The sequence below is a fragment of the Pseudomonas sp. S11P7 genome (genome assembly GCF_023195435.1).
GTDB lineage: Bacteria > Pseudomonadota > Gammaproteobacteria > Pseudomonadales > Pseudomonadaceae > Aquipseudomonas > Aquipseudomonas fluorescens_G.
This window is the reverse complement of the sequence record NZ_JALPKS020000002.1, coordinates 4274616-4330298: the sequence shown is the minus strand read 5'-3', so window position 1 is coordinate 4330298 and position 55683 is coordinate 4274616. Positions and strand designations below refer to the sequence as shown.

At 58.6% G+C, this 55683-nt stretch carries 62 protein-coding genes (2 of these 62 running past the window's edge); 48 read left to right on the top strand and 14 right to left on the bottom strand.

Annotated elements, in window-relative coordinates; translation table 11 throughout:
* Both M0746_RS20085 and map read right to left on the bottom strand, forming a co-directional pair.
* Positions 1-1043, bottom strand: partial view of a [protein-PII] uridylyltransferase gene (locus tag M0746_RS20085; protein ID WP_258450365.1) — the 5' end (the start) only. 1660 nt of this gene lie to the left of the window's left edge; the window shows 1043 of its 2703 coding nt (coding positions 1-1043); it begins with the start codon at positions 1041-1043; the stop codon falls past the left edge of the window.
* Between the two features lie 42 nt (positions 1044-1085).
* The gene (map, locus tag M0746_RS20080; RefSeq protein ID WP_208938542.1) at positions 1086-1868 is read right to left on the bottom strand and encodes a type I methionyl aminopeptidase; all 783 of its coding nucleotides are present in this window, start codon (positions 1866-1868) and stop codon (positions 1086-1088) included.
* Between the two features lie 370 nt (positions 1869-2238).
* Between map and rpsB the strand changes: the two genes are divergently transcribed.
* From rpsB to ispD, 23 genes are all read left to right on the top strand, one after another.
* On the top strand, positions 2239-2976 hold the full coding sequence (gene rpsB, locus M0746_RS20075) for a 30S ribosomal protein S2 (RefSeq protein WP_003222119.1): 738 nt from the start codon (positions 2239-2241) through the stop codon (positions 2974-2976).
* A 190-nt stretch (positions 2977-3166) separates the two neighbouring features.
* Positions 3167-4030 (top strand): translation elongation factor Ts, encoded by an 864-nt coding sequence (gene tsf / locus M0746_RS20070; protein ID WP_016771476.1) that lies wholly within the window; start codon positions 3167-3169, stop codon positions 4028-4030.
* Positions 4031-4238: 208 nt separating this feature from the next.
* The gene (pyrH, locus tag M0746_RS20065; RefSeq protein WP_011332683.1) at positions 4239-4982 is read left to right on the top strand and encodes a UMP kinase; all 744 of its coding nucleotides are present in this window, start codon (positions 4239-4241) and stop codon (positions 4980-4982) included.
* The gene (frr, locus tag M0746_RS20060) at positions 4979-5536 is read left to right on the top strand and encodes a ribosome recycling factor (protein WP_258450364.1); all 558 of its coding nucleotides are present in this window, start codon (positions 4979-4981) and stop codon (positions 5534-5536) included. Before pyrH ends, frr begins: the two co-directional genes overlap by 4 nt.
* A gap of 14 nt (positions 5537-5550) precedes the next feature.
* A complete protein-coding gene (gene uppS / locus M0746_RS20055; RefSeq protein WP_258450363.1) occupies positions 5551-6306 on the top strand; it encodes a polyprenyl diphosphate synthase in 756 nt (251 codons plus the stop codon).
* On the top strand, positions 6306-7112 hold the full coding sequence (locus tag M0746_RS20050) for a phosphatidate cytidylyltransferase (RefSeq protein ID WP_258450362.1): 807 nt from the start codon (positions 6306-6308) through the stop codon (positions 7110-7112). The genes uppS and M0746_RS20050 overlap by 1 nt, the downstream gene beginning before the upstream one ends.
* Complete coding sequence (gene ispC / locus M0746_RS20045) at positions 7109-8299, top strand: 1-deoxy-D-xylulose-5-phosphate reductoisomerase (protein ID WP_258450361.1); 1191 nt, start codon at positions 7109-7111, stop codon at positions 8297-8299. Before M0746_RS20050 ends, ispC begins: the two co-directional genes overlap by 4 nt.
* Before the next feature lie 54 nt (positions 8300-8353).
* Positions 8354-9706: a sigma E protease regulator RseP gene (gene rseP / locus M0746_RS20040; RefSeq protein ID WP_258450360.1), complete on the top strand. Its 1353-nt coding sequence runs from the start codon at positions 8354-8356 to the stop codon at positions 9704-9706.
* 74 nt (positions 9707-9780) lie between these two features.
* On the top strand, positions 9781-12156 hold the full coding sequence (gene bamA / locus M0746_RS20035) for an outer membrane protein assembly factor BamA (protein WP_208938537.1): 2376 nt from the start codon (positions 9781-9783) through the stop codon (positions 12154-12156).
* Between the two features lie 45 nt (positions 12157-12201).
* Positions 12202-12705, top strand: a complete 504-nt coding sequence (locus tag M0746_RS20030) for an OmpH family outer membrane protein (RefSeq protein WP_003222140.1) — start codon at positions 12202-12204, stop codon at positions 12703-12705.
* A gap of 3 nt (positions 12706-12708) precedes the next feature.
* On the top strand, positions 12709-13764 hold the full coding sequence (gene lpxD, locus M0746_RS20025) for a UDP-3-O-(3-hydroxymyristoyl)glucosamine N-acyltransferase (protein ID WP_258450359.1): 1056 nt from the start codon (positions 12709-12711) through the stop codon (positions 13762-13764).
* A 106-nt stretch (positions 13765-13870) separates the two neighbouring features.
* A complete protein-coding gene (gene fabZ, locus M0746_RS20020) occupies positions 13871-14311 on the top strand; it encodes a 3-hydroxyacyl-ACP dehydratase FabZ (protein ID WP_016771469.1) in 441 nt (146 codons plus the stop codon).
* A complete protein-coding gene (gene lpxA / locus M0746_RS20015; protein WP_093104250.1) occupies positions 14308-15084 on the top strand; it encodes an acyl-ACP--UDP-N-acetylglucosamine O-acyltransferase in 777 nt (258 codons plus the stop codon). The genes fabZ and lpxA overlap by 4 nt, the downstream gene beginning before the upstream one ends.
* Before the next feature lie 2 nt (positions 15085-15086).
* Positions 15087-16217 carry a lipid-A-disaccharide synthase gene (gene lpxB, locus M0746_RS20010; RefSeq protein ID WP_274705834.1) on the top strand — a complete coding sequence of 377 codons (1131 nt, stop codon included), beginning with the start codon at positions 15087-15089 and terminating at the stop codon, positions 16215-16217.
* 11 nt (positions 16218-16228) lie between these two features.
* Positions 16229-16855, top strand: a complete 627-nt coding sequence (gene rnhB, locus M0746_RS20005; protein ID WP_258451507.1) for a ribonuclease HII — start codon at positions 16229-16231, stop codon at positions 16853-16855.
* A gap of 76 nt (positions 16856-16931) precedes the next feature.
* Positions 16932-20453: a DNA polymerase III subunit alpha gene (gene dnaE, locus M0746_RS20000; protein ID WP_258450358.1), complete on the top strand. Its 3522-nt coding sequence runs from the start codon at positions 16932-16934 to the stop codon at positions 20451-20453.
* Between the two features lie 139 nt (positions 20454-20592).
* A complete protein-coding gene (locus M0746_RS19995) occupies positions 20593-21540 on the top strand; it encodes an acetyl-CoA carboxylase carboxyltransferase subunit alpha (RefSeq protein WP_038357918.1) in 948 nt (315 codons plus the stop codon).
* A 166-nt stretch (positions 21541-21706) separates the two neighbouring features.
* Positions 21707-22999: a tRNA lysidine(34) synthetase TilS gene (gene tilS, locus M0746_RS19990; protein WP_258450357.1), complete on the top strand. Its 1293-nt coding sequence runs from the start codon at positions 21707-21709 to the stop codon at positions 22997-22999.
* Between the two features lie 274 nt (positions 23000-23273).
* Complete coding sequence (locus M0746_RS19985) at positions 23274-24905, top strand: CTP synthase (protein WP_208938532.1); 1632 nt, start codon at positions 23274-23276, stop codon at positions 24903-24905.
* A gap of 5 nt (positions 24906-24910) precedes the next feature.
* Positions 24911-25756 carry a 3-deoxy-8-phosphooctulonate synthase gene (gene kdsA, locus M0746_RS19980; RefSeq protein ID WP_007954807.1) on the top strand — a complete coding sequence of 282 codons (846 nt, stop codon included), beginning with the start codon at positions 24911-24913 and terminating at the stop codon, positions 25754-25756.
* Positions 25757-25912: 156 nt separating this feature from the next.
* A complete protein-coding gene (gene eno, locus M0746_RS19975) occupies positions 25913-27202 on the top strand; it encodes a phosphopyruvate hydratase (RefSeq protein WP_258450356.1) in 1290 nt (429 codons plus the stop codon).
* 171 nt (positions 27203-27373) lie between these two features.
* Entirely contained in the window at positions 27374-27652 is a 279-nt protein-coding gene (gene ftsB / locus M0746_RS19970) for a cell division protein FtsB (protein ID WP_007964293.1), read from the top strand.
* A complete protein-coding gene (gene ispD, locus M0746_RS19965) occupies positions 27649-28356 on the top strand; it encodes a 2-C-methyl-D-erythritol 4-phosphate cytidylyltransferase (RefSeq protein ID WP_258450355.1) in 708 nt (235 codons plus the stop codon). The genes ftsB and ispD overlap by 4 nt, the downstream gene beginning before the upstream one ends.
* Before the next feature lie 112 nt (positions 28357-28468).
* On the opposite strand, the gene M0746_RS19960 is transcribed toward ispD, so the two are convergent.
* Complete coding sequence (locus tag M0746_RS19960; RefSeq protein WP_258450354.1) at positions 28469-29365, bottom strand: LysR substrate-binding domain-containing protein; 897 nt, start codon at positions 29363-29365, stop codon at positions 28469-28471.
* Positions 29366-29481: 116 nt separating this feature from the next.
* Here M0746_RS19960 and M0746_RS19955 point away from each other — a divergent pair, with 116 nt between their 5' ends.
* The 8 genes from M0746_RS19955 (at position 29482) to rpoS (ending at position 36722) form a co-directional block, all read left to right on the top strand.
* Complete coding sequence (locus tag M0746_RS19955) at positions 29482-30594, top strand: S-(hydroxymethyl)glutathione dehydrogenase/class III alcohol dehydrogenase (RefSeq protein ID WP_203420942.1); 1113 nt, start codon at positions 29482-29484, stop codon at positions 30592-30594.
* An 89-nt stretch (positions 30595-30683) separates the two neighbouring features.
* Positions 30684-31529 (top strand): S-formylglutathione hydrolase, encoded by an 846-nt coding sequence (gene fghA, locus M0746_RS19950; protein WP_274705833.1) that lies wholly within the window; start codon positions 30684-30686, stop codon positions 31527-31529.
* A 54-nt stretch (positions 31530-31583) separates the two neighbouring features.
* Positions 31584-32057: a 2-C-methyl-D-erythritol 2,4-cyclodiphosphate synthase gene (gene ispF / locus M0746_RS19945; RefSeq protein WP_007954821.1), complete on the top strand. Its 474-nt coding sequence runs from the start codon at positions 31584-31586 to the stop codon at positions 32055-32057.
* A complete protein-coding gene (gene truD, locus M0746_RS19940; RefSeq protein ID WP_258450353.1) occupies positions 32054-33112 on the top strand; it encodes a tRNA pseudouridine(13) synthase TruD in 1059 nt (352 codons plus the stop codon). The genes ispF and truD overlap by 4 nt, the downstream gene beginning before the upstream one ends.
* The gene (gene surE / locus M0746_RS19935) at positions 33100-33849 is read left to right on the top strand and encodes a 5'/3'-nucleotidase SurE (RefSeq protein ID WP_090282021.1); all 750 of its coding nucleotides are present in this window, start codon (positions 33100-33102) and stop codon (positions 33847-33849) included. Before truD ends, surE begins: the two co-directional genes overlap by 13 nt.
* 41 nt (positions 33850-33890) lie before the next feature.
* Positions 33891-34526, top strand: a complete 636-nt coding sequence (locus tag M0746_RS19930) for a protein-L-isoaspartate(D-aspartate) O-methyltransferase (protein WP_172828219.1) — start codon at positions 33891-33893, stop codon at positions 34524-34526.
* 212 nt (positions 34527-34738) lie between these two features.
* Positions 34739-35608, top strand: a complete 870-nt coding sequence (locus M0746_RS19925; RefSeq protein WP_208941136.1) for a peptidoglycan DD-metalloendopeptidase family protein — start codon at positions 34739-34741, stop codon at positions 35606-35608.
* 106 nt (positions 35609-35714) lie between these two features.
* Positions 35715-36722, top strand: coding sequence for an RNA polymerase sigma factor RpoS (rpoS, locus tag M0746_RS19920; protein ID WP_090282024.1), 1008 nt, complete (start codon positions 35715-35717; stop codon positions 36720-36722).
* Between the two features lie 495 nt (positions 36723-37217).
* Here rpoS and fdxA read toward each other — a convergent pair whose 3' ends face one another.
* Positions 37218-37541 carry a ferredoxin FdxA gene (gene fdxA / locus M0746_RS19915; RefSeq protein WP_208938525.1) on the bottom strand — a complete coding sequence of 108 codons (324 nt, stop codon included), beginning with the start codon at positions 37539-37541 and terminating at the stop codon, positions 37218-37220.
* A 163-nt stretch (positions 37542-37704) separates the two neighbouring features.
* On the bottom strand, positions 37705-40275 hold the full coding sequence (mutS, locus tag M0746_RS19910; protein WP_258450352.1) for a DNA mismatch repair protein MutS: 2571 nt from the start codon (positions 40273-40275) through the stop codon (positions 37705-37707).
* A gap of 346 nt (positions 40276-40621) precedes the next feature.
* On the opposite strand from mutS, the gene M0746_RS19905 reads away from it, so the two are divergent.
* From M0746_RS19905 to M0746_RS19895, 3 genes are all read left to right on the top strand, one after another.
* Complete coding sequence (locus tag M0746_RS19905; protein WP_258450351.1) at positions 40622-41512, top strand: hypothetical protein; 891 nt, start codon at positions 40622-40624, stop codon at positions 41510-41512.
* Positions 41513-41666: 154 nt separating this feature from the next.
* The gene (locus M0746_RS19900) at positions 41667-41987 is read left to right on the top strand and encodes an STAS-like domain-containing protein (RefSeq protein WP_258450350.1); all 321 of its coding nucleotides are present in this window, start codon (positions 41667-41669) and stop codon (positions 41985-41987) included.
* On the top strand, positions 41984-42676 hold the full coding sequence (locus tag M0746_RS19895) for a hypothetical protein (RefSeq protein ID WP_258450349.1): 693 nt from the start codon (positions 41984-41986) through the stop codon (positions 42674-42676). Before M0746_RS19900 ends, M0746_RS19895 begins: the two co-directional genes overlap by 4 nt.
* Positions 42677-42686: 10 nt before the next feature.
* Here the strand turns inward: M0746_RS19895 and M0746_RS19890 are convergent, their stop codons facing one another.
* From M0746_RS19890 to M0746_RS19850, 9 genes are all read right to left on the bottom strand, one after another.
* Entirely contained in the window at positions 42687-43679 is a 993-nt protein-coding gene (locus M0746_RS19890; protein ID WP_258450348.1) for a tyrosine-type recombinase/integrase, read from the bottom strand.
* Positions 43680-43690: 11 nt separating this feature from the next.
* A complete protein-coding gene (locus M0746_RS19885) occupies positions 43691-43885 on the bottom strand; it encodes a DUF4224 domain-containing protein (protein WP_258450347.1) in 195 nt (64 codons plus the stop codon).
* Positions 43886-43902: 17 nt separating this feature from the next.
* On the bottom strand, positions 43903-44658 hold the full coding sequence (locus M0746_RS19880; RefSeq protein ID WP_258450346.1) for a hypothetical protein: 756 nt from the start codon (positions 44656-44658) through the stop codon (positions 43903-43905).
* Positions 44655-44861: a hypothetical protein gene (locus tag M0746_RS19875; protein ID WP_252885304.1), complete on the bottom strand. Its 207-nt coding sequence runs from the start codon at positions 44859-44861 to the stop codon at positions 44655-44657. The genes M0746_RS19880 and M0746_RS19875 overlap by 4 nt, the downstream gene beginning before the upstream one ends.
* On the bottom strand, positions 44858-45151 hold the full coding sequence (locus M0746_RS19870; protein WP_258450345.1) for a hypothetical protein: 294 nt from the start codon (positions 45149-45151) through the stop codon (positions 44858-44860). Before M0746_RS19870 ends, M0746_RS19875 begins: the two co-directional genes overlap by 4 nt.
* A gap of 81 nt (positions 45152-45232) precedes the next feature.
* Complete coding sequence (locus tag M0746_RS19865) at positions 45233-45676, bottom strand: hypothetical protein (RefSeq protein ID WP_258450344.1); 444 nt, start codon at positions 45674-45676, stop codon at positions 45233-45235.
* Positions 45677-45711: 35 nt separating this feature from the next.
* Complete coding sequence (locus M0746_RS19860; protein ID WP_232392799.1) at positions 45712-46278, bottom strand: hypothetical protein; 567 nt, start codon at positions 46276-46278, stop codon at positions 45712-45714.
* A gap of 481 nt (positions 46279-46759) precedes the next feature.
* On the bottom strand, positions 46760-47140 hold the full coding sequence (locus tag M0746_RS19855) for a LuxR C-terminal-related transcriptional regulator (RefSeq protein WP_258450343.1): 381 nt from the start codon (positions 47138-47140) through the stop codon (positions 46760-46762).
* Between the two features lie 143 nt (positions 47141-47283).
* A complete protein-coding gene (locus M0746_RS19850) occupies positions 47284-48042 on the bottom strand; it encodes a LexA family transcriptional regulator (RefSeq protein ID WP_258450342.1) in 759 nt (252 codons plus the stop codon).
* A gap of 61 nt (positions 48043-48103) precedes the next feature.
* Between M0746_RS19850 and M0746_RS19845 the strand changes: the two genes are divergently transcribed.
* From M0746_RS19845 to M0746_RS19780, 14 genes are all read left to right on the top strand, one after another.
* Positions 48104-48439 (top strand): Cro/CI family transcriptional regulator, encoded by a 336-nt coding sequence (locus M0746_RS19845; protein WP_342454969.1) that lies wholly within the window; start codon positions 48104-48106, stop codon positions 48437-48439.
* A 471-nt stretch (positions 48440-48910) separates the two neighbouring features.
* Entirely contained in the window at positions 48911-49270 is a 360-nt protein-coding gene (locus M0746_RS19840) for a DUF3077 domain-containing protein (RefSeq protein ID WP_258450341.1), read from the top strand.
* Entirely contained in the window at positions 49267-49512 is a 246-nt protein-coding gene (locus tag M0746_RS19835; protein ID WP_258450340.1) for a hypothetical protein, read from the top strand. The genes M0746_RS19840 and M0746_RS19835 overlap by 4 nt, the downstream gene beginning before the upstream one ends.
* Positions 49509-49769 (top strand): hypothetical protein, encoded by a 261-nt coding sequence (locus M0746_RS19830; protein WP_258450339.1) that lies wholly within the window; start codon positions 49509-49511, stop codon positions 49767-49769. Before M0746_RS19835 ends, M0746_RS19830 begins: the two co-directional genes overlap by 4 nt.
* The gene (locus M0746_RS19825) at positions 49766-50530 is read left to right on the top strand and encodes a BRO-N domain-containing protein (RefSeq protein ID WP_258450338.1); all 765 of its coding nucleotides are present in this window, start codon (positions 49766-49768) and stop codon (positions 50528-50530) included. The genes M0746_RS19830 and M0746_RS19825 overlap by 4 nt, the downstream gene beginning before the upstream one ends.
* Entirely contained in the window at positions 50527-50859 is a 333-nt protein-coding gene (locus M0746_RS19820; RefSeq protein ID WP_258450337.1) for a hypothetical protein, read from the top strand. The genes M0746_RS19825 and M0746_RS19820 overlap by 4 nt, the downstream gene beginning before the upstream one ends.
* Positions 50856-51080: a hypothetical protein gene (locus M0746_RS19815; protein ID WP_258450336.1), complete on the top strand. Its 225-nt coding sequence runs from the start codon at positions 50856-50858 to the stop codon at positions 51078-51080. Before M0746_RS19820 ends, M0746_RS19815 begins: the two co-directional genes overlap by 4 nt.
* Positions 51077-51880: a helix-turn-helix domain-containing protein gene (locus tag M0746_RS19810; RefSeq protein WP_258450335.1), complete on the top strand. Its 804-nt coding sequence runs from the start codon at positions 51077-51079 to the stop codon at positions 51878-51880. The genes M0746_RS19815 and M0746_RS19810 overlap by 4 nt, the downstream gene beginning before the upstream one ends.
* The gene (locus tag M0746_RS19805) at positions 51861-52664 is read left to right on the top strand and encodes an ATP-binding protein (protein WP_258450334.1); all 804 of its coding nucleotides are present in this window, start codon (positions 51861-51863) and stop codon (positions 52662-52664) included. Before M0746_RS19810 ends, M0746_RS19805 begins: the two co-directional genes overlap by 20 nt.
* Positions 52661-54073 carry a replicative DNA helicase gene (locus M0746_RS19800; protein ID WP_258450333.1) on the top strand — a complete coding sequence of 471 codons (1413 nt, stop codon included), beginning with the start codon at positions 52661-52663 and terminating at the stop codon, positions 54071-54073. The genes M0746_RS19805 and M0746_RS19800 overlap by 4 nt, the downstream gene beginning before the upstream one ends.
* Positions 54030-54668 (top strand): hypothetical protein, encoded by a 639-nt coding sequence (locus tag M0746_RS19795; RefSeq protein ID WP_258450332.1) that lies wholly within the window; start codon positions 54030-54032, stop codon positions 54666-54668. The genes M0746_RS19800 and M0746_RS19795 overlap by 44 nt, the downstream gene beginning before the upstream one ends.
* Positions 54665-54949, top strand: a complete 285-nt coding sequence (locus M0746_RS19790) for a hypothetical protein (protein WP_258450331.1) — start codon at positions 54665-54667, stop codon at positions 54947-54949. Before M0746_RS19795 ends, M0746_RS19790 begins: the two co-directional genes overlap by 4 nt.
* Positions 54946-55335 carry an antiterminator Q family protein gene (locus M0746_RS19785; RefSeq protein WP_258450330.1) on the top strand — a complete coding sequence of 130 codons (390 nt, stop codon included), beginning with the start codon at positions 54946-54948 and terminating at the stop codon, positions 55333-55335. Before M0746_RS19790 ends, M0746_RS19785 begins: the two co-directional genes overlap by 4 nt.
* A 164-nt stretch (positions 55336-55499) precedes the next feature.
* Positions 55500-55683 carry the 5' portion of a DUF2513 domain-containing protein gene (locus M0746_RS19780; protein ID WP_258450329.1) on the top strand. 80 nt of this gene lie beyond the right edge of the window, so the window shows 184 of its 264 coding nt (coding positions 1-184); the start codon lies at positions 55500-55502; its stop codon lies off the right edge, out of view.

Genomic DNA, 55683 nt, shown 5'->3' with positions numbered 1-55683 from the left:
TGAAAGCGCGAGTTGATCGGCTGCGGCGGCGCTTCGTCTTCCGGGGCGAGGATGACTTCTTCGAAGTGCTGGATGATCAAATCGCTGAGCTGAGCAATGCTCATGACCGTGCGGAAGTACTGCTGCATGAAGTTCTCGACCGCCTGCTTGGCGTCGTCGCCTTCAAATCCGAGCAGGCCGGCGATGGTTCGCTGGTGATCGAACAGCAAGCGGTCCTCGGAACGGCCGGCGAGCATGTGCAGGGCGTAACGCACTTTCCAGAGAAATTCCTGGGAGGAGGCGAGCAGGGCGTTTTCGCTCTCGACCAGGAAACCTTCGCCGGCGAGGGCGCGCAGGTTCAGGGTGCCGTACTGACGCCGGGCCACCCAGAGAATCGTCTGGATGTCGCGCAGACCGCCGGGCGAGCCTTTGACGTTGGGTTCAAGGTTGTATTCGGTGTCGTTGTACTTGTGGTGGCGAGCCTTTTGTTCGGTACGCTTGGCCAGGAAGAACTCCTTGGCCGGCCACATGTGGGCGGTGCTGGTGACGTCGAGCATGCGCTGGCGCAGGCGCTCGGGGCCACAGATCGTGCGGCTCTCCATCAGATTGGTGACCACGGTTAGATCGGCGCGGGCCTCTTCGGCGCATTCGTCAACCGAACGCACGCTCTGCCCGACTTCCAGACCTATGTCCCATAGCAATGTAAGAAAGCGCTCGATGGAGTCGCGGAAAATTTCGTGGTCGGCGCTGTCGAGCAGGATCAGCAAATCGATGTCGGAGTACGGATGCAGTTCGCCACGTCCGTAGCCGCCGACCGCGACGAGCGCGATGTCGGCGTCTTCGCTCCAGTCGAACTGCTCCCAGGCCTTTTGCAGGATGTTATCGACGAACCAGGCACGGTCTTCGATCAGACGGCGAATGTCGCGGCCGTTGCGAAAACGCGTGTCGAGGACCTCGCGGGCCTGGCGGATCGCCTTCTTGAACGCCGCGATAGGACTCGCTTTGAGGGCCAGTTCAGCCTGGAACTGGCCGCGGTCGAAGAGTTCGGGATCCACCTGCGGCATCGATTGGCTTTCCTTTATATGAGGCTGGGCGCGTTTATTTGATCAGGCCGAGACGCGCGGGATGGTGTCATCGCTGCGCAAGGTGAAGATCTCATAGCCGGTGTCGGTCACCAACAGCGTGTGTTCCCACTGCGCCGAAAGCTTGCGGTCTTTGGTGATCGCGGTCCAGCCGTCGCCCAGGACTTTGGTGTCGGCCTTGCCCTGGTTGATCATCGGCTCGATGGTGAAGGTCATCCCGGCCTTCAGTTCCATGCCGGTGCCGGCGCGGCCGTAGTGCAGGATCTGCGGCTCTTCGTGGAACACCTTGCCGATGCCGTGGCCGCAGAATTCGCGGACCACCGAGAAGCCATTCTTCTCGGCATGTTTCTGGATCACTTCGCCAATGTCGCCGAGGCGGCAGCCGGGTTTGACGATCTCGATCGCCTTGTACATGCATTCCTGGGTGATCTGCGACAGGCGCTCGGCCCACACCGGCACTTCGCCGACATGAAACATACGGCTGGTGTCGCCGTGATAGCCGTCCTTGATCACGGTGACGTCGATGTTCAGGGTGTCGCCGTTTTTCAGCGGTTTGTCATTCGGGATGCCGTGGCACACCACATGATTGATCGAGGTGCAGATCGACTTCGGGTAGCCCTTGTAATTGAGCGGGGCGGGAATCGCTTGCTGCACGTTGACGATGTAGTCGTGGCAGATCTGGTTCAACTGATCGGTGGTCACGCCCGGTTTGACATGTTCGGCAATCATTTCCAGCACATCGGCGGCCAGTTTGCCGGCGACACGCATGCCAGCGATGTCCTCGGGGGTTTTGAGGTTGACGGTCATACAGGCTCTCTCTGCGCTCGGCGGCGCTTGCGGATACGAACAGGGTGGCGGTGTGGAAGGAGCCACCTGAAAAACGCGATTCTAACAGACGCACGGCGCAATTCAGCGCCGGCATGCATCGCTTCTCTCTATAGAATGGTGCGCCTTGGACCGATTCCAAGGGGTTGCGTGCATGTCCCTGGTGCGAATACAGATTTCGGGTTCCGTTTCTGCGCACCCTGTGGTATAAAATGCGCCGCTTTCCGGGGATGCCCCGAAAGGCTTAAATCCACACACGTGTCGACACGATGACCTGGGTGCCCTTGGCTTGATGCCATTGGTTGGTCATTGGGATACGTGGAGGCCAAACCCGACTTATCAAGGAACTATCATGTCCCAAGTCAATATGCGCGATATGCTGAAGGCCGGTGTGCACTTCGGTCACCAGACCCGTTACTGGAACCCGAAAATGGGCAAGTACATTTTCGGCGCGCGCAACAAGATTCACATCATCAACCTTGAAAAAACCCTGCCAATGTTCAACGAAGCTCTGACTTTCGTAGAGCGTCTGGCCCAGGGCAAAAACAAGATTCTGTTCGTCGGCACCAAGCGTTCCGCTGGCAAGATCGTTGCTGAAGAAGCAGCACGTTGCGGTTCGCCGTACGTCGATCACCGCTGGTTGGGCGGCATGCTGACCAACTTCAAGACCATCCGTGCTTCCATCAAGCGTCTGCGTGACCTTGAAGTTCAAGCCGAAGACGGTACTTTCGCCAAGCTGACCAAGAAAGAAGCGCTGATGCGCTCCCGTGACCTGGAAAAGCTGGATCGTTCGCTGGGCGGCATCAAGGACATGGGCGGTCTGCCAGACGCACTGTTCGTGATCGACGTTGACCACGAGCGCATCGCGATCACCGAAGCCAACAAGCTGGGCATCCCGGTCATCGGCGTTGTCGATACCAACAGCAGCCCGGAAGGCGTTGACTACATCATCCCAGGCAACGATGACGCAATCCGCGCTATCCAGCTGTACATGGGTTCGATGGCTGACGCAGTAATCCGCGGTCGCAACAACGTTGCTGGCGGTACTGTAGAATTCGCAGCTGAAGAAACTCAGGCTGCAGCTGAGTAATTGACGCCCTGGCGTTGACTCAGTAAGCAAAAAGGGGGCTTGGCCCCCTTTTTGCCACCTCGAAAACCATTTGTCGGCGCCCACGGCACTGTTTGTAATGTGCGGCAGCTAACAAGGGTGGTTCGGGAAGAATTGAACGCCCGTTCGGTCGGGTGGAATGGTTGAAAACCTATCCAAGAGGAATTTGAAAATGGCAGCAATTACTGCAGCGTTGGTCAAAGAACTGCGCGAGCGTACCGGCGAAGGCATGATGGACTGCAAGAAAGCCCTGGAAAAGGCTGACGGCGACATCGAAAAAGCCATTGATGACATGCGTGCTTCGGGCGCCATCAAGGCTGCGAAAAAAGCCGGCAACGTTGCCGCTGAAGGCGCAATCGCCATCAAATCGAATGACAAGGCAGCCGTGCTGCTGGAAGTCAACTCGCAGACCGACTTCCTGGCCCTGCAAGACGATTTCAAAAACTTCGTTGCTGCCAGCGTAGAAAAAGCTTTCGACGAAAAACTGACCGACGCAGCTCCGCTGATCGCCGCTCAGGAATCGGCTCGTGAGGCTCTGGTTGCCAAAGTCGGCGAGAACGTCAACATCCGTCGTCTGGTACGTGTAGAAGGTGACGTTGTCGGCACTTACCTGCACGGTAACAAGATCGGTGTTGCTGTTGTCCTGAAAGGCGGTGACGTCGAGCTGGCCAAAGACATCGCAATGCACGTTGCAGCAAGCAACCCGGAATTCCTGCTGCCTTCGCAAGTCTCCGACGAAGCGATCGAGCGAGAGAAAGCTGTGTTCCTGCAGTTGAACGAAGAGAAGATCAAAGGCAAGCCAGAAAACATTGTTGAGAACATGGTCAAAGGCCGTATCAGCAAGTTCCTGGCAGAAGCAAGCCTGGTCGAGCAGGCATTCGTCAAGAATCCTGAAGTCAAGGTTGGCGAACTGGCCAAGAAAGCCGGTGCTGAAATCGTTTCCTTCACTTACTTCAAAGTAGGCGAAGGCATCGAGAAGCCGGTCGACAACTTCGCTGAAGAAGTTGCTGCCCAGCTGGCTGCCGCCAAGCAATAAGACGGTTTTTCAACTGTCGCCCGAAAGAGGCTGCCCGCTCACGCGCGCAGCCTCTTTTCAGATCGGGTACCAGTTTTTTATTGGTTTCCGCTTGGAACTGACTTACAAAGCCATGTTCCGATGGCGCTGAAGCAGCGCCAAGCTAGAGTGAACGGCAGCTGTAAACAGCTCGCACAGAATTTTAAATACGCCGCAGGAGAGATTCGCAATGGCTCAGCAGGGCAGTGGTTATCAGGCTCGCTATAAACGCATTCTACTCAAGCTTAGCGGCGAGGCCTTGATGGGCTCGGAAGAGTTCGGGATCGATCCAAAAGTGCTGGATCGGATGGCGCTGGAAGTCGGCCAGTTGGTCGGTATCGGCGTACAGGTCGGTCTGGTGATCGGCGGTGGCAACCTGTTCCGCGGTGAAGCCTTGAGCAAAGCCGGCATGGATCGGGTGACAGGCGACCACATGGGCATGCTGGCCACTGTGATGAACGCTCTGGCCATGCGCGATGCGCTGGAACGTGCCAATATCTCGGCCATCGTCATGTCGGCCATTTCCATGGTCGGCGTGACCGATCACTACGATCGCCGCAAAGCCATGCGCCACCTGAACTCCAAGGACGTGGTGATCTTCGCGGCCGGTACCGGCAACCCGTTCTTCACCACGGATTCGGCAGCCTGCCTGCGCGCAATCGAAATCGACGCCGATGTCGTGCTCAAGGCGACCAAGGTTGATGGTGTTTACACCGCAGATCCATTCAAAGACCCGCATGCCGAGAAGTTCGATCATCTGACTTATGATGAAGTACTGGATCGCAAGCTGGGTGTCATGGACCTGACCGCTATCTGCCTGTGCCGCGATCACAAGATGCCGTTGCGCGTCTTCAACATGAACAAACCGGGCGCCCTGCTGAACATCGTTCATGGCGGCGCTGAAGGGACTTTGATCGAGGAAGTTCAACAATGATCAACGAAATCAAGAAAGACGCCCAGGCGCGTATGCAGAAATCGCTGGAGTCTCTGGCCCACGCTTTTGGCCAGATCCGCACCGGCAAGGCTCACCCGAGCATTCTGGGCAGTGTCATGGTGCCTTATTACGGTACTGACACCCCGTTGAGCAGCGTCGCCAATGTCACCGTAAAAGACTCGCGCACCCTGCAGGTCGTGGCGTTCGAGCGCAACATGCTCGCGGCCGTCGACAAGGCGATCCAGAGCGCCGGCCTGAACCTCAACCCGACCAACCTTGGCGAATTGCTGCTGATCCCGATGCCGGCCCTCACTGAGGAAACGCGCAAAGGCTTCACCAAGCAGGCCCGTAGCGCAGCGGAAGACGCGCGTGTTGCGGTGCGCAACATCCGTCGCGACGCGTTGGGTGATCTGAAGAAGCTGGTCAAGGACAAGGAAATCAGTGAAGACGAAGAGCGTCGTGCGATCGCTGATATCGATAAGCTGACCAAGGAATCCGAGGCCCAGATCACCAAGGCCACGGACGAGAAAGAAAAAGACCTGATGGCCGTATAAGGGTCGAGCTTTAAATGGACAAGACCAAGCAGTCTGCGCCGTCCGCGGTGCCGCGCCATGTCGCGATCATCATGGATGGCAACAATCGCTGGGCGAAAAAACGCTTCATGCCGGGTGTCGCCGGGCATAAAGCGGGCGTGGATGCGGTGCGTGCCGTGATCGAGGTGTGCGCCGAGGCCAAGGTCGAGGTGCTCACCCTGTTCGCGTTTTCCAGTGAAAACTGGCAGCGTCCGGCTGACGAAGTCAGTGCGTTGATGGATCTGTTCTTCAAGGCATTGCGTCGTGAAGCCAAGCGCCTCAACGACAACAACATCAGCCTGCGCATCATTGGCGATCGCTCGCGTTTTCATCCTGAGCTTCAGGCAGCCATGCGCGAAGCTGAGGCGATGACGGCGGGCGCCAATCGCTTCATCCTGCAGATCGCCGCCAACTACGGCGGTCAGTGGGATATCGCACAGGCCGCGCAGCGTCTGGCTCGTGAAGTTCAGGCCGGGCACCTGCGCCCGGAGGACATCACTCCCGACCTGCTGCAAGCCTGCCTGGCAACCGGCGATCTGCCTTTGCCGGACCTGTGCATCCGCACGGGCGGCGAACACCGCATCAGCAATTTCCTGCTGTGGCAGCTGGCCTACGCCGAGTTGTATTTCTCCGACCTGTTCTGGCCGGACTTCAAACACGATGCCATGCGCAATGCGCTGGCTGATTTCGCATCGCGCCAGCGTCGCTTCGGTAAAACGAGCGAACAGGTCGAAGCTGGAGCCCGGGTTTAATGCTTAAACAACGAATCATCACTGCGCTGATCCTGCTGCCGATCGCCTTGTGCGGTTTTTTCCTGCTTCAGGGTGCCGGTTTTGCCCTGTTCATCGGGCTGGTCGTCAGCCTGGGTGCCTGGGAATGGGCGCGTCTGGCGGGCTTCACCGCACAATCGTTCCGCGTCGGCTTTGCCGCTGTGGTCGCCTTGATGTTGTTCGTCATGTACGTTTTGCCTGGCCTGGCCCCTTGGGTGCTGGGTGCATCGGTGATCTGGTGGGTCGTGGCCACGTGGCTGGTGCTGACTTATCCGCGTTCGAGCGGGCATTGGTCAACCGCTGCGACCAAACTGGTAATCGGCCTGCTGGTGTTGTTGCCGGCCTGGCAAGGGCTGGTGCTGATCAAGCAGTACCCGCTGGGTAACTGGCTGATCATGGCGGTGATGGTGCTGGTCTGGGGGGCCGATATTGGCGCTTATTTCTCGGGTCGCAAATTCGGCAAGCGCAAGCTGGCGCCGCAGGTCAGCCCGGGCAAAAGCTGGGAAGGCGTGTACGGCGGTCTGGCGCTGAGCCTGGTGATTACCGCGATTGTCGGGCTGGTGCGTGACTGGACCGTCGCCGAACTGCTCAAGGGCTTGATTGGCGCGGCCGTGATTGTATTCATCTCGGTGGTCGGCGATCTGACCGAAAGCATGTTCAAACGCCAGTCCGGCATCAAGGACAGCAGCAACCTGCTGCCTGGTCATGGTGGTGTGCTTGATCGTATCGACAGCCTCACGGCAGCGATTCCGGTATTTGCCGTGCTGCTGTGGATGGCCGCGCCGTGAGTCGCCCTCAGCAGATTAGCGTTCTGGGAGCGACAGGCTCGATCGGGCTGAGCACGCTCGACGTCATTGCCCGTCATCCTGAGCGATATCAGGTTTTCGCGCTGAGCGGTTTCAGTCGTCTGAGTGAGCTGTTGGCCTTGTGCGTGCGTCACGCGCCGCAATTTGCCGTGGTGCCGCAAGCAGCCGCCGCGCGCAGCTTGCAGGACGATTTGCGTGCCGCCGGTTTGTCGACCCAGGTGCTGGTGGGCGAGGAGGGCTTGTGTCAGATCGCCTCCGCGCCGGAAGTCGATGCGGTGATGGCGGCGATCGTCGGTGCGGCGGGATTGCGTCCGACCCTAGCGGCCGTCGAAGCGGGCAAGAAAATCCTGCTGGCCAATAAAGAGGCGCTGGTGATGTCCGGCGCCCTGTTCATGCAGGCCGTACGCAAGAGCGGTTCGGTGTTGCTGCCGATCGACAGCGAGCACAACGCGATTTTCCAGTGCATGCCTCAGGATTTTGCCCGTGGGTTGGGTGCGGTCGGTGTACGGCGGATTTTACTCACAGCCTCAGGCGGTCCGTTCCGACAGACGCCGATGAGCGAACTGGCGCATGTTTCACCAGATCAGGCCTGCGCGCATCCGAACTGGTCGATGGGGCGCAAGATTTCCGTCGATTCGGCGAGCATGATGAATAAAGGCCTCGAGCTGATCGAAGCCTGCTGGTTGTTCGACGCCAAGCCTGCGCAGGTCGAGGTGGTGATCCACCCGCAGAGCGTGATCCACTCGCTGGTCGATTACGTCGACGGCTCGGTACTGGCGCAGTTGGGTAATCCCGACATGCGTACGCCGATCGCCAGCGCGCTGGCGTGGCCGGAGCGTATCGATTCCGGGGTAGCGCCGCTGGATCTGTTCGCCATTGCACGGCTGGACTTCGAAGCGCCGGATGAAGGGCGCTTCCCTTGCCTGCGTCTGGCGCGGCAAGCTGCGGAGGCGGGCGACAGCGCTCCGGCGATGCTCAATGCGGCCAACGAAGTGGCGGTACAGGCGTTTCTCGACGGACGGGTCCGGTACCTGGAAATCGCGAGTATCATCGAGGAGGTCTTGAGCCTCGAACCGGTGGTGGCCCTGGCTGATCTCGAGGCGGTGTTTACTGCCGATGCCAAGGCGCGTGATCTGGCGCGGCAGTGGCTAAAGCGTCACGATCGATAGAATTTGCAATACATTGGCTGCACGCGGCACTGAACAGGATTGCGGAGAAAGTAGATGAGCGCGCTCTATATGATTGCCGGCACCCTGATTGCTCTGGGTGTGCTGGTCACCTTCCACGAATTCGGCCACTTCTGGGTCGCGCGGCGCTGTGGCGTCAAGGTTTTGCGCTTTTCCGTAGGCTTCGGCATGCCACTGCTGCGCTGGCATGACAAGCAGGGCACCGAATTCGTGGTTGCCGCGATCCCGCTGGGCGGCTACGTCAAAATGCTCGACGAGCGTGAAGGCGAAGTCCCGGTCGATCAGCTCGATCAATCGTTCAACCGTAAATCCGTGCGTCAGCGTATCGCCATTGTTGCCGCCGGCCCTGTGGCCAATTTTCTTTTGGCGCTGGTGTTTTTCTGGGTGCTGGCCATGCTCGGCAGCGAGCAGGTGCGCCCGGTCATCGGTGCGGTCGAGTCGGGCAGTATCGCCGCCAAGGCCGGTTTGAATGCAGGCGAGGAAATCGTCGCCATCGATGGCGAGCCGACTTCCGGGTGGGCCGCTGTCAATCTGCAGTTGGTGCGACGTCTTGGCGAGAGCGGCTCTTTGCAATTGCTGGTGCGCGAGCAAGGCTCTACCGCGGATTCTCCACGTGTATTGGCACTGGATAACTGGCTCAAGGGTGCCGATGAGCCGGATCCGATTCGTTCTCTGGGGATTCGGCCATGGCGCCCGGCGTTGCCTCCGGTACTCGCTGAGCTCGACCCGAAAGGCCCGGCGCAGGCTGCAGGCCTGAAGACCGGTGATCGCTTGCTGGCCCTGGATGGCCAGCCATTGAACGACTGGCAGCAAGTAGTCGATACCGTTCGTACGCGTCCTGATACCAGAATCATGCTGCGCATCGAGCGTGACAATGCTCAAATCGACGTCCCGGTGACCTTGGCCGCGCGCGGTGAAAGCAAGGCGCCGAGCGGTTATCTGGGCGCGGGTGTCAAGGCAATCGACTGGCCACCGGAGATGATTCGCGAGGTCAGTTACGGCCCGTTGGCGGCAATTGGCGAGGGCGCCCGTCGCACTTGGACCATGAGCATTCTGACCCTCGATTCACTGAAGAAAATGCTGTTCGGCGAGCTCTCGGTAAAAAACTTGAGTGGACCGATAACCATTGCTAAAGTGGCGGGCGCTTCTGCCCAGTCGGGCGTCGCTGATTTCCTGAATTTCCTTGCTTATCTGAGTATTAGCCTGGGGGTTCTGAATTTGCTGCCCATTCCTGTACTGGATGGGGGGCATTTGTTGTTTTATCTGATCGAGTGGGTGCGTGGTCGCCCCTTGTCGGATCGGGTGCAAGGTTGGGGGATACAGATCGGTATCAGTTTGGTGGTCGGGGTGATGTTGCTTGCTCTGGTCAACGATCTGGGTCGACTGTAACGCTTCGCTGAATTGCGAATCTGCCGCATTTTGCGGCAGTTTGTTTATTGCCAGTTGGAATAAGAAAGGACTTCATGAAACGTCTGCTGCTAACTGCGGTTCTCACCGTATTGATGATCGCCGAAGTTCACGCCGAGTCCTTCACTATCTCTGATATTCGCGTCAATGGCCTCCAGCGGGTCTCCGCGGGTAGTGTCTTTGGTGCCTTGCCGTTGAACGTCGGCGAGCAGGCGGATGATCGTCGCCTGGTGGAATCCACTCGTGCGCTGTTCAAAACCGGTTTCTTTCAAGATATCCAGCTGGGCCGCGAAGGCAACGTACTGGTGATCACGGTCGTCGAACGTCCGTCGGTTGCCAGTATCGAGATCGAAGGCAACAAGGCGATCTCGACCGAAGACCTGATGAAAGGCCTCAAGCAATCCGGTCTGGCCGAAGGCGAGATCTTCCAGCGCGCCACCCTCGAAGGCGTGCGTAACGAGCTGCAGCGTCAGTACGTCGCACAGGGTCGTTACTCGGCTACCGTCGATACCGAAGTGGTTTCGCAACCGCGTAACCGCGTTGGTCTGAAAGTGAAGATCAACGAAGGCACGGTTGCCGCGATTCAGCACATCAACGTGGTGGGCAATACGGTGTTCCCCGAGGAAGACCTGACCGACCTGTTCGAACTGAAAACCACCAACTGGCTGTCGTTCTTCAAGAACGATGACAAATATGCCCGTGAAAAACTGTCCGGTGACCTGGAGCGTCTGCGCTCCTACTACCTGGATCGCGGCTATATCAACATGGACATCGCTTCGACCCAGGTGTCGATCACCCCGGACAAGAAGCACGTCTACATCACCGTCAACGTCACCGAAGGCGAGAAGTACACCGTTCGTGACGTCAAGCTCAGCGGTGACCTGAAAGTCCCTGAAGACCAGATCAAATCCCTGCTGCTGGTGCAGAAGGGCCAGGTGTTCTCGCGCAAGCTGATGACCACCACTTCCGAACTGATCACCCGCCGTCTGGGTAACGAGGGTTACACCTTCGCCAACGTCAACGGCGTGCCTCAGCCGCATGATGACGACCACACTGTCGACATCCTGTTCGCGGTCGATCCGGGCAAGCGTGCCTACGTCAACCGCATCAACTTCCGCGGCAACACCAAGTCCGAGGACGAAGTGCTGCGTCGCGAAATGCGTCAGATGGAAGGTGGCTGGGCTTCGACTTACCTGATCGACCAGTCCAAGACCCGTCTTGAGCGTCTGGGCTTCTTCAAGGAAGTCAACGTCGAGACCCCGGCTGTTCCGGGTGTCGACGACCAGGTTGATGTGAACTACGCCGTTGAAGAGCAGGCGTCGGGTTCGATTACCGCCAGCGTCGGTTTCGCCCAGAGTGCCGGTCTGATCCTCGGTGGTTCGATCACCCAGAACAACTTCCTCGGTACCGGTAACCGCGTCAGCATCGGTCTGACCCGTAGCGAATATCAGAGCCGCTACAACTTCGGCTACGTTGATCCCTACTGGACCGCCGATGGCGTGAGCCTGGGCTACAACGCGTTCTATCGCACCACCGACTACGATGAGCTCGATGCCGATATCTCGAGCTACGCCGTAGACAGCCTGGGTGCCGGTGTGAACGTTGGCTATCCGATCAGCGAGACTTCGCGTCTGACCTTCGGTCTGTCCGCGCAGCAGGACAAGATCAACACCGGTCGCTACACCGTTGACGAGATCTTTGATTTCGTTGAAAAGGAAGGTGACAGCTACCTGAACTTCAAGGCGTCGGCCGGCTGGTCCGAGTCGACCCTGAACAAAGGCGTACTGCCGACCCGTGGTCGTTCCCAGAGCCTGACCCTGGAAAGCACCATCCCGGGCAGTGACCTGTCGTTCTTCAAGCTCGACTACCGCGGTCAGTTGTTCCAGCCGATCACTGAAAACTACACCCTGCGTCTGCATACCGAACTCGGTTACGGCGACGGTTACGGTTCGACCGATGGCTTGCCGTTCTATGAAAACTACTATGCTGGTGGTTTCAACTCGGTACGCGGCTTCAAGGACAGCACCCTCGGCCCGCGCAGTACGCCGAGCCGTGGTACCAACCCGGGCACCATCGCCGACCCGGATCAGGATCCACTGCCGTTCGGTGGTAACGTCCTGATTCAGGGTGGCGTGGAAGTCCTGTTCCCGCTGCCGTTCGTGAAAGATCAGCGCTCCCTGCGTACTTCGGTATTCTGGGATGTCGGTAACGTGTTTGACTCGCAGTGCAAGGACACTACGAACGCTAACGGTTCGTCGTCCAACACCAAGTGCAACGACATCAGTCTGAGCAACATGGCCAGTTCCGTGGGTGTGGGTGTGACCTGGGTCACCGCACTGGGTCCTCTGAGCTTCGCGTTGGCCATGCCGATCAAGAAACCGGATGACGCTGAAACTCAAGTGTTCCAATTCTCCCTCGGCCAGACGTTCTAAGCGTCTGACCCAAGATAACGACAATGGATTTTGTAGGAGTGCATCGTGCGTAAGTTGACTCAATTGGTTCTCCTGGCCTCCGTACTGGTGGCAGGCCCGGCATTTGCCGACATGAAAATTGCCGTTCTGAACTATCAAATGGCTCTGCTGGAATCCGACGCGGCGAAGAAATACGCCGTGGATGCCGAGAAAAAGTTCGGTCCGCAACTGACCAAACTGAAAACGCTGGAAAGCAGCGCCAAAGGTATTCAGGATCGTCTGATGGCCGGTGGCGACAAGATGCAGCAAGGCGAGCGCGAGCGTCTGGAGCTGGAATTCAAGCAAAAGGCCCGTGACTTCCAGTTCCAGTCCAAGGAGCTGAACGAAGCCAAAGCCGTTGCCGACCGCGAAATGCTCAAGCAGCTGAAGCCGAAACTGGACAGCGCTGTGGAAGAAGTCATCAAGAAAGGTGGTTTTGACCTGGTGTTCGAGCGTGGCGCAGTGATCGATGTCAAACCTCAGTACGACATCACGCGCCAGGTTATCGAGCGCATGAATCAGCTGAAGTAACCCATGACCGTGACTATCAAGCTCGGCCAGTTGGCCGAGTTCCTCGGCGCCACCCTGCGTGGCGACCCCGAGAAGCAAATTACTGGGCTAGCCACTTTGCAAGAGGCTGGCCCAGCTCAGTTGAGCTTCCTGGCAAACCCTCAATATCGCAAATACCTGACGGGCTCGCAGGCGGCAGCGTTGCTGCTCAAGGAAGCCGATGCTGAAGGTTTTGCCGGTAATGCGCTGGTGGTGCCGGATCCTTATCTGGCCTATGCGCGTCTCTCGCATTTGTTCGATCCCAAGCCAAAAGCGCCTGCGGGTATCCACCCTTCAGCGGTGATCGCTGCGGACGCAGTGGTTGATCCAACCGCCAGCATCGGCCCGTTTGTGGTGATCGAGGCTGGCGCGCGAATCGGCGCGCAAGTGACCTTGGGCGCGCATTGCGTGATTGGTGCCCGCAGCGAAATCGGCGAGGGCGGCTGGCTCGCTCCACGCGTGACGCTGTATCACGACGTGCGCATCGGCAAGCGTGTGGTGATTCAGTCCGGCGCCGTGCTCGGTGGTGAGGGCTTCGGCTTCGCCAACGAGAAGGGCATCTGGCAGAAGATCGCACAGATCGGTGGCGTAACCATCGGCGACGATGTCGAGATTGGCGTGAACACCGCCATCGACCGCGGCGCCCTGGCCGATACCGTGATCGGCAATGGTGTGAAGCTCGATAACCAGATTCAGATCGCACACAACGTCCAGGTCGGTGATCACACTGCCATGGCCGCCTGCGTGGGCATCTCCGGCAGCACCAAAATCGGCAAGCACTGCATGCTCGCCGGCGGTGTCGGTCTGGTCGGCCACATCGATATTTGCGACAACGTTTTCCTGACCGGGATGACCATGGTGACCCACTCGATTACCGAGCCGGGTGCCTATTCTTCCGGCACAGCCATGCAACCGGCGGCCGAATGGCGCAAAAGCGCGGCCCGTATCCGTCAGCTCGATGACATCGCGCGACGGCTCAAACAGTTGGAAAAGCGCGTCGGGGAAGTGACCCCCGATGGCAATGCTTCATCTGATGGCTGATACCATTTCCATATCAAGTGTGCACAGCCTCTGGACTGCGTCCTTGATTTGCTAGAGGAGTGCGCGTCAGTCGCGCTCCCAATCTTTACATAGGCTTCCCCCTGAAATGATGGACATCAACGAGATTCGCGAATACCTGCCTCACCGTTACCCGTTCCTGCTGGTGGACCGGGTGGTGGAACTGGACACTGAAGGCAAGCGAATTCGCGCCTACAAGAATGTCAGCATCAATGAGCCGTTCTTCAATGGTCACTTCCCTGCGCATCCGATCATGCCGGGCGTGCTGATCATCGAAGCGATGGCGCAGGCTGCCGGGATCCTCGGTTTCAAGATGCTCGACGTCAAACCGGCCGACGGCACCCTGTATTACTTCGTCGGTTCCGACAAGCTGCGCTTCCGCCAGCCAGTCAAGCCGGGCGACCAGTTGATCCTCGAAGCGACCTTCATCAGCTGCAAGCGCAAGATCTGGAAATTCGAATGCCAGGCGTCGGTTGACGGCAAGCCGGTGTGCTCGGCAGAAATCATCTGCGCGGAACAAAAAGTATGAGTTTGATTGACCCTCGCGCAATCATCGATCCGTCCGCCATCCTGGCTGACGGCGTCGAGGTCGGCCCGTGGTCGATCATCGGCGCAGGTGTGGAAATCGGCGAGGGTACCGTGATCGGGCCGCATGTGGTCCTCAAGGGCCCGACCCGCATTGGCAAGCACAATCGCATCTACCAGTTTTCCTCGGTGGGCGAAGACACGCCCGATCTGAAATACAAGGGCGAGGAAACCCGCCTGGTGATCGGTGACCACAACGTCATCCGTGAAGGCGTGACCATTCACCGTGGCACCGTGCAGGATCGCTCGGAAACCACGCTGGGCGATCACAACCTGATCATGGCCTACGCGCACATCGGTCACGACAGCGTCATCGGCAACCATTGCATCCTGGTCAACAACACCGCGCTGGCCGGCCATGTGCACGTGGATGACTGGGCGATCCTTTCCGGATTTACCCTGGTGCACCAGTATTGCCATATTGGCGCCCACAGCTTTTCCGGCATGGGCACCGCGATCGGCAAGGATGTTCCGGCGTTCGTTACCGTGTTCGGCAACCCTGCCGAAGCGCGTAGCATGAACTTCGAAGGCATGCGCCGGCGTGGTTTCAGCGAGGACGCGATTCATACCTTGCGTCGCGCCTACAAAACTGTTTATCGCCAGGGACTGACCGTCGAGCAGGCACTGGCCGAACTCGCTGAACCGGCTGCGCAGTACCCGGAAGTCGCGGTGTTCCGTGATTCCATCCTGTCGTCGACTCGCGGCATCACCCGCTGATCATGGCCAGTCTGCGTATTGCGCTGGTGGCCGGTGAAGCTTCCGGTGACATTCTCGGTGCAGGTCTGATGCGTGCGCTCAAGGCGCAGCACCCGGCCGTCGAGTTCATCGGCGTCGGTGGTCCGTTGATGCAAGCCGAAGGCCTGAAGTCCTACTTCCCCATGGAGCGCTTGTCGGTCATGGGCCTGGTGGAAGTTCTCGGCCGGTTGCGCGAACTGTTAAAGCGCCGCAAGCAGCTGATCGCCACGCTGATCGCCGAAAAGCCGGACGTGTTCATCGGCATCGACGCGCCGGACTTCAACCTCAATATCGAACTCAAGCTGCGTCAGGCCGGGATCAAGACCGTGCATTACGTCAGCCCGTCGGTGTGGGCCTGGCGCCAGAAGCGCGTGCTGAAGATCCGCGAAGGCTGCGACCTGATGTTGACGTTGCTGCCATTCGAAGCAAAATTCTACGAAGAGAAGGGCGTGCCGGTGCGGTTCGTCGGCCACACCCTGGCCGACACCATTCCGCTTGAAGCCGACCGTGCCGCGGCGCGGGCTGAACTGGGTTTGCCCGACGGCCCGCTGGTCGCGTTGATGCCGGGCAGTCGCGGCGGCGAAGTGTCGCGTCTCGGCGGGCTGTTTCTCGACACGGCTGAACGCTTGCGCGCCATGCGTCCGGGGCTGCGCTTCGTCATACCGTGTGCCAATCCCGAGCGCCGCGCACAGCTTGAAGAATTGCTCGCCGGCCGCGATTTGCCGGTGACCTTGCTCAATGGTCAATCGCATCTGGCCTTGGCGGCATGCAACGCGGTGTTGATCGCCTCCGGCACCGCTACCCTCGAAGCGTTGTTATACAAACGACCGATGGTGGTGGCGTACCGTTTGGCGCCGCTGACGTTCTGGATTCTCAAACGCATGGTCAAGAGCCCGTACGTGTCGTTGCCGAACCTGCTGGCTCAGCGCTTGCTGGTGCCCGAGCTGTTGCAGGATGATGCGACAGTCGAGGCGCTGGCGTTGACGCTTTCCCCGTTGATCGACGGTGGCGAAGAACAGACTCGCGGTTTCGACGAGATCCATCGCACGTTGCGCCTGGATGCCTCCAATCAGGCGGCGGATGCCGTCCTCAACCTGATCGGTCAAACACGATGAGCAAGACAAGCATGCAGATGGGCCTGGATTTCACCCTTGTCGCCGAAATCGAAGAACTGGTGGCCGGCGTCGATGAAGTCGGTCGCGGCCCGTTGTGCGGTGCGGTGGTGACGGCGGCGGTGATTCTCGATCCGAATCGGCCGATTCTCGGTCTCGATGACTCGAAGAAACTCACCGAAGCCAAGCGTGAAAAACTCTACGACGAAATCTGCGAGAAGGCCTTGAGCTGGTGCATCGCCCGCGCCGAAGTCGAAGAAATCGATGAGCTGAACATTCTCCACGCCACCATGCTGGCCATGCAGCGCGCGGTGGCCGGCCTGCACATTCAGCCGAAACTGGCGATGATCGACGGCAACCGCTGCCCGCAGTTGCCGATGCGGTCCGAAGCGGTGGTGCAGGGCGATGGCAAGGTCCCGGCGATTGCTGCCGCGTCGATTCTGGCCAAGGTCAGCCGCGACCGCGAAATGGCCGCTTTCGAGCTGATCTATCCGGGATACGGCATTGGCGGCCATAAAGGCTACCCGACGCCCGTTCATCTGGAAGCGCTGTCGCGTCTGGGGCCGACCCCGATTCACCGGCGCTCGTTCGCCCCGGTGCGCCTGGCTTACGAGGCACGGGCAGTGCTGACCCAGGTTTAGGCGCAAGGCTGATGTTTTATTCGAGGCCCGGTACAATCCGGGCCTCGTTGTCTCTATGTAACTGGACAGGATCACTATGCCGGCTTCATTCGTTCATCTACGCCTGCACACTGAATACTCCCTGGTCGACGGGCTGGTGCGGATCAAGCCGCTGGTCAAGGCGCTCACGGCCCTGAACATGCCGGCGGTCGCGGTCACCGACCAGAACAACATGTGTTCCCTGGTCAAATTCTATAAAAACACCATGGGCGCCGGCATCAAGCCGATCTGCGGCGCCGACCTGTGGCTGTCGAACAAGGATCCGGACGGCCCGCTGAGCCGGATCAGCCTGCTGGTCATGAATGCCAAGGGGTATCGCAACCTCACCGAGCTGATCTCGCGCGGCTTCATCGAAGGCCAGCGCAACGGCATGATCATTGTCGAGCGCCAGTGGGTCGCCGAAGCCAGCGAAGGCCTGATCATGTTGTCGGCTGCCAAAGAGGGCGAGATCGGCATGGCGCTGATCGGCGGCAACCCGGCCGAAGCCGAGACGCTGGCGCGTGAATGGATGGCGGTGTTCCCGGACCGCTTCTATCTGGAAATCCAGCGCACCAATCGCCCCAACGACGAAGAGCAATTGCACGGCGCCGTGGCGCTGGCCGACAAGCTCGGTGCGCCGCTGGTAGCAACCAACGATGTGCGTTTCATCAAGCAGGAAGACTTCGCCGCCCACGAAACCCGCGTGTGCATCGGTGAGGGCCGCGCCCTCGACGACCCGCGGCGCTCGAAGAATTACAGCGATCAGCAATACCTGAAAAGCGCCGAGGAAATGCTCGAGCTGTTCAGCGATATTCCTGACGCGATCGAAAACACCGTCGAGATCGCCAAGCGCTGCAATATCGAAGTCAAGCTGGGCACGCACTTCCTGCCCAACTTCCCGATCCCCGATGGCATGACCATCGACGAATACTTCCGCAAGGTTTCTTTCGACGGTCTCGAAGAACGCCTCGCGGTGCTGCTGCCCAAAGACACCACCGAAGACTACGAAGCCAAGCGGCAGGTTTATGTCGACCGCTTGAATTTCGAGCTGGATATCATCATCCAGATGGGCTTCCCCGGTTACTTCCTGATCGTGATGGACTTTATCCAGTGGGCCAAGAACAACGGCGTACCGGTGGGTCCCGGCCGTGGATCGGGTGCCGGTTCGCTGGTGGCCTATGTGCAGAAGATCACCGACCTCGACCCGCTGGAATATGACCTGCTGTTCGAACGTTTCCTTAACCCGGAACGGGTTTCGATGCCCGACTTCGACGTCGACTTCTGCATGGACGGTCGTGACCGGGTGATCGATTACGTGGCCGAGAAGTACGGCCGCAACGCTGTAAGCCAGATCATCACTTTCGGTTCCATGGCTGCAAAAGCGGTGGTGCGTGACGTCGCGCGGGTGCAGGGCAAGTCCTACGGCCTGGCGGATCGTCTGTCGAAGATGATTCCGTTTGAAGTCGGCATGACTTTGGAAAAAGCCTACGAGCAGGAAGAGATCCTGCGTGATTTCATCAAGGTCGATGAAGAGGCCGCGGAAATCTGGGAGATGGCGCGCAAGCTTGAAGGCGTGGTGCGTAACGTCGGCAAGCACGCCGGTGGTGTGGTGATCGCCCCGACCAAGCTGACCGACTTCTCGCCGATCTATTGCGACGAGGCCGGTGATGGCCTGGTGACCCAGTTCGACAAGGACGACGTGGAGGCGGCCGGTCTGGTGAAGTTCGACTTCCTCGGCCTGCGGACCCTGACGATCATCGACTGGGCGCTGAAAACCATCAACCGCGACCGCGCCAAGGTCAACGAGCCGCCGCTGGATATCGCGTTTATCCCGCTCGACGACAAGCCGACCTACAGCCTGCTGCAAAAAGCCGAAACCACAGCGGTGTTCCAGCTTGAATCGCGCGGCATGAAAGAGCTGATCAAAAAGCTCAAGCCCGACTGCCTGGAAGACTTGATCGCACTGGTGGCACTGTTCCGTCCGGGCCCGTTGCAGTCCGGCATGGTGGACGACTTCATCAACCGTAAGCACGGCCGCGCCGAACTGGCGTACCCGCACTCGGATTACCAGTACGAAGGCCTCAAACCGGTACTCGCGCCGACTTACGGCATCATCCTGTATCAGGAACAGGTGATGCAGATCGCTCAGGTCATGGCCGGTTACACCCTCGGTGGTGCGGACATGCTGCGCCGGGCCATGGGTAAGAAAAAGCCCGAAGAAATGGCCAAGCAGCGCGGCGGTTTCATTGAGGGTTGCGCCACCAACGGTATCGATGCCGATCTGGCCGGTAACATTTTCGACCTGGTAGAGAAGTTCGCCGGTTACGGATTCAACAAATCCCACTCCGCTGCTTACGGTCTGGTGTCGTATCAGACGGCCTGGCTGAAAGCGCATTACCCGGCGCCGTTCATGGCCGCGGTACTCTCGGCGGACATGCACAACACCGACAAGGTCGTGACCTTGATCGAGGAAGTGCGCACGATGAAGCTGCGCCTCGACGCGCCGGACGTGAACACTTCGGAGTTCAAGTTCACGGTGAACGACGACGGTCGCATCGTTTATGGCCTCGGCGCGATCAAAGGCGTCGGCGAAGGCCCGGTTGAAGCTATCACCGAGGCGCGTCAGGCCGGTCCGTTCAAGGATCTGTTCGACTTCTGCGCGCGGGTCGACCTCAAACGCATCAACAAACGTACCCTCGACGGTCTGATCCGCAGCGGTGCGCTGGATCGTCTGGGCCCGTATTTCCACGACGAGCAAAAGGCTTATCAAGCCAATATCGACCGCAACCGCGCCGTGCTGCTGGCGGCGATGGAGGAGGCGATCAAGGCGGCCGAGCAGACCGCGCGCACCCACGACTCCGGGCACGCCGACCTGTTTGGCGGTTTGTTCGTTGAAGCCGATGCCGACGTTTACGCGTCCCATCGCAAGGCCAAGGAGCTGACCCTCAAGGAACGTCTCAAGGGGGAAAAAGACACCCTGGGCCTGTACCTGACCGGTCACCCGATCGACGAATACGAAGGCGAGATCCGCCGTTTCGCCCGTCAGCGCATCATCGACCTGAAACCGGCCCGCGACACCCAGACTGTGGCCGGGATGATCATTGCCCTGCGGGTAATGAAGAACAAAAAGGGCGACAAGATGGGCTTCATCACCCTCGACGACCGCTCCGGGCGGATCGAGGCGTCGCTGTTCGCCGATGCGTTCCATTCCGCGCAATCGCTGTTGCAGACCGACGCGATGGTGGTGGTCGAAGGCGAGGTCAGCAACGACGACTTCTCCGGCGGCCTGCGCCTGCGGGTCAAGCGCGTGATGAGCATGGAAGATGCGCGCACCAACCTCGCCGAGAGCCTGCGCCTGAAGCTGCAGACCCAGGACCTGAAAGGCGATCAGCTACGCTGGCTGGGTGAGCTGCTCAAGCGTCACCGCGGCGCGTGCCCGATCACCATGGAGTACACCAGCCCGGATGCGAAGACCTTGCTGCAGTTCGGCGAGACCTGGCGGATCGACCCGGCGGATGCGTTGATTCAAGCCCTGCGTGACCAGTTCGGGCGAGACAACGTCTTCCTCCAATACCGTTGACCGGCGAGTGCCATCACTGCGCTCGCCCGCAACCTGGATTTTTAATCTCGACCTTAGCGCGCCTCTCCCTTAAGGTAGGGCGCGAATAGACAACCGGCCGGCCCAAGCTCATTTGGGACACGACCCAAGACGGACGCCTATGAACCCGAATTTTCTAGATTTCGAACAGCCGATCGCCGACCTGCAAGCCAAGATCGAAGAGTTGCGCTTGGTCGGTAATGACAATTCGCTGAATATCGGCGATGAGATCTCCCGCCTGCAGGACAAGAGCAAAACGCTCACCGAAGACATCTTCGGCAAGCTGACCAGCTGGCAGATCGCACGCCTGGCGCGTCACCCGAAACGCCCGTACACCCTCGATTACATCGAGCACATCTTCACCGAGTTCGACGAGTTGCACGGCGACCGTCACTTCTCCGACGACGCCGCGATTGTCGGCGGTATCGCCCGTCTGGAAGACCAGCCGGTGATGATCATCGGCCACCAGAAGGGCCGTGAAGTGCGCGAGAAGGTGCGCCGCAACTTCGGCATGCCGCGTCCGGAAGGCTACCGCAAGGCCTGCCGTCTGATGGAAATGGCCGAACGCTTCAAGATGCCGATCCTGACCTTCATCGACACGCCGGGCGCCTACCCGGGTATCGACGCTGAAGAGCGCAACCAGAGCGAAGCCATTGCCTGGAACCTGCGCGTGATGTCCCGCCTGAAAACCCCGATCATCGCCACCGTCATCGGTGAAGGTGGTTCCGGTGGTGCACTGGCGATCGGCGTCTGCGATCAGTTGAACATGCTGCAGTACTCGACCTACGCGGTGATTTCGCCGGAAGGTTGCGCATCGATCCTGTGGAAAACCGCCGAAAAAGCCCCGGATGCCGCTGAAGCCATGGGCATCACCGCCGAGCGTCTGAAAGGCCTGGGCATCGTCGACAAGGTGATCGGCGAGCCACTGGGCGGCGCGCACCGCGACCCAGCCGCTGCTGCCGCATCGATCCGTGCCGAGCTGAGCTCGCAACTGGCGATGCTGAAGAAGTTCGATAACGAAGCGCTGTTGAAGCGCCGTTATGATCGACTGATGAGCTACGGTCTCTAATCGAACGCGCAGTATTCCTGTGGGAGCGAGCCTGCTCGCGAAAGCGGTATGACAGTCGACGAATCTGTTGAATGTTAAGCCGCATTCGCGAGCAGGCTCGCTCCCACAGGGTTTTAGGCAAAGGTGCAGAAATGGGCCAGTCCCCACTGATTTGCCGTCCCGGCTATTGCTGAACCTCAAACCCTGGCGCGACGCCGCTCACTGGCGCATCGCCTTCTCCGGTGGCCTCGATTCCACCGTCCTCCTGCATCTGCTCGCCCGTCTCGCAAAATCCCATTCCCTGCCTGCGCTCAGCGCTATCCACATCCATCACGGCCTTCAGGCTGCTGCCGATGCGTGGCCGCAACATTGTCAGGCGGTGTGCGATGCGCTGGGCGTGCCGTTGATCACCGAACGAGTGAAGGTGCAGCCGGGGGCGAGCCTGGAGCGCGCGGCGCGGGAGGCGCGTTACGCGGTGTTCAATGCGCTGACCGAGGGCAATGATGTACTGCTGACTGGCCAACATCGTGACGATCAGGCGGAAACCCTGTTGTTTCGGTTGGTTCGTGGTGCCGGAGTCCGCGGTTTGTCAGGCATTCCTGCGCAACGCCCGGTGGGCCAGGGGATGCTGGTTCGTCCGTTGCTGGAGGTTTCCCGGGCCGAGCTGGAGGCTTACGCGAACGTTCATCAACTGGCATGGATCGAAGATCCTTCGAATCAGGATCGGCATTTCTCCCGCAATTATCTACGCCATCAAGTCATGCCGGCGCTGACCGAACGCTGGCCACAGGCGCAGTCGAACATGGCCCGCAGCGCTGCGCATTTGCGCGAGGCGCAGGGCTTGCTCGATGAGCTGGCGCAGATGGATCTGGCGCAGGCGAGGACGGCGCATGATTTCGAGTGGCTGGGATTACCGTCGGTAGAACTGGCGCCGCTGGCTGCGCTATCTCCGGCACGTCAGCGCAATGCCCTCAGCCATTGGCTCGGACCGATGACACGCTTGCCGGATGCTGACCATTGGTCGGGTTGGAGCGATCTGTGCGAGGCCGCTGTCGACGCGTCGCCCATCTGGCGTCTGGCCGATGGCGAACTGCACCGCAGTGGCGGCCGGGTCTGGTGGCTGAGCGGCGAATGGCTGCGCGCGCCAGCTATCGGCGCCGACTGGCAGACCCCGTCGTTGCCGCTACGCTTGGCCGATAACGGTCGTGTGCTGTTCGACGGGGCGCCACCATCCGGGCCGTTACGCATCGCTTATCGTCATGGCGGGGAAGTCATGCAGATCGCCGGGCGCGGCCATCGTGACCTCAAGCGCCTGCTCAATGAGCGCGGCATGCCGGGTTTTGTCCGTGGCAGATTGCCGCTGCTGTTTCGCGGCGATGAACTGCTCGCGGTGGCGAACCTGCCGGGGCTCGACGGCCCGGCGCAGGGTGGCTGGAAATTGCAATGGCAACCAAGCGGTGAAGATCAAGGTTTGAGCTGAAAGGAGCATTCCGGTAGACTACGCTCCCTTCTTGATACAACTTCTGTGGATTCGCCTGAATTGCAGGAGTTGCCGATTACCAAGCAGTCTTTGCTGGGCGATTCCAAAAAATGTGTAGCGAGCAACGTACCGGTGTTTCACCTGCCGGTCTGTCCCAACGCGGCGGTTTTTTTGAAAGGTGCACTGTGATTAATGCAGGTGATCGGGGGCTTCGGCCTTCCTTCGCTTTCCCCGGCGGCTCGTTCCGCTTTAACGCAGACTTCTAGGGTTTTTCATGACGCGCTACATATTCGTCACGGGCGGTGTTGTTTCTTCATTGGGGAAAGGCATTGCCTCGGCTTCATTGGCGGCTATCCTGGAGGCGCGGGGGCTTAAGGTCACCATGCTGAAGCTGGATCCGTACATCAACGTCGATCCAGGCACCATGAGCCCGTTCCAGCACGGTGAAGTGTTCGTCACCCATGACGGCGCCGAGACCGACCTGGACCTGGGTCACTACGAGCGGTTCATCCGCACGACCATGACCCAGAACAACAACTTCACCACTGGCCGTGTCTACGAGCACGTGCTGCGCAAAGAGCGCCGTGGTGACTACCTGGGTGCAACCATCCAGGTGATCCCGCACATCACCGACGAAATCAAGCGCCGCATCATCAAGGGTGCCGGTGATGCTGACGTGGCGATGGTCGAAATCGGCGGTACCGTGGGCGACATCGAGTCGCAACCGTTCCTCGAAGCGATCCGCCAGTTGCGTTTCGAAGTCGGCGCCAAGCGCGCAATGCTGATGCACCTGACACTGGTGCCGTACATCGCCACTGCCGGCGAAACCAAGACCAAGCCGACCCAGCACTCCGTCAAGGAACTGCGTTCGATCGGTCTGCAGCCAGACGTGCTGGTGTGCCGTTCCGATCACCCGATCGACATCTCGTCGCGTCGCAAGATCGCGCAGTTCACCAACGTTGAAGAACGTGCGGTGATCGCCCTGGAAGACGCCGACACCATCTACAAGATCCCGGGCATCCTGCACTCGCAGGGGCTGGACGATTTCGTCGTCGAACGTTTCGGCCTGCAATGCGGCAGCGCCGATCTGTCCGAGTGGGACGCGGTGGTCGATGCCAAGCTGAACCCGGAACACGAAGTGACCATCGCCATGGTCGGCAAGTACATGGAACTGCTCGATGCCTACAAGTCGCTGATCGAAGCGATGAGCCATGCCGGCATCAGCAACCGCACCAAGGTCAACCTGCGTTACATCGATTCCGAAGACATCGAAAACCAGGGCACCGCGTTGCTCGAAGGTGTCGACGCGATCCTCGTACCGGGCGGCTTCGGTCTGCGCGGCGTGGAAGGCAAGATCACTGCCGTTCAGTACGCTCGGGAAAACAAGGTGCCTTACCTCGGCATCTGCCTCGGCATGCAAGTGGCGGTGATCGAGTTCGCCCGTAACGTGATGGGCTGGAAAGACGCCAACTCCACCGAGTTCGATCGCGCCAGCGGCCACCCGGTTGTCGGTCTGATCACCGAGTGGGAAGACGCAACCGGCGCCGTCGAAGTGCGTACCGAAGCGTCCGATCTGGGCGGCACCATGCGTCTCGGCGCTCAGGACTGCCTGCTTGAACCAGGCTCCAAAGTCCACGACTGCTACGGCAAGGACGTGATCGTCGAGCGTCACCGTCACCGTTACGAAGTGAACAACAACCTGCTGCCACAGCTGATCGAAGCCGGCCTGAAAATTTCCGGTCGCTCCGCTGATGCGGCGTTGGTTGAAGTGGTTGAGGCGGCTGACCATCCGTGGTTCGTTGCTTGCCAGTTCCACCCTGAGTTCACCTCGACACCACGCGATGGCCACCCGCTGTTCAGCGGTTTCGTCAAGGCCGCGTTGGCTCAACACCAGAAGAAGGCGTAACCCCGATGGCACAGAAGATCATCCGCGTCGGCGACATCGAGATTGCCAACGACAAACCCATGGTGCTGTTCGGCGGCATGAACGTGCTCGAAAGCCGTGACATGGCCATGCAGGTTTGCGAAGAGTATGTGAAGGTCACCGAAAAACTCGGTATCCCTTACGTATTCAAGGCCAGCTTCGACAAGGCCAACCGGTCTTCTGTGACCTCTTATCGCGGCCCTGGCCTGGAAGAGGGCATGCGCATCTTCCAGGACATCAAGCAAGCCTTTGGCGTGCCGATCATCACCGACGTTCACGAGCCGGATCAGGCCGCGGTCGTCGCTGAAGTCTGCGACATCATTCAGCTGCCGGCCTTCCTGTCGCGCCAGACCGATCTGGTTGTCGCGATGGCCAAGACGAACGCCGTGATCAACATAAAGAAAGCCCAGTTCCTCGCGCCTCAGGAAATGAAACACATCCTGAACAAGTGCGTGGAAGCGGGTAACGACCAACTGATTCTCTGCGAGCGTGGTTCGAGCTTCGGCTACAACAACCTCGTGGTCGACATGCTCGGCTTCGGCATCATGAAGCAGTTCGAGTACCCGGTATTCTTCGACGTGACCCATTCGCTGCAAATGCCTGGCGGTCGTTCCGACTCCGCTGGCGGTCGCCGCGCCCAGGTCACCGATCTGGCCAAGGCCGGCATGAGCCAGTCGCTGGCGGGTCTGTTCCTCGAAGCCCACCCGGATCCGGACAACGCCAAATGCGACGGCCCTTGCGCCTTGCGTCTGGACAAACTGGAGCCATTCCTGGCCCAGCTCAAAGCTTTGGACGAACTGGTGAAGAGTTTTCCGACGGTAGAAACCGCGTAATCCTCATTTCTCCGGTAAAGTACCGCACGATTTGTCGCTCATGCCCTCGGGCATGAGCGTTGTCGTCTGCAAGTCTGCCCGCTGTACTTCGCTTGCCGACGATTGAAGATTTCCTCTAGCTGCGTCGTTTTCGTCAACTTTGGAGTGTTTACAACAATGGCAAAAATCGTCGACATCAAAGGTCGTGAAGTTCTCGACTCCCGTGGCAATCCCACCGTGGAAGCGGACGTGCTTCTCGACAACGGCATCATCGGCAGCGCCTGCGCGCCGTCCGGTGCATCCACTGGCTCGCGTGAAGCACTCGAGCTGCGTGATGGCGACAAGAGCCGTTACCTGGGCAAGGGCGTGCTCAAGGCAGTAGCCAACATCAACGGTCCGATCCGCGATCTGCTGCTGGGCACCGACCCAAGCGACCAGAAAGCCCTTGACCACGCGATGATCAAGCTCGACGGTACCGAAAACAAGGCAACCCTGGGCGCCAACGCCATCCTCGCGGTATCCCTGGCTGCGGCCAAGGCGGCTGCACAGGATCAGGACCTGCCGCTGTACGCACACATCGCCAACCTCAACGGCACGCCGGGTGTGTACTCGATGCCGGTGCCGATGATGAACATCATCAACGGTGGCGAGCACGCCGATAACAACGTCGACATCCAGGAATTCATGGTGCAGCCGGTCGGCGCCAAGTCGTTCTCGGAAGGTCTGCGCATGGGCACTGAGATTTTCCATCACTTGAAAGCTGTGCTGAAGGCCCGTGGCCTGAGCACTGCCGTGGGCGACGAAGGCGGTTTCGCACCGAACCTGGCGTCCAACGAAGACGCGCTGAAAGTGATCTCCGAAGCGGTGGCCAACGCCGGTTACAAGCTGGGCACCGACGTGACCCTGGCGCTGGACTGCGCGGCGAGCGAATTCTACGAAGACGGCAAGTACAACCTGTCCGGCGAAGGTCAGGTGTTCACCGCTGAAGGTTTCGCTGACTACCTCAAAGGCCTGACCGAGCGTTATCCGATCATCTCGATCGAAGACGGTCTGGACGAGTCCGACTGGGCTGGCTGGAAGATCCTCACCGACAAGATTGGCGAGAAGACCCAACTGGTAGGCGACGACCTGTTCGTGACCAACACCAAGATCCTCAAGGAAGGCATCGATAAAAAGATCGCCAACTCGATACTGATCAAGTTCAACCAGATCGGCACCCTGACCGAAACCCTGGAAGCCATTCAGATGGCCAAGGCTGCCGGTTACACCGCGGTGATCTCGCACCGTTCGGGCGAAACCGAAGATTCCACCATCGCCGACTTGGCCGTGGGCACCTCGGCTGGCCAGATCAAGACCGGTTCGCTGTGCCGTTCCGACCGCGTATCGAAGTACAACCAACTGCTGCGTATCGAAGAGCAATTGAACGGCAAGGCCAGGTACAACGGTCGCAGCGAGTTCCGCGGCTAAGTACAAATGGATGAAAGGACAGCGGATTGTGTCGAAAAAGTCGTGACAGCGATGGATTTGCCACTAATCTGATGCCTTGAAAGCACAAGCCTGGATCTTTCCAGGCTTCGTGCTATCAGATGCTTGAAGTTTTCGCGTGGCGGTCTTTTTTCACTGGATACCTGATATTCGATGCGCAGTCCTTACTGGTTGTTTCTCGTTTTGCTCTTGCTGCTGGCCGGTCTGCAGTACCGCCTGTGGGTGGGCAACGGCAGCCTGGCGCAGGTCGCCGAGCTGAAGCAGCAGATTGCTGACCAACATGCCGAGAACGAAGGTTTGCTGGAGCGCAATCGCGTGATGGACGCTGAAGTCAGCGAGTTGAAAAAAGGCATGGAGACCGTTGAAGAGCGGGCTCGTCACGAACTGGGCATGGTCAAGGACGGTGAAACCCTTTACCAGTTGGCTCAATGATCGATTCCTTGCCGGACTTCTGGGCCGTGATTCCTGCCGCGGGCGTCGGTGCCCGAATGGCCGCTGACCGTCCCAAGCAATACCTGCAATTGGGCGGGCGCACAATTCTCGAACACAGCCTCGGCTGTTTCCTCGATCACCCGAGCCTCAAGGGGCTGGTGGTCAGTCTTGCGGTTGATGATCCTTACTGGCCGAACCTGGTGTGCGTCAGCGATCCGCGCATTCAGCGCGTCGACGGCGGTGCCGAGCGTTCCGCTTCGGTGCTCAACGCCTTGCTGCATCTGCATGCGCAGGGCGCCGATGATGAAGACTGGGTGCTGGTGCATGATGCGGCACGACCCAATCTGAGTCGCGACGATCTGGACAAGTTGCTCGTTGAACTGGCGGATGATCCGGTGGGCGGTTTGCTTGCCGTTCCTGCCCGCGACACGCTGAAACGCGTCGACAAGTCCGGGCGTGTGGTTGAAACCGTCGATCGCAGCGTGATCTGGCAGGCGTACACGCCGCAGATGTTTCGCCTCGGTGCGTTGCATCGGGCGTTGGCCGATAGCCTGGTGGCGGATGCCGTGATTACTGACGAAGCCTCGGCGATGGAGTGGGCGGGATTGAAGCCGCGTCTGATAGAGGGGCGGGCGGATAACCTCAAGGTGACCCGGCCGGAAGATCTGGAGTGGTTGCGCCAACGCTGGGCTAACCGGCGCTGATCTTCTTCGCCTGTTGAGCCGCCATCGCGAGCAGGCTCACTCCGACATTTGAAATGCGTTCCCCTGTAGGAGTGAGCCTGCTCGCGATAGGGTATTTCAGGCAACGCATTACTCACTCTTGATACTCCGGCCGCTCGGCCAGCCCTTTCTTAAGAAAATCCACCAACTTGCGCACCTTCGGCGACAAATGTCGCTGCTGCGGATACAGCGCCCACACCGCCGTATTTGGCGGCTGATGCGCCTCCAGCAAGGACATCAGCGCGCCGCTGTGCAAATGCTCCAGCACGTAATAATCCGGCAACTGACACAACCCCACGCCCTGCAACGCCGCATCCAGTACCGCCTGGCCACTGTTGCAGCGCCAGTTGCCCTGCACCCGTTGGGAAAATTCACGGCCGTTCTGCTCAAGCTGCCAGATATCCGAACTGCCGATCAGACAATTGTGCCGGCTCAATTCCGACAAGCTGTGTGGGCGACCATACCGTTCAAGGTAGGACGGTGACGCGCACAAGTACATGCGCCGGGGCGCTAGCCGTGTGGCAACCAACCGCGAATCCTGCAGGCGGCCGAGGCGAATCGCCAGGTCCAGACCTTCATGGACCAGGTCGAGTTGACGATTGCTCAGCTCGATATCAACGCGCAACTGCGGATACAAACCCATGAAGCGCGTCACCAGCGGCACGATAAAACGTTCGCCATACGCCACGGCGCAGGTCATGCGCAGCATGCCTTTCGGTTCGCTGGCCAGATCGCCGACGGCGCGCAACGCCTCTTCGCGACCGTCCTGCAGACGCTGGCAATGCTGCAGAAATGTCTGCCCGGCTTCGGTCAAGGTGACGCGGCGCGTGCTGCGATAGAGCAGGCGCGTTTGTAGACGCTCTTCCAAGCGCGCGATCTGTCGACTGATATGTGAAGACGAAACCCCGAGACGTTCAGCGGCGGCGGTGAACTGGCTGCATTCGGCCACGGCAACAAACTCGTCAATGCCTTCCCAGCGGTTTTCCAGCATCGGGATTATCCCTGTATGGCAATAATGTTTTGCTTTGGCCTGGATTATTAATCAAGCGGCGCTGAACTACACTGCCTGTCTGGTTTTTTATTCAATGGATTCACTGGAGAGTCAGCATGATCAAGTCGCGCGCCGCCGTTGCCTTCGAGGCCAAGAAGCCGCTGGAAATCGTAGAAGTCGATGTCGCCATGCCAAAGGCCGGTGAAGTGTTGCTGCGCGTGGTGGCTTCCGGGGTTTGCCACACCGACGCTTACACCTTGTCCGGCGCCGACCCGGAAGGGATCTTTCCGTCGATTCTCGGCCACGAAGGTGGCGCCATCGTTGAAGCCATCGGCGAGGGCGTGACCTCGGTTGCGGTCGGCGATCATGTCATTCCGCTGTACACCCCGGAATGCGGCCAGTGCAAATTCTGCAAGTCGGGCAAGACCAACCTGTGTCAGGCGATTCGAGCGACTCAGGGTAAAGGCTTGATGCCGGACGGGACTTCGCGTTTTTCCTACAAGGGCGAAACGATTTTCCATTACATGGGCACGTCGACTTTCTCGGAATACACCGTGCTTCCGGAAATCTCCGTGGCGAAGATCTCCAAGGACGCGCCGCTGGAAAAGGTCTGCCTGCTGGGCTGCGGCGTTACCACCGGTATCGGCGCGGTAATCAACACCGCCAAGGTCAAACCGGGTGACACCGTGGCCATTTTCGGTCTGGGCGGCATCGGTCTGTCGGCGGTCATCGGCGCGGTAAAAGCCAAGGCTGCGCGGATCATCGCCATCGACATCAACCCGGCCAAATTCGAGATCGCCAAACAGTTGGGCGCCACCGACTGCGTTAACCCGAAAGACTTCGATCGTCCGATCCAGGAAGTCATCGTCGACATGACCGATGGCGGCGTTGACTTCTCCTTCGAGTGCATCGGCAACGTGCAATTGATGCGCGCTGCCCTTGAGTGCTGCCACAAAGGCTGGGGCGAGTCGGTCATCATCGGTGTCGCCGGTGCCGGCCAGGAAATCGCTACCCGTCCGTTCCAGTTGGTCACCGGTCGCGTCTGGCGCGGTTCGGCGTTCGGCGGCGTGCGGGGTCGTACCGAATTGCCGAGCTACGTCGACATGGCCCAGAGCGGTGAGATCCCGCTGGATACTTTCATCACCCACACCATGGGCCTGGAAGATATCAACAAGGCTTTCGACCTGATGCACGAAGGCAAGAGCATCCGTACCGTCATCCATTTCTAAGGAGCAGCGACAAGCTACAAGCCATAAGCTGCAAGAAGGCTCAACGACCTCTTGCAGCTTGAAGCTTGCAGCTTGTCGCTGAGATAGCTATGAATCTGGAAAACATTTCCTGTCAGAAGAGTTTTGGCGGTTGGCACAAGCGCTATCGCCATCGCTCCGAAGTGCTCGATTGCGACATGGTCTTTGCTGTCTATCTGCCGCCGCAGGCGGAGCAGGGCGGTAAATTACCGGTGCTGTACTGGCTCTCGGGTCTGACCTGTACCGATGAGAACTTCATGCAAAAGGCCGGCGCCATGCGCATGGCCGCCGAACTCGGTCTGATTATCGTCGCGCCGGACACCAGTCCGCGCGGCCCGGATGTGCCGGACGATGCGGACAAGGCCTGGGACTTCGGTCTCGGCGCCGGTTTTTATCTGAATGCCACGCAGCAACCCTGGGCGCGGCACTATCGGATGCATGACTACGTTGTGCAGGAGTTGCCTGCGCTGGTCGAAGCGCATTTCCCGGCCTCGGACAAACGCAGCATCAGCGGCCACTCCATGGGCGGCCACGGCGCGTTGATCTGTGCGTTGCGCAATCCGGGGCGTTATCAATCGGTGTCAGCCTTTTCGCCGATCAACAACCCGATGGATTGCCCGTGGGGGCAGAAGGCTTTTACCAACTATCTGGGAGAAGACCGTTCGAAGTGGAAAGAGTGGGACGCCTGCGCACTGCTGGCCGATGCGAAGGAAAAGCTGCCGCTGCTGGTCGATCAAGGCGATCGCGATGATTTCCTCGCCACTCAGCTCAAGCCCGAAGCCCTGCAACACGCGGCAAAACAAGCAGGGCATCCGCTGGAGTTGCGCCTGCAACCGGGCTACGACCATAGCTATTTCTTCATCTCAAGCTTTATAGACGACCACTTGCAGCATCACGCACGCGCTCTAGGCGCCTAATGTTCGACAAAGCAGGTAGAATCACGCCCTGACAAAAATCGGGGCGTTTCTTTTATGCGTATTGGCCACGGCTATGATGTGCACCGTTTCGCTGAAGGCGATTTCATTACTCTGGGCGGCGTGCGTATCGCACACGGCTTCGGGCTGCTCGCTCATTCCGACGGTGACGTCCTGCTGCACGCCTTGAGCGATGCCTTGCTCGGCGCTGCGGCGCTGGGTGATATCGGTAAACACTTCCCTGACACCGACCCGCAATTCAAGGGCGCCGACAGTCGCGTGCTGCTGCGTCATGTGGTCAGTCTGATCCACGCCAAGGGCTGGAAAGTCGGCAACGTCGATAACACCATCGTCGCCCAGGCGCCGAAAATGGCCCCGCATATCGAATCGATGCGCGCGCTGATCGCTGCGGATCTTCAAGTTGAGCTCGATCAAGTGAACGTCAAAGCTACCACCACCGAAAAGCTTGGCTTTGTCGGTCGCGAAGAAGGCATCGCCGTGCATTCCGTTGCCTTGTTGCTGCGCGCATGAACGACCTGCAATTGCTCGGCCCGCGCGCCTATGGCGAACCCCTCGGCACGGCGGTCCTGAAAGCCATCGCGGAGGATTTCCAGGTCGACGAAGTGCTCGACATTCCGTTCAGCGGCGACGGCGAGCACCTGTGGATCTGGGTGGAAAAGCGCGGTCTGAACACCGAAGAAGCCGCACGGCGTATTGCCAAGGCGGCGGGTGTGCCGTTGCGCACCGTCAGTTATGCCGGCCTCAAGGACCGTCAGGCGCTGACCCGGCAGTGGTTCAGCGTGCAATTGCCGGGCAAGGCCGATCCGGATCTGTCAGCGGCGGAAAACGACACACTGAAAATCCTCAAGACCACCCGGCACAAGCGCAAGCTGCAACGGGGCGCGCATTCGGCCAACGGTTTCACGCTGCGTCTGACCCGGTTTGCCGGCGACAAGGCTGCGCTTGAACACCGTTTGCAACTGATTGCCAAACAGGGCATCCCGAATTATTTCGGCGCTCAGCGTTTCGGTCATGACGGCGGCAATGTCGTCGATGCCCGTGGTTGGGCGGCGCGCAAGGCATTGCCGGAGCAGCGCAACGTGCGTTCGCGGCTGCTGTCGACAGCGCGCAGTTTTCTCTTTAACAAGGTGCTCGCCGCGCGGGTGGCAGACGGCACCTGGCAGAAAGCCCAGGTCGGTGATCTGCTCGCGTTCACCGATAGCCGCAGTTTCTTTCCTGCCGGCGAAGCGGAGTGCAGCGACCCGCGCCTGGCGATTCTGGATTTGCACCCGACCGGTCCGCAGTGGGGCGAAGGTGACTCCCCGGCGTCGGGGGCTGTCCATGAACTGGAGCAGGGGATCGCTGGCGCTGAAGCCGAGCTGCGCGATTGGCTGGTCAATGCCGGAATGAGCCACGAACGGCGCATCCTGCGGCTGCCCATTGGCGGGTTGACGTGGCATTATCCCCAGCCTGACATTCTGCAACTGGAATTCGTCCTTCCGGCCGGATGCTTCGCCACCGTATTGGTGCGCGAACTCGTTGATCTGGTGCCGGTGGGGCAGACGGACAGCCCATGCGTATTCTGATTTCTAACGACGATGGGGTAACTGCACCCGGTCTCGCCGCGCTTTATGCTGCGCTGGCGGATTACACCGAGTGCGTGGTTATCGCCCCTGAGCAGGACAAAAGCGGTGCCAGCAGTTCGCTGACGCTCGACCGTCCGCTGCACCCGCAATACCTGGCCAACGGCTTCATCAGCCTCAACGGCACACCGACCGACTGCGTGCATCTGGGCCTCAACGGCTTGCTGGAGCGTGAGGCGGACATGGTCGTGTCCGGCATCAACCTTGGCGCCAATCTGGGCGACGACGTGCTGTATTCCGGAACCGTGGCCGCTGCTCTCGAAGGTCGCTTTCTCGAGCGTCCATCATTTGCCTTTTCGCTGGTATCACGCCAGGTGGATAATCTGCCGACAGCGGCCCACTTCGCGCGCAAGCTGGTCGAGGCCCATGCGAGCCTCGACCTGCCGCCGCGCACGGTACTCAACGTGAACATTCCCAATCTGCCGCTCGATCATATTCGTGGCATTCAGCTGACCCGACTCGGCCACCGTGCCCGCGCGGCAGCACCGATGAAAGTGGTCGATCCGCGCGGCAAGGCCGGTTACTGGATCGCGGCAGCCGGCGATGCCGAAGACGGTGGTCCCGGGACTGATTTTCATGCGGTGATGCAAGGCTATGTGTCGATCACTCCGTTGCAGCTCGATCGCACCTTCAACGATGCGTTCAGAAGTCTTGACGGCTGGCTTGGAGGGCTGAGCTGATGGCCCGTGAACACGAAGACCGGTTGCGCAGCGGTATCGGCATGACCTCGCAGCGCACCCGCGAGCGGCTGATCCAGCGCCTGTATGAAGAAGGCGTGTCGAACGCCAAGGTGCTCGAAGTCATTCGCCGCACACCGCGTCACCTGTTCGTCGACGAAGCACTGGCCCATCGCGCCTACGAAGACACAGCGCTGCCGATCGGCAATAACCAGACGATTTCCCAGCCTTATATGGTGGCGCGCATGAGCGAGCTGCTGCTCGAGGCGGGCCCGCTGGATAAAGTGCTGGAGATCGGCACCGGATCCGGTTACCAGACCGCAGTGTTGTCGCAACTGGTCGAGCGGGTATTTTCGGTCGAGCGCATCAAGGTCCTGCAGGATCGCGCCAAGGAACGACTGGTCGAACTGAATCTGCGCAACGTGGTGTTTCGCTGGGGTGATGGCTGGGAAGGCTGGCCGGCACTGGCACCGTATAACGGCATTATCGTCACCGCCGTGGCTACCGATGTGCCACAAGCCTTGCTCGATCAACTGGCGCCAGGCGGGCGCATGGTGATCCCGGTGGGCTCGGGCGAAGTGCAGCAACTGATGCTGATCGTGCGCGAGGAAAACGGCTTTTCCCGGCACGTTCTCGGTGCAGTACGTTTCGTGCCATTGCTCAACGGACCACTCGCCTGAGCATTTATAAAAGCGTGCTGAATTCCTTTCGTTCGCCTGTGTCTTACACCGGCAGTGAAGAATTAAACGCAGCGAGTTGGCCATTGGCAAACGTGTGCGTGCAGCGATTTCGCTTCATTAAAGGTAAAGCCGATCCGGCCCGTTATACTTGCGACAACCTGGGCCGGGATGCGGCACTCGTACATTTTTCAGCCACCACAAAGGAGCGGCGGGTGAGTCTCACAGTCATAGCGCAGCGTATGGGTAACACGAGCTTTCAGCGCCTGGTGACTGGCCTTGTCTTGAGTACTTTGCTGGTCGGTTGCTCCAGCACTAAATCGAGCAACGTCCGGGTGGTCGATCGCAACAATGCCGTTGCGCAACGGCCTACCGTGACTACCGGGCAGTATGTAGTCCGTCCAGGCGATACCTTGTTTTCGATCGCCTTTCGTTACGGCTGGGACTACAAAACCCTCGCGGCCCGGAACAATATTCCTACACCGTATACGATCCATCCGGGTCAGACGATTCGCTTCGACGGGCGTAGCGGTTCAACGCCGACCGCGGTGGTCAGCAGCAGTAGTTCGTCACCTTCCTCGTCGAGCAAAACCACGGTAATCCGACGCCAGGCAAATGGCACTACAACCACTACAACCCGCGGTTCTACCGGCGTTGCACCGTCCGTCGCAAGCAAGCCGGCACCTGCGCCACTGCCTCCGGCCGGCCCGGCCCCGACCGGCTGGGGATGGCCATCTAATGGCGTTCTGATTGGAAAATTCTCTTCAAACGGTAGTTTGAATAAAGGCATTGATATCGCCGGAGATTTGGGACAGCCTGTTTTAGCTGCGTCTGATGGGACGGTGGTTTACGCCGGGAGTGGCTTAAGGGGCTACGGCGAATTAGTCATCATCAAACACAGCGAAACCTACGTCAGTGCCTACGGACATAACCGCAGGCTGTTGGTTCGGGAGGGGCAGCAGGTCAAGGTCGGACAGACAATTGCCGAAATGGGGTCAACGGGTACAGACCGGGTGAAACTGCATTTTGAGATTCGCCGCCAAGGTAAACCTGTAGATCCACTGCAGTTCCTGCCCAGACGTTGATGTGTAAGCCAGCCTGTTCCGTCGCGTAGAGGGGACAGGCTCCAGCGTTGCCAAGGATAAAGGCGTCGCTTGAGCTTGGGGTCGAACTCACCAAAGGACTATAACAATGGCTCTCAGTAAAGAAGTGCCGGAGTTTGACATCGACGATGAGGTTCTCCTTATGGAGACCGGCATCGATTCGGATTCGATGTCGAATGATGAAGGGGCTGCTCCACCTTCCGTTCGTTCCAGATCCAAACACTCCGCAACACTCAAACAACATAAGTACATCGATTACACGCGTGCACTTGATGCCACGCAGTTGTATCTCAACGAAATCGGCTTTTCCCCTCTGCTCTCCCCGGAAGAAGAAGTTCATTTTGCGCGTTTGTCGCAAAGTGGCGATCCCGCCGGGCGCAAGCGCATGATCGAAAGTAACCTGCGGCTGGTGGTCAAGATTGCCCGGCGTTACGTCAATCGGGGGCTGTCGCTGCTGGATCTGATCGAAGAGGGCAACCTCGGGCTGATCCGGGCGGTGGAAAAGTTCGATCCCGAGCGCGGCTTCCGCTTCTCGACCTACGCGACCTGGTGGATTCGTCAGACCATCGAACGCGCGATCATGAATCAGACCCGGACCATCCGGCTGCCGATTCATGTGGTCAAGGAACTCAACGTGTACCTGCGGGCTGCACGGGAGCTGACGCAAAAACTCGACCACGAACCTTCACCCGAAGAAATCGCCAACCTGCTGGAAAAACCGGTGGGCGAGGTCAAGCGCATGCTCGGCCTGAACGAGCGGGTTTCTTCGGTCGACGTCTCGCTGGGTCCGGATTCGGATAAAACCCTGCTGGACACCCTCACCGACGATCGTCCCACTGATCCGTGCGAACTGCTCCAGGATGATGACCTGTCGCAGAGCATCGACCAGTGGCTTTCGGAACTGACCGACAAGCAGCGTGAAGTGGTGGTACGTCGCTTCGGCCTGCGCGGTCATGAAAGCAGTACGCTGGAAGATGTGGGCCTGGAGATCGGCCTGACCCGCGAGCGGGTGCGGCAGATCCAGGTGGAAGGCCTCAAACGCCTGCGTGAAATCCTTGAGAAGAACGGTTTGTCGAGCGAGTCGCTGTTTCAATAAGCGGCTGGACGAACGCCGGCATAAAGCCCCGACTGGTTCGGGGTTTTTTGTTGCCTGTAGAAATGCGGCGAACTGTGATGCGGTCAAAGTGGCTGGATGAGCGAGATGTAGTCTCGCTCTGTAAGCGATTGCTTACTGTCTCGTAAGTGTTCGATATTTTTACACCGCGGCGGACGGCTATTTCGCAAATCGGAGTGATGTAACTCAATGATTAACAGGCAAATTTTCATTTATCTAAGGCGTGTGACCGGTAAAGCCTGCCCTCCAGGGCCGATTGTACCTTTCAGGAAATTCACTAGTATTTGAGTTGTGTCGACGGACAGACACGCCCTTCAAGGAGGAGGGGAACGGACATCGCAGGACGTGATTCATCAGGATGATGAAAAGGAATACAGGGAATAGGGAAAAAATGTGGGCGGGTCATACCGCCCCTTTTTTTGCCTGCAGATAAGCAAAAAGGCCCGCAAGGGCCTTTTCTTTCAAACGCGGGGCAGATCAGCGTTCGAGTTGTTCGATCTTGTTTTTCTTGCCATCCCACTCTTCAGCGTCAGGCAACGATTCTTTCTTCTCGGTGATGTTCGGCCAGATGTCAGCCAGCTCAGCATTAAGCTCGATGAAGTTTTCCATGCCAGCAGGGACTTCATCTTCCGAGAAGATGGCCACAGCAGGGCACTCTGGTTCACACAGCGCGCAGTCGATGCACTCGTCCGGGTGAATCACCAGGAAGTTCGGGCCTTCGTAAAAGCAGTCCACCGGACACACTTCTACGCAGTCGGTGTACTTGCACTTGATGCAGTTGTCGGTGACGACGAAGGTCATTTCTAATTTTCTCCTCAGGCGGCGGCAGCGTTGCCCCTTCACGGTTGGGGTCGCCAGGTTCGGGAGCGATACCTGCTGGCCAGGCTATGAGCCAGCAGCATCCCGAACCGCGCGAGATTCTAACAGCTTGAAGCGATTTGCGTTATATCCGCTTCTTCAGTGCTTATATCCGGTTCTTCAGTGCATAGAGCATTTCGAGCGCGCGGCGCGGGGTCATGTCGTCCAGATCGACTTTCGCCAGTTCATCCAGCACCGGGTGCGGCAGGCTGGCGAACATGTCGCTTTGCTGCGGCGCTGCGGGTTTGCCTTTGGCGGCCGGTTTTGGCGCCTCGTGGGGCAGCGCGGTGTCTTCCAGACGACTCAGATGCTCACGGGCGCGCACGATCACTTCGCTCGGCACGCCGGCCAGTTGCGCCACGGCCAGACCGTAACTCTGGCTGGCCGGCCCGGGCAGCACATGGTGCAGGAACACAATGCGCTCGTTGTGCTCGGTGGCGTTGAGATGCACGTTGGCCACCAACGGTTCGGCCTCCGGCAACACGGTCAGTTCAAAATAGTGGGTCGCGAACAGCGTGTAAGCGCGCAGGTGCGCCAGACGTTCAGCCGCAGCCCAGGCCAGCGAAAGGCCATCGAAGGTGCTGGTGCCGCGACCGACTTCGTCCATCAATACCAGGCTGCGTTCGGTGGCGTTGTGCAGAATGTTGGCGGTTTCACTCATCTCGACCATGAACGTCGAGCGACCACCGGCGAGGTCATCGCTGGAGCCGATCCGGGTGAAGATGCGGTCGACCAGCGACAGTTCGCAACTTGCCGCCGGCACGAAGCTGCCGATATGCGCCAGCAGTACGATCAGCGCAGTCTGGCGCATGTAGGTGGATTTACCGCCCATGTTCGGACCGGTAATCACCAGCATGCGCGTGTTGTCGTCCAGGCTCAGGTCGTTGGCCACGAACGGCGTGGTCAGCACTTGCTCGACCACCGGATGGCGGCCCTGAGTAATGCGCATGCACGGCTCGCTGACGAAGCGCGGGCAGTTCAGGTCGAGGTTCAGTGCACGCTCGGCGAGGTTGCTCAGCACGTCCAGTTCGGCCAGCGCGCCGGCGGTGTCCTGCAGCGGTGGCAACTGGCTGATCAGATCTTCGAGCAGGGCTTCGTAAAGCATCTTTTCGCGCGCCAACGCACGGCTCTTGGCGGAGAGTGCCTTGTCTTCGAACTCCTTCAGCTCAGGAGTAATGAAGCGCTCGGCGCCTTTCAAGGTCTGGCGACGGATGTAGTCGGCCGGCGCCGACTCGGCCTGCTTGCTCGGCAGTTCGATGAAATAGCCGTGAATGCGGTTGTAACCGACTTTCAGGTTGGCCAGGCCAGTGCGGGCCTTTTCCCGGGCTTCGAGATCGATCAGGAACTGACCGGCGTTTTCACTCAGCGATTGCAGTTCGTCGAGCTCACTGTCGTAACCGGTTTTCAATACGCCGCCATCGCGGATCACTGCGGGCGGGTTATCGATGATGGCTTTTTCCAGCAAGGCCGCCAGTTCCGGATAAGTGCTGGTGACGGTTGCCAGGGTTTGCAGGTGCGGCGCTTCCAGATCGGTCATCGCCACTTGCAGTTCCGGCAGCGCACCGAGCGCATCGCGCAGACGCGCAAGGTCACGCGGGCGCGCGTTGCGCAAACCGATACGCGCGAGAATCCGTTCGATGTCGCCGATTTCCTTGAGCTGCGGCTGCAGCTGTTCGAAGCGATAGCGATCAAGCAGACAGGTAATCGACGTCTGACGCGCCAGCAGTACGGTCAGATCGCGCAGCGGGCGGTTCAGCCAGCGGGTCAGCAAGCGGCTGCCCATGGCGGTCTGGCAGCGATCGACCACCGATTGCAGGGTGTTGTCGCGGCCGCCGGCCAGGTTGGTGTCGAGTTCCAGATTGCGCCGGCTTGCACCGTCGAGCACCACGGTGTCATCCAGACGTTCGTGACGCAGGCTGCGCAGGTGGGGCAGGGCGGTGCGCTGGGTTTCCTTGGCATACGCCAGCAGGCATCCGGCTGCACCGATGGCCAGGGTCAGGTTCTCGCAACCAAAGCCTTTCAGATCCTGGGTGGAAAACTGCTGGCAAAGGCTTTTCAGCGCCGAGTCGCGCTCGAAATCCCACGGCGCACGACGGCGCACGCCACGGCGTTTTTCCGCCGGCAGGTCCTTCGGCCAGTCATCGGGAATCAGCAGCTCAACCGGATTGACCCGCTCCAGTTCCGCCAGCAGGTTTTCCCAGCCCTTGATCTCCAGCACAGTGAAATTGCCGCTGGTGATATCCAGCACCGCCAGGCCGAACAGGCGCTCGTCACCCAGCACCGCTGCGATGAGGTTGTCGCGGCGCTCATCGAGCAACGCTTCGTCGCTGACCGTCCCCGGCGTGATGATCCGCACCACCTGACGCTCGACCGGGCCTTTGCTGGTGGCCGGGTCGCCGACCTGCTCACAGATCACCACCGACTCGCCGAGCTTGACCAGCTTCGCCAGATAACCTTCTGCGGCGTGATAAGGAATGCCGCACATCGGAATCGCCTGTCCCGCCGATTGCCCGCGGGCAGTCAGCGTGATGTCGAGCAGCTTGGCCGCCTTCTTCGCGTCCTCATAGAAGATCTCGTAAAAGTCGCCCATGCGGTAGAACATCAGCTGATCCGGGTGCTGATTCTTCAGGCGCCAGTACTGCTGCATCATCGGGGTGTGGCTTGAAAGGTCGGTCATACGCGGGGTTCAGCTCTACCTGTCTATTTGACAATTCACATTTGTCTAATACTACAGGGATTTGCGGACTAATTCTCGGTTGCACCCGCTGTACTCTGCGCGCAAAAAGCCAGCTTGGCTTCAGTCTGTGTGAGAAATTCACGCGCGTTTCGGCCGCGAGGGATCCGAAATAGGAGGCGGACGGAGGCCTGATATCACTCACTCGATTGACCTAGTTGTCTAGTTCTGCTATTAGCAACCAAAATGTGGCCAAGATGGTCGCTGCTACTGCGATGGAGAGTAGGCGTTGAAGAAGGCAGCATTGGATAAGGATCGATCGCGTCACCGTGCAGGAGTAGCGCGGTGGATGAATGAGCAGGATCGTAAGTTTCGTGTGTATGGTGCTGTAAGTGTTTCAACCTCAGGACGTGCGCATAATAGCGGCCGACGAGCTAAGATTACCGCTCCGCCGATAATATCCATCTATGATTTTAGTGCCCAGCGTTCGGACGCATTTAAGCGTACCATGCAGTTTCTTACAGATATTAAGAAGTATTACAGAAGCAAAAACTGCTTCGTCGATTTTAGTGATACCGTAACTGTCACTGCTGCTGCGATTGTTGTGGTTTATGCGGCGATAGAGCAGGCCGGTATTGGTCGAAAGGGTAAGGCAGAGATAATTTGGTCTAAGTCGGATAGAGTAAACCGGCAGTTGCGGCTTAGTAACTTGTCCAGATTGATTCGAGGGCACAAGATATCTTATGCACTCGATAGCGTTAGTCATATGCCAATAGTTTCAAGTGTTGGCGGTGAAATGAGCGATAATGTCGTAGATTTCATACAAAACAGAATCTACACAGACATGAGTGCCAAAATCGAGCATAGATATGGTGATGCTGTTTCAGAGACAATCAATAATGTTGGGTCTCATGCTTATCCGTTAAGTAATGATGATGAGAAAAAGTGGTGGTTGATATGCCATACCATGGGGAAAAAACTCTATTTGGCGATTTATGATACCGGGGTCGGTATTCCGAAAACCGTTATAGAAAGACGATGGTTTATGGAAGCTTTCAAATTCACATATCCTCAAGCATTCAAGGAAATGCTGGCTGAAAACCCCGGAAAAGAAGCTCATCTTCTTACTAGAATCATACCTGCGCGGATCAGCGATCATGAACTGATCGGAATGTCCATGAAAGGGGATGTTTCAGGGACGAAAAAGAAAAACGTGGCCAAGGTAGCAAGAGTATTTTAGCATTGGTTGAGGAAACGTCTGGAGGCCTCCTCTGGGTGTTTAGTAATAACGGTGTTTATAGGTTCGACCAGGCTCTAAAAAAACCGGAAATCTATTCTTTGCCTATGTCGTTTCCTGGAACGTTAGTTCAGTGGAATATTGAGTTGCCATAATTATGTTTACAATTAACGTAGTCAAAGATTTCAGCAAAAAACCTTATGGCCGTTATCCAAACGAGGGTGATTGTGGGCAAACATTTCGACGTGAAAAGCTTGTCCCTGCGTTAAGGGATCATCATAAAGTGCATGTTGTACTGGATGGGTATAATAGATATGGTCGGTCTTTTCTAGATGAGGCTTTTGGAGGTCTCATTCGTGAGGAGAATTTCAAATGGTCAGAACTCAAGGAACGGTTAACTTATAGTCATTCGCAAGTCAAAAGTATCGAGTTGTTGATTGAGGAAAGACTTGAAGCTGCCAGGAAGGCATGTGAATGAATTTCGATAATGTACCAGCGCAAATGATTGCTCTAGTCTTTGGCTGGTCTTTTACAGTCTTTTGCAGCATCGCTCCAATCATAGGGGCAGAATCGCTAAAGCGAAAAGATAAAGTCATAGACAAGCTCGAAGCTCTAGCTGGTTGGGTGGAGTCGGAAATAAAGAAGGATAATTTTTCATCTGCGAATACAGAAATCACTTACTCTGGAATGATTTCGCAAATTGAAGTTAGAATCGCGCAGCTCAATTATCATGTTGGGAAGAATATTTTTGATGGCTCAAAGCTCGCGATATTGAGGGATATCGAAATTCACTCTAAGGCGTCTTTTAATGCTGATACGCCCTATAAGATAAGGGAGGCGGTTTCTGATATTGTTGAGAATATTGAAGTTTGCTGTGATGCTGAGTATTTTTCAAGAAAAGGCGTACGTGCAAGATTTAAGAGGGGTACACTTTTACTTAATGAGTATGTGCAAACTTTCAAAGGTGGGCTGTTAGTTTTAACTATCATTCTGCTCTGTCTCGCCATCTACCAGTTCTGGCATAAATATTTGTCCCGTCCGGTGGGAACGTGTGTTTATGGCGAGCAATGTCATTTAGCTCCTGGGCTTATCGCTCCTCCCAATAATTCACCTATCAAATTTCTTGAGGAGCAGAAGAAATCTCTATCGAGTGAGTCTGCATTGTAATACCTGATCATTATGTGACAGATTTCTTCGGCATCGTAGGAGGTAGGCCGATGTTAAGTTTGCGCAGGCGGAGGTAGCGCTGCGTCATCTTGGCGTCCGTATGTCCACCGAGTTTCTGTGCGTCGTTGCCCTGGTCGTCGGTATCAGAAAGCGACTTGGCGCGCAGGTCGTGCAGACTCGCATCTTCGACGCCGGCCTTCTTGCAACTGATCGCGAAAGCATCTTTCACCGAGCTGTAGTGCACCGGCTTACCCCCGCGCGGAGAGCAGAACAGCGTGAGCCCACGAATCTTCCGAGGCAACGCTTTCACCCGGGCGATCAGATCCTCCAGATCGGGAGTCATTTGCACCAGTAGCCTGGCGTTCGTCTTCTCTTGCTTGAAGGCGATACCCTCCGGGCTGATATCAGCCAAGCGAATGGCCAAGACGTCACCAATGCGCTGACCGGTCAGGTAGCACATTTCGTAGATGACTCGCATGTTGTCGCTGGAGTTGGCGCAGATCGCTTGGAACTCACCGTGGGTGATGTAGCGATCGCGCTTGTGTTCCAGGTGGCGTCGGACGCCGATGCATGGATTAGAGTCGACGATCTGCTGCTCCAGCGCGTAGGTGAAGACGGCGCGCAACACCGAGATAACTCTGTTCGACATATTTGGTGTATCCGCCATGTGCATCTTGAGCGCGACGACGTGACGCTGCAGGACTTCCCGGGGTTCGAAGTCGGCGAAGGTTTCCTTCAAGCGGTCACATGCGGCCTGGTACTGCTTGAGGGTGTTGGGCTTGAGAGGCGGCTTCGTTCTTGTGCGCATATGCTCGAGAGCGTCGTCGATCAACTTGGGCATACCACCCTGGCTGCCCTTGTCCAACAGCTTTGCGTACTCGGCCAGCGATGCCTGAAAGTCGGTGCCCAGACGCAACCACTTCCCCTTGCGTACCAGGTAATAAGCACCATGCTTTTGGTACATGCACGCCGGCAGGTGCCGGTCCTTCTTGCGCGGACGCATCGATTTTCACCTCAACCCAGCCGAAGCTCCGGCCCCTTCCTTGATTGAATTCCACCCAGCCGCCCGATGACAACCTGGCGCAGCACCTTTGGATGCCCATCACCACCAACCGCGAACCCGTATCGTTCTGCGGTCAGCCACCTTATCTGTGCTCCCGGCTTTTTATAGCCGGTCAGGTCGGCGACTTCCTCTACTGTCAAAAACATACCCACCTCCTGACGTGTCACGACACGGTTTCCTCACTGGTATTGTGCATTGATATTGCTACCAGCTCTGCCACCAGCGCATCGGTGCGCCCGTAGAACTTGCCAGCTTCCTCATTCACGAATCGTTCGATCACACTGGCCACCGCCGACGAGTTGGAAAGCCCGCGCAGATCCGTGTCTGCTGTTGGTGCGTCTGTCGATGGGGCGTGCACGAAGGCGCCGGCCTTGATCTGCAGGGTACGCACCGGCCGAACAGCCTTTTCCTTGCTCGTCCAATTCGTGTCCGGAGTGCACCAGGGCAGCATGTGGAGACACCATGCGCTGCCTGCGGATGACTTCTGCGTGCTCGACCAGTATTCGCGCAATGCGAATGCCTGGGCTGGCCCGCCCGCACCATCCGCAGGCCAATGCTTGCCCCACGGCTCGAGCTGCAGCAGGTTGGCTCGCATCACCTGCAACTCTTCGATGGCCGGGATGTGCCACCCACGGGTCCCACGGATCGACATGGTCAGCACCTTCTGCGCGATCGCGCTTCCGGCCTCGGCCATTGCCCGGGTGTTGGCCAAACCGTCGTGGTAGGACTTGCTGCCTCGAACATTCAATCGCGGGCCTATCCGGTCCCACCATTGCGCGGGCATTTCGAACTCGCGACCGGCGTCGATGAGCGCGTGCTCAGCGCCACCAAAGAACAGGCGTCCAGCGAAGAAGCCGCCGGCGAATGGCTGGCCGATTGCGGGCAGTGCCGCTGGGGAAATTGCCAGATGCTTGGTCATTTACCCTCTCCCGATTCACCTACCGCGCGCAGCTTGAGCGAGATCCCGCAGGCGCCAGCCAACTTGGCCAGCTCGCTGACTGTGGTGCTGGGCTCTTGAAGGGCCTGGCCGAAACGAACGAGGCGGGCGCCCAGGCTTGCAAACTCGTTACCCGCGGTGACGCTCTCACGGTCGCGTTCCAGGAAACTGTTCGGGCTGTTCATAGATTGAACCTCTCATCCTGTGGGAGCGGAGTGGCCACCGAAATCCCTTTCTCAGTCACTGAACTGGCCTGAGACGCCCGGCCTGCCTCACGCTCGGCAGTGCCGTTCTGTGGGAGCGAACTATCTGGCAAGCAACTGATGCCGCCTTGCGGGGTGATCCAGCAAGTGACCTTACGGCTTGAGTCATGTTGAACATCGATCATCACTTGTCGCTGATCGGCGCCGGCGATCCCAGCGATCATCAGAAGCATCGCCGGAAGTGCCGGGATGATATTCAGACTTCTTTTCATGGCTTCACTTTCTCCAGGCAAGCCGGTAGCCCGCCGAGTAACTTGGCAATCAATTAAAGTTGGTTTGTTACTTGTCGGGAGTTATGCCTTGAACAGGCTGAACACTTCCCGCTTTGCCTTGCCTACCATCCCGGTAAGTGCTGAGACTTTCACCTGAGCGTCGGTGTGTCGCTTCGCCTGATCAGCATCCAGCTCGGCAAATCGCGTGTTCTTCATCACTTCCTGGCACTTGCTGAACTCCCGGCGCACGCCGCGCATTGCAGTGTCTACAGCGATGAATGCCTGATCAGACGGCGGAACAATTCGATAACCTTGACCACGCACAGAAACCACAAAAATCTGATGCTGAGTGAGCAGGGCGGATTTGAATTGCTCGACGCGATCAAGGATCACGAACTGGCAGTTGACCATCTCCTGAGCCGTCTTCGGCTTAGGCAAGTTCAGCGCCCATTCCAGCCAGGCATGGCTGATCAGTTGGCCGTCGGCGAAATTGTCGGCGAAGAACAGCTCCAGAGCCTTGTCCAAGCTCCAGGTATTCGGTTTCAGAGGGACGATGCTCATCACAACACCTCTACGGTGAAGCGGCCAAACTTCGGGCGGTAATCGCCGACGCCGCAGTATTGGCCGGCGTCTTCCAGACATTTCAAGACCTGGGCGCGGTCAATCGATTCCTGATCAAACGCGATCTCGCAGGTTGTCGACCATTCGCGAAACAGTGGGCGATATCGAGTGATCCGGGCGGTACCGACTTTGACCGAGCGTGCATCGTAGAATGCGGAATCCCACAGACCCTCAACGGTGCGTGGACCCTCATAAATCAGTGGGCACCGGGTGTCCATGATCTCGACCGAGCGCTTGAGCTGTGAGCCGAGCTTCGACAGTTTGCCGCCAGCGACCAAGGCGGATTCGATGTTCACGCCAGGCAAGAACGGGCCGATATCGTCATCGAAGTAAAGCCCACCACGCCATTCGCTACGAGCAATCAGCTCGTGATCCTCATCCGACTTTTTGCGTTTTGCCGTCAGCTGCTTGTGCGCTTTGGTCAATTTATTGAGCGGGTCCGCGAAGACGTCCGCATGCTGAAGCAAGGGCCGAGTTCCGACGATTTTCACTTTGATGACTTGCATGATGATGCCTCTCTGTGCGGATCGCTCGTGTGCCTATGAGCCCTATGCCCTGCACGGTGATATGCGATCTGGTGAACCTGAAAGCAGCCTCAGCGAAGCGGCTTTCAGGTTGTCACTGGATGAGCGCCAGTGACCTCGCTGCGGCTTACCGCCCTTGCCAAGCCACGCCGAGCCACGCCGGACCCCGCCTTGCCTCGCCGTGCCGTGAGATGCTTTCGCACCGCACTGAGTTCTCGAAAGAAAACCCAGTACGCTGACCAGCAGCCCATGCCATACCCCAGCTCGCCCAACCTAGCCGCACCAGGCCTCGCCCCGCCATAAGTGACTATTGCCACCGGAAAGCCCCCTCGTAGAAGGGGCAGACCGCTGTAAACAGCCCTTGCGTTACCCAGCCTTGCCGAGCCCAGCCGCGCCGTACCTGGCCGTGCCACGTTGTGCTTGCGCACCGGACAACCCTCTCCGCAAATGAGCTCGCCGCTGATCAAGCGATTGCGCATGCCTCTGCTCGGCGGACGGTCAGGCGCACTTCTGCACGACGCTCACTTGGGCGGCGGATGCGCCCGAACTGTTCGGTGTTAGCTTGCTGGGCGACCATCACCATGCACAGCAGGACGACGAGGGGCGCGATGATCTGACGCTTGAATGCCTCCATCACGAGGCCGCGCATCGTTTTGACACCAAGCTTGAAGCGGGCGCTTTCAAGACGTTTTTCAGCGGTGGCTGGACTGATACCCATTGCACGACCAATTTGCTTCACCGTCATATCGGCAGCAGCCCACAGGGTGGCTTCAAGCTCGCGAGGAGCCAAGCCCATCTTGAGGTTGCCCTGCCAGTTACCGGCGGTGAGAGTGCTGGTGGTCATTTCGTGAGGCTCCATGCTAGATACGATGGAGTAAAATTACCAAAGGTAATTATTTTAGTAAATACCTTTGGCAATATTATTTTTTGTTGGCCAAAAAAAACCGCTCACAGCGGCGGCTTTTTGTGACTAAGGTCTGGATACCCTCACGCTCCCCCGCGCCATACCACTCTTCCAATCAATGGGAGATCGCCGGCTGCTGAACTCGGGATAACCTCGTCGGGGAATAGCTGCTTGTCCTGGTTGTCGCATCTGAGCGTCCAGTTTCCGGAAATTTGCTGCGCTACCCGCCTGACGCTAGTCCTACCGTCAGGCATGCGGACGAGATAGACCTCGCCATCCTTTAGGGCCGGCTTGTACGTGTCAATCATGACCACGTCGCCGGACAAAATATGGGGGGCCATACTGTCGTCGCCGGCGTAGACGATGTTGAGACTGCTAAACGAAACCCCCATTTCTTGGAGCCAGCCGCGCCTGAACACCATGCCTTCAGTTAGTCCGCGATGTTCGTCGTTCACGTTCGGAACAAAAGAGTTATCGTCTAAATACTGCGGTATCAGGACATATTGCTCGCGTGGCGGGGCATCAATGATGCGAGCGGCTTTAGCCCAGGTTGTTCGAAACGAGTCTGCGGTGACGCGCGACGACGCGACCATCTCTATGATCGCCGCTAAGCGCGGACTGAAGTCCGAAACCGGCACATCCAAAATTTTGGCGAATGCAGCCGCGATCTCGGTGTTCAGCGGATTCACACCGTTCAGATAGTGTGAGACAGAGCTTTGGTTGATGCCGAGTTGCTCAGCCAGTTTTTCCTGAGTCAGCTTCAGCTGTTTCTTTTTGGCTGTGAAAATTGCCTTCAAACGTAGGCATTCTTCTTTGCGGTCAGCAGGTAATGGTTTTTTCATCGGTCGATAATATTCCCATCGGTAATAGTTTAACAAATGCCAAAGGTATTGCTTTGTGAAAATGCCAAAGGTACTATTTTGGCAAAGTTCTGTTTGGAGATTTGCTGTGAAACATATCCAGCTGAAAGATTTCGCGAAGGCTCGCGGCCAGCCAGAGGCAGCATCTCTTTTGGGAATTACCCAAGGTGCGCTGAGCAAGGCTTTACGCGTGGGCCGCGACGTTTTTGTCATCGAGCACGCTGATGGCAGGTTTACCGCGTTTGAAACCAGGAGCTTTCCATCGCGGATCAGCTCAAATCCGCGTGTTGCCCCGACCATGAGCCAAAAGATACGCGCCTCATTGCTGCTTGAAGAGTCTGGCGAACCAGCTGTTTATTTATCCAGTGCTGGCCAGTGAGCACGAAAGTTTTGGAATGCGGCCACGTCAATTATTCCGCGCATGCGCGGTTTCCCAAGCTATTTGTGTGTCATTACCGCCAAATCGCGTGTGGTTTCAGCCAAATGGCTCTATGCCGAAATTTTCTTTCCTTATCGGGGGTAGTGGACAAGCACTACCTAGGTAAAGGCAGGAAATTTCGGAGGAATCACATAATGCCGCTCGCATGCGTACTCGAAAACTCGCCCCTCCTGAGGCCCTCGATTCATGGGTACCTTACGGATTTACACAATATGGGTGAAAAGGAAGGCCCTCGCCAGGGCCTGTTGAGCGACTTCCACTGGTTGGCTTTTGCCTGCCCAATGAAAAGGAATACGGCATGAGCCAGAACGCCCCCGCCAAGTTTTTGCTGTCCGGCTGACCTTTCTCCGGGCAACAAAAAGCCCGCTGTAGGAAGCGGGCTTATCACGCCACTCGGTAGGACGAGTGGTTATGTACTTCTTCGTTCTGGAGAACGATATGACGCACCCGAAAAATAGCACCGGACATGACCGGATGCAACAGCAGATGCTCACCACGCATTCGGATTTCTACCACCAAAGCGTCAGCGCAGACGGCATTCACTCGCGTCCTCTTCTTGCTGTTCAGGCCGGGCAAGACTGCGAGGAGGCTTTGAATTCCGCCTCGATGCTGCTCGGTGCGGTCGATGAAATCATGACAGCGCTCACTGACGAGGGGATGGAAACGAACGCCATCTTCGGCTTGCGCTTTCTGATTGAGAGCTCCAAAGCTCTGGTGGACTCGACCACCAATGCCGTGATGCATGCGAAAAGCCAAGGCGGTGCCCAATGAGCGCGCCGGTATCGATCGACGTAATTGAAGCGCAGCGCAACCACCGGGCAGGCCTTGGTGCTTACCACCTGGCGAAACTGCTTCGCGAAAACCATGGGACGGGCGACACCGCCGAGCAACGTGCCCTTTCACCGAACGAGGAATACGGAGTGCTGTTGGCGCTTGAGTTCATCACGTACAGCCTGTACGCGACGCTTGAGAACCAGATGCTTGACGCAGAATCGGCGGAGGCACAGCCATGACTTCGATTTCTGTTGATCGCCTCAAGATCGAGGCAGAGGCCATGAGTCAGGCCGGTTACTTCGTTGATGCGCTGGCGAAGTTCATCGGCACAGTGGGCGCCCATGACCCGGAGCTGTGCGACCAGGCACTTGACGGTTATGTGGTTGGTGGCTTGGCGGCAGGCCTGCGACTGATCGGCAGCGAGCTGATGAACCGTGGAGATGAGTTCGCCACGCTCATTGCCAAGTCCGAGAATGTCGGGGGAGGTGTTCAATGAACCTGACTCCCTTCAATTTCAGCGGCGCCGAGATCCGCGTGATCACCGATGACCGGGGCGAGCCATGGTTTGTCGCCAAGGACGTCGCCGATCTGCTTGAGTATTCCAACCCTCATGAGGCTGTCCGCACGCATTGCAAGGGGGTGAGGGAAATCCTCATCCCTTCCGCGGGCGGCGATCAGATGACGAAAGTCATGCCTGAGCGGGATGTTTACCGACTGATCATGCGTTCGAAGATGCCAGCGGCGGAGGCCTTCGAAGAGTGGGTGGTGGGCGAGGTATTGCCCAGCATTCGCAAGACGGGCAGTTATCAGCAACCGATGACGCCAGGCGAGCAACTGTTGGCGCAGGCTCAAGCGGTGATCAACGTCGAACGCCAACAGGCGGAGCAGCAGGTCGCGCTGGCGCGGATCGAGACGCGCGTGGCCAACGTAGAGCAGGTCCGTTACCTCGACTCGCGGCCGGCCGGTTTCGAATCCATGACCACCATCCGCGAGCGAATCAACTTGCGTCATGGCATCCCACCCTGGGTGATCAACGCCGTGATGCGCGATATCCCGGGCGCGCCGCTGCCGTTCGCCATGGTTCGTAGCGCCCACGCCGACGACGGCGCCCAGCCATACGCGATCTGGCCAACGGCCGATATCACCCGTCGCTTCGACCGGTTCGTTGCCGAGTGCACCTTCGAAACGGCCGAGCGCGCCACCCACCCCGATGTTCAGCAAGGCCGGTTCAAGCTGCGCCAGAGGACTTCAGCATGACTGAGAAAAAAGCGAATTCGACCACGGAGCCTACCGTTATCGATGAGGCGTACATGGAGCGCTTCACGAACGACCAGCTCGCATACAAGGCATGGACCGGCGCGGTCTTGGTGCAAGAGATCCTTTTCGACGAAGAGGGCATCGAGTACTGCATGCAGGACGCCAAGTTTGAGGCGGCGCACGCGGCGTTGGCACTGCGCGTGCTGGTGCGCCGACTGACTGGCATGAACCCGGACGAACTCCAGAAGGCTGTGCAGCAAAGGCAGCTTGAAGTTCTGGTGCTGGACCCTGAAACGCCTCAACTCCCTGCTTGGGAGACAGTGCAATGAACGGCCTCCCGCATATTTCATCCACCGTGCAAGGTGCGGTCTCGGTGATTGCCGGCCCGTGGCCAAGCTACAGCCAATTCAGGGGGCTGCCAGAGCGCGATCGCTGGGTTCTGTATGGATCGGCCAAGGCCTACCGCCAAGCGCTGGAACATCAGGGGCTGGTGATGGCTGAGACCTACGACGCCTTCGTTCGTCGCGTTACGGGGGAGCTGGATCTATGAGCATCCAATCCATGGTGTGGGCGCTGGAACAGCAGGAGATCAAAGACTCCACATGCCGGCACGTCCTGCTCTGCCTGGCCAACTACGCAGGCAGCGATGGGCGTGGAGCCTTCCCTTCCGCCCTGACCCTGGCGGTCGACACCGGTCTCTCCGAACGCACGGTGCGTTACAAGCTGGATGCGTTGGAGTCTGCTGGCTTGATTCGCCGTGGCAACCAGTCAATCGCGGCCGCATACATCGACCGCCACGACCGTCGCCCAGTCGTGTATGACCTCATCGAAAAACGGGGTGCACCAGATGCACCCCGCTCCGAACGGGGTGCAGATGAAGACGCGACGGGGTGCAGCTCAGAACAGAACGGGGTGCAAATGACGACAGAACGGGGTGCAGCAGCTGCACCCAATACGTCATCTATCCGTCATCTATCCGTTAATAAACCAAAAGAAGGCGCAGGCAAGTCTGCTGGGTCTAGAGGGAAGACTGGCAAGTTCGATCCGCTCACTGCCAAACCGGCGAACGCTTCCGAAAAAGCGTGGGCGGACTTCTGCGAAATGCGGAAGGCCAAACGGGCGCCTCTGACACTCCGTGCCTGCGAGCTGATCGCCAAGAAGCTGGCCAACCATCCTGAGCCGGACGCCGTGCTGGATAAGTCCACCACGAGCAGCTGGTCGGATATCTATCCCGAGTCGGTTCTGCCAGGCGCTGGCGCGAAGGGCGGGAAGCCTTCGACCTTCACCAACCTGCCGCAACACGAAGCAAACGCTTATCCGGAGGTGCCACATGGCCAAACCAATTTCTAAGTTCAGCCGCGTGCCGGATGTTCGCTTCTTTGAGGCGCAGTGCCCGGTGCATGGCACGGTCGACGGTGCTGAGGTCGAGCAGTTCGACGGGGCCTATCTGGTGCGCGCTTGCCGCCGGTGCCAGTGGGAGGCGATGAACACCGCCGACAAACGCAGCGAAGCTCACACCGACGCTCTGGCTCGTCGTAAAGCGACGACGCTGAACGAGCTGCTGATCGGGTCGGGAATTACGCCGCGGTTTGCGGAATGCACGCTGGATAACTTCACCACTGGCGCGGTGCTCGAAAAGGTCCGCGCCTTGTCGACCTGTCAGTCGTACGTTGATCAGTTTGAAGAGAACTACCGCGCCGGCCGCTCCCTGATCCTTTCCGGCAACGTAGGTACCGGGAAAACGCACCTGGGCTCCGGTATGGTTCAGCACGTCATTCGGAAGTTCAGCGCCACGGGGTTGATCGTCTCGGCTGCAGAGATCATCCGCATCGCCAAGGGCGCGATGGTGCGCGGTGCTGACTACACCGAGCGCGACGTGATCAACGAACTGGCGAGCCTGGACCTGCTGGTGATCGACGAGATCGGCGCGCAGAAGGGGAGCGAATACGAGCTGGGCTTGCTGCACGAAATCATCGATCGCCGGTATCAGCTTGTCCTGCCCACTGTGGCGGTGTCCAACCTGCCGGCCAGCTCCCTGGGCCAGTTCATCGGCGACCGCGCGCTCGATCGCCTGCGTCAGAACGGTGGTCAGGCCGTCGGCTTCAGCTGGTCCTCGATGAGGGCCACCGCATGAGTGAATATCGCGAACTGTTCAGCGATGAGGCTGAACACGCTTTGCTGGGGGCGATGCTGCTGGATGGCGAGCTATTCGAGGCCATCACCAGCCAGGTCTCGGCGGCGGACTTTCACGATCCGGAGAATGCCGCCCTCTTCCAGACGATGATCGGCTGTCATGCCGCTGGAAGCCCGGTTGACCCGGTCACGCTGCACGACTTCGCTGAATACCTGCCGAGCGGCACGCGCACGCTGGCCTACGCCGCCGAGCTGGCGCGCAACACCCCCAGCACCGCCAACTGGAAGGCCTACGCCAAGGTGGTGACAGAGCGCGCCGTGCTGCGCCGCCTTGTGGACGCTGCCGACGCGGTGCGCGAGTTGGCCACCGAGAAACGGCCGGTCCCCGAGATCATCGCCAGCGCTCAGCAGGCAATGGCGGATCTGCGCGACTTACAAACCGGAGAGCCGGACTACAAGCGCATGGACGAGGTGGTGACGCGCAACATCGACATCATCGATTCCAAGTTCAACGGCACGCTGCAATCTGGCTTGTCGACCGGGCTGGTGGATCTGGACAAGCTGATCCGCGGACTGCGGAAAAAGACCGTCACCATCGTGGCCGGTCTGCCGGGGAGCGGGAAAACCACGCTCGGCCTGCAGATCGCCCAGCACATCGCGTGCAGCGGCGCCGGCGTCGGCATGGTGTTCTCGTTGGAAATGCCGGAGGAGGAGCTGGGCAATCGTGCACTGGCTTCAATCGGCAGTATCGATCTGCGAAAACTCGATGATGGGCAGCTGCAGGACGATGACTGGCCGCGGCTGACCTCGGCTGTGAGCAAGATCCTCGATGTGCCGCTGTTCGTTTGCGACAAGTCCGGGCTGACGGTGGCGCGCATTCGCAGCATCGCCCGCCAGGTGCAGCGCGCTCATGGGCTCGACGTGGTGGTGATCGATTACATCGGCCTGATCGGCTCCGACGGTAAGTCGTTCAACCGCACCTCTGAGCTGGGCAAGATCTCCACCGCAATCGTGAACATCGCAAAGGAGCTGGAGGTGCCGGTGATCCTGCTGGCGCAATTGAACCGCAACTCGACGAACCGCCCGGGCAAAAAGCCGATCGCCTCCGACTTGCGCGACTCAGGGCAGATCGAGGCTGACGCCCACTGCATCATCCTCGTTCACCGTGACATGGACAGCGAGGAAGGCCAGAACGGCGTCACCGAGTTGATCATGCCCAAGTGCAGGCACGCGCCGGTCGGCTCCTGCCTCGTCCAGCAGCAGGGCCAGTACGCCCGCTTCGTCAACTTTGCCGGTAACCGCGAGCCGAGTAACGAGGAGGTCGAAATGGGCCGCTCGTTCGCCAGTCAGTACAGGGGGAAAAAGCATGATTTCCGAAGTGCAAAAGCTGTTTCGCCGGTTGACCGGTGATAGATCGCTCGAACCGGGCCACGTCGCCATTCACTTGCCCAAGACCGCTGGCGCGCCAACTGACGAAACAATGAAAGTGGAGGTTGAACAATCCCCATCGCTGGAGCACGGAAGGGCATACATCCTCCCGAAAGGTGCGGTGGTGGTGAAGGCCCCCGAGTATCTGGAAGCTGAATTAATCGCAGCGTCTATCCGTGACTTTCCAGATGATTGGGCCTGGGCGCGGAAGGGGTACGACATCCTGCACGTGCCGAGCGGTTTCCGGCTCTGGGTCGCGAACGAGGACTATGGCCTTGCCGAGGTGCATGAAAACAACGGCAAGACGGACTTCTCGAAAGCAGAACAGCAAATCATTTGGCCCGCGGTCAAGGACTGGCTGGGCCACCGGAAAACTGTTTTCACTGGGCGCCCGCCAAAGGCGACCATCATCGGCCGGGATTCCACCTACTGCTGTTTTGCCAAAGGCAGGCCATGGATGGGCATTGGCAGTTCGCCGGCGGCAGCGTATCGAGCGTGGAACCTCGCGCTTTCCGCCCAAGCCCGGAACAACATGAATACCGACGAATATCTGAAAGTCTGGAGTGCCACGCTATGAACAACGTAACGGCGGCGCTGCCGCGCAAAAGCCTGACCCCAGTCGAGTGCCAGTTCCTGAAACAGGGCAATCGCCTGCTGCTGGAAAAGACCAATGGCCGAATCGGCTCGGCGGCGTTCATGGACATCATTGCCGACTGGCACGCGTCCCGCGCCAACCTGGGCTTCGAGGACTTCGCCCGGCGCTGGATTATTGAAGGCAACGCAAAAAACAAGATCGCCAACAAGCTGCTGCGGGAGCTGTTCGGCATGGATGAGCCAAACCCGAGGAAGGCAGCATGAAAAAACGAACGTACGCAGACAAGCCATTGGGTGACACTGAATACTTACTGGAGCAGTGGGGCTGGTGGCGCATGGATGGAATGGGTGTGCCCCGGTACGTGTCACCGCTGTACGCGCTGATCCGTGACAACAACGTGACCGAGGGCGGCGTGAAGAATTATTGCGTCACGGATGACACGGCCTTGGTGGTTGATCGCGCGGTGGCGAAGTTGGCTCAGCGTGATGAACAGATGGGTAATTTCATCTGGCTGTACTTCGGCGCGAAGTGGACGATGGTCAGGGTTGGCGAGTCGGCGAGGATGTCCGAACGCTCAGCGCGGGAGGTGATCAAGGCCGGTGTTGCGTGGATTGATTGCGCGATCGAGGAGATTCGCCTCGCAGCGTAAAAAGTTCTTTCCTGCCGGATAAACACCTGTTTTCATGGCACCGTGTTCAGCTTTTCAAGCGCGACACAACAGAGAAAGCCCGGCCATTGCGTCGGGCTTTTTCGTTTCAGGAAGGTGTTGTAGTCTTGTCGTGGCCACTTGGCATCAATTGCAAGGATTCGCTCATGAAAAGAAACAACGCGCTGGCCAAAGAAATACTCGAAGTTATATCCACCGAAGATAACGGAGGTGGAGGGCTTTATCGCAGCGAGATTCTCGGCGTTTTCGCTGAGAAATATGACCACCAAGGAAATGGCCTTGAACCAGCAGTGAGTTATCACCTGCACCTTCTTGAAACGGCAGGTTTCG

Excerpts from the sequence above, each read along its gene's own strand:
- map (WP_208938542.1), bottom strand. The coding sequence starts at position 1,868 with ATGACCGTCAACCTCAAAACCCCCGAGGACATCGCTGGCATGCGTGTC.
- rpsB (WP_003222119.1), top strand. The coding sequence starts at position 2,239 with ATGTCCCAAGTCAATATGCGCGATATGCTGAAGGCCGGTGTGCACTTC.
- tsf (WP_016771476.1), top strand. The coding sequence starts at position 3,167 with ATGGCAGCAATTACTGCAGCGTTGGTCAAAGAACTGCGCGAGCGTACC.
- pyrH (WP_011332683.1), top strand. The coding sequence starts at position 4,239 with ATGGCTCAGCAGGGCAGTGGTTATCAGGCTCGCTATAAACGCATTCTA.
- frr (WP_258450364.1), top strand. The coding sequence starts at position 4,979 with ATGATCAACGAAATCAAGAAAGACGCCCAGGCGCGTATGCAGAAATCG.
- uppS (WP_258450363.1), top strand. The coding sequence starts at position 5,551 with ATGGACAAGACCAAGCAGTCTGCGCCGTCCGCGGTGCCGCGCCATGTC.
- M0746_RS20050 (WP_258450362.1), top strand. The coding sequence starts at position 6,306 with ATGCTTAAACAACGAATCATCACTGCGCTGATCCTGCTGCCGATCGCC.
- rseP (WP_258450360.1), top strand. The coding sequence starts at position 8,354 with ATGAGCGCGCTCTATATGATTGCCGGCACCCTGATTGCTCTGGGTGTG.
- bamA (WP_208938537.1), top strand. The coding sequence starts at position 9,781 with ATGAAACGTCTGCTGCTAACTGCGGTTCTCACCGTATTGATGATCGCC.
- lpxD (WP_258450359.1), top strand. The coding sequence starts at position 12,709 with ATGACCGTGACTATCAAGCTCGGCCAGTTGGCCGAGTTCCTCGGCGCC.
- fabZ (WP_016771469.1), top strand. The coding sequence starts at position 13,871 with ATGATGGACATCAACGAGATTCGCGAATACCTGCCTCACCGTTACCCG.
- lpxA (WP_093104250.1), top strand. The coding sequence starts at position 14,308 with ATGAGTTTGATTGACCCTCGCGCAATCATCGATCCGTCCGCCATCCTG.
- lpxB (WP_274705834.1), top strand. The coding sequence starts at position 15,087 with ATGGCCAGTCTGCGTATTGCGCTGGTGGCCGGTGAAGCTTCCGGTGAC.
- rnhB (WP_258451507.1), top strand. The coding sequence starts at position 16,229 with ATGCAGATGGGCCTGGATTTCACCCTTGTCGCCGAAATCGAAGAACTG.
- dnaE (WP_258450358.1), top strand. The coding sequence starts at position 16,932 with ATGCCGGCTTCATTCGTTCATCTACGCCTGCACACTGAATACTCCCTG.
- M0746_RS19995 (WP_038357918.1), top strand. The coding sequence starts at position 20,593 with ATGAACCCGAATTTTCTAGATTTCGAACAGCCGATCGCCGACCTGCAA.
- M0746_RS19985 (WP_208938532.1), top strand. The coding sequence starts at position 23,274 with ATGACGCGCTACATATTCGTCACGGGCGGTGTTGTTTCTTCATTGGGG.
- kdsA (WP_007954807.1), top strand. The coding sequence starts at position 24,911 with ATGGCACAGAAGATCATCCGCGTCGGCGACATCGAGATTGCCAACGAC.
- eno (WP_258450356.1), top strand. The coding sequence starts at position 25,913 with ATGGCAAAAATCGTCGACATCAAAGGTCGTGAAGTTCTCGACTCCCGT.
- ftsB (WP_007964293.1), top strand. The coding sequence starts at position 27,374 with ATGCGCAGTCCTTACTGGTTGTTTCTCGTTTTGCTCTTGCTGCTGGCC.
- ispD (WP_258450355.1), top strand. The coding sequence starts at position 27,649 with ATGATCGATTCCTTGCCGGACTTCTGGGCCGTGATTCCTGCCGCGGGC.
- M0746_RS19960 (WP_258450354.1), bottom strand. The coding sequence starts at position 29,365 with ATGCTGGAAAACCGCTGGGAAGGCATTGACGAGTTTGTTGCCGTGGCC.
- M0746_RS19955 (WP_203420942.1), top strand. The coding sequence starts at position 29,482 with ATGATCAAGTCGCGCGCCGCCGTTGCCTTCGAGGCCAAGAAGCCGCTG.
- fghA (WP_274705833.1), top strand. The coding sequence starts at position 30,684 with ATGAATCTGGAAAACATTTCCTGTCAGAAGAGTTTTGGCGGTTGGCAC.
- ispF (WP_007954821.1), top strand. The coding sequence starts at position 31,584 with ATGCGTATTGGCCACGGCTATGATGTGCACCGTTTCGCTGAAGGCGAT.
- truD (WP_258450353.1), top strand. The coding sequence starts at position 32,054 with ATGAACGACCTGCAATTGCTCGGCCCGCGCGCCTATGGCGAACCCCTC.
- surE (WP_090282021.1), top strand. The coding sequence starts at position 33,100 with ATGCGTATTCTGATTTCTAACGACGATGGGGTAACTGCACCCGGTCTC.
- M0746_RS19930 (WP_172828219.1), top strand. The coding sequence starts at position 33,891 with ATGACCTCGCAGCGCACCCGCGAGCGGCTGATCCAGCGCCTGTATGAA.
- rpoS (WP_090282024.1), top strand. The coding sequence starts at position 35,715 with ATGGCTCTCAGTAAAGAAGTGCCGGAGTTTGACATCGACGATGAGGTT.
- fdxA (WP_208938525.1), bottom strand. The coding sequence starts at position 37,541 with ATGACCTTCGTCGTCACCGACAACTGCATCAAGTGCAAGTACACCGAC.
- mutS (WP_258450352.1), bottom strand. The coding sequence starts at position 40,275 with ATGACCGACCTTTCAAGCCACACCCCGATGATGCAGCAGTACTGGCGC.
- M0746_RS19905 (WP_258450351.1), top strand. The coding sequence starts at position 40,622 with ATGAATGAGCAGGATCGTAAGTTTCGTGTGTATGGTGCTGTAAGTGTT.
- M0746_RS19900 (WP_258450350.1), top strand. The coding sequence starts at position 41,667 with ATGTTTACAATTAACGTAGTCAAAGATTTCAGCAAAAAACCTTATGGC.
- M0746_RS19895 (WP_258450349.1), top strand. The coding sequence starts at position 41,984 with ATGAATTTCGATAATGTACCAGCGCAAATGATTGCTCTAGTCTTTGGC.
- M0746_RS19890 (WP_258450348.1), bottom strand. The coding sequence starts at position 43,679 with ATGCGTCCGCGCAAGAAGGACCGGCACCTGCCGGCGTGCATGTACCAA.
- M0746_RS19885 (WP_258450347.1), bottom strand. The coding sequence starts at position 43,885 with ATGTTTTTGACAGTAGAGGAAGTCGCCGACCTGACCGGCTATAAAAAG.
- M0746_RS19880 (WP_258450346.1), bottom strand. The coding sequence starts at position 44,658 with ATGACCAAGCATCTGGCAATTTCCCCAGCGGCACTGCCCGCAATCGGC.
- M0746_RS19875 (WP_252885304.1), bottom strand. The coding sequence starts at position 44,861 with ATGAACAGCCCGAACAGTTTCCTGGAACGCGACCGTGAGAGCGTCACC.
- M0746_RS19870 (WP_258450345.1), bottom strand. The coding sequence starts at position 45,151 with ATGAAAAGAAGTCTGAATATCATCCCGGCACTTCCGGCGATGCTTCTG.
- M0746_RS19860 (WP_232392799.1), bottom strand. The coding sequence starts at position 46,278 with ATGCAAGTCATCAAAGTGAAAATCGTCGGAACTCGGCCCTTGCTTCAG.
- M0746_RS19855 (WP_258450343.1), bottom strand. The coding sequence starts at position 47,140 with ATGACCACCAGCACTCTCACCGCCGGTAACTGGCAGGGCAACCTCAAG.
- M0746_RS19850 (WP_258450342.1), bottom strand. The coding sequence starts at position 48,042 with ATGAAAAAACCATTACCTGCTGACCGCAAAGAAGAATGCCTACGTTTG.
- M0746_RS19845 (WP_342454969.1), top strand. The coding sequence starts at position 48,104 with ATGCCAAAGGTACTATTTTGGCAAAGTTCTGTTTGGAGATTTGCTGTG.
- M0746_RS19840 (WP_258450341.1), top strand. The coding sequence starts at position 48,911 with ATGTACTTCTTCGTTCTGGAGAACGATATGACGCACCCGAAAAATAGC.
- M0746_RS19835 (WP_258450340.1), top strand. The coding sequence starts at position 49,267 with ATGAGCGCGCCGGTATCGATCGACGTAATTGAAGCGCAGCGCAACCAC.
- M0746_RS19830 (WP_258450339.1), top strand. The coding sequence starts at position 49,509 with ATGACTTCGATTTCTGTTGATCGCCTCAAGATCGAGGCAGAGGCCATG.
- M0746_RS19825 (WP_258450338.1), top strand. The coding sequence starts at position 49,766 with ATGAACCTGACTCCCTTCAATTTCAGCGGCGCCGAGATCCGCGTGATC.
- M0746_RS19820 (WP_258450337.1), top strand. The coding sequence starts at position 50,527 with ATGACTGAGAAAAAAGCGAATTCGACCACGGAGCCTACCGTTATCGAT.
- M0746_RS19815 (WP_258450336.1), top strand. The coding sequence starts at position 50,856 with ATGAACGGCCTCCCGCATATTTCATCCACCGTGCAAGGTGCGGTCTCG.
- M0746_RS19810 (WP_258450335.1), top strand. The coding sequence starts at position 51,077 with ATGAGCATCCAATCCATGGTGTGGGCGCTGGAACAGCAGGAGATCAAA.
- M0746_RS19805 (WP_258450334.1), top strand. The coding sequence starts at position 51,861 with ATGGCCAAACCAATTTCTAAGTTCAGCCGCGTGCCGGATGTTCGCTTC.
- M0746_RS19800 (WP_258450333.1), top strand. The coding sequence starts at position 52,661 with ATGAGTGAATATCGCGAACTGTTCAGCGATGAGGCTGAACACGCTTTG.
- M0746_RS19795 (WP_258450332.1), top strand. The coding sequence starts at position 54,030 with ATGATTTCCGAAGTGCAAAAGCTGTTTCGCCGGTTGACCGGTGATAGA.
- M0746_RS19790 (WP_258450331.1), top strand. The coding sequence starts at position 54,665 with ATGAACAACGTAACGGCGGCGCTGCCGCGCAAAAGCCTGACCCCAGTC.
- M0746_RS19785 (WP_258450330.1), top strand. The coding sequence starts at position 54,946 with ATGAAAAAACGAACGTACGCAGACAAGCCATTGGGTGACACTGAATAC.